The sequence below is a fragment of the Caballeronia sp. INML2 genome, from assembly GCF_023631365.1.
GTDB lineage: Bacteria > Pseudomonadota > Gammaproteobacteria > Burkholderiales > Burkholderiaceae > Caballeronia > Caballeronia turbans.
The window spans coordinates 114552-169687 of record NZ_JALQDH010000047.1; the positions used below are offsets into that span (position 1 = coordinate 114552).

At 64.4% G+C, this 55136-nt stretch carries 58 protein-coding genes and 1 pseudogene (2 of these 59 cut by a window edge); 29 read left to right on the top strand and 30 right to left on the bottom strand.

Annotated features, from left to right (window positions below; all coding sequences use genetic code 11):
• Positions 1-570 carry the beginning of an MFS transporter gene (locus tag NCT32_RS16515; protein ID WP_061115949.1) on the bottom strand. Its footprint begins 894 nt before the window's first position, so only the first 570 of its 1464 coding nucleotides appear in the window; it begins with the start codon at positions 568-570; its stop codon lies beyond the left edge, outside the window.
• A gap of 122 nt (positions 571-692) precedes the next feature.
• The gene (locus NCT32_RS16520) at positions 693-1985 is read right to left on the bottom strand and encodes an MFS transporter (RefSeq protein ID WP_061115948.1); all 1293 of its coding nucleotides are present in this window, start codon (positions 1983-1985) and stop codon (positions 693-695) included.
• Between the two features lie 529 nt (positions 1986-2514).
• Between NCT32_RS16520 and NCT32_RS16525 the strand changes: the two genes are divergently transcribed.
• Positions 2515-3258 (top strand): response regulator transcription factor, encoded by a 744-nt coding sequence (locus NCT32_RS16525; RefSeq protein WP_061115947.1) that lies wholly within the window; start codon positions 2515-2517, stop codon positions 3256-3258.
• 58 nt (positions 3259-3316) lie between these two features.
• Here NCT32_RS16525 and NCT32_RS16530 read toward each other — a convergent pair whose 3' ends face one another.
• The gene (locus NCT32_RS16530) at positions 3317-4222 is read right to left on the bottom strand and encodes a dihydrodipicolinate synthase family protein (RefSeq protein ID WP_061115946.1); all 906 of its coding nucleotides are present in this window, start codon (positions 4220-4222) and stop codon (positions 3317-3319) included.
• Positions 4223-4437: 215 nt separating this feature from the next.
• On the opposite strand from NCT32_RS16530, the gene NCT32_RS16535 reads away from it, so the two are divergent.
• The 6 genes from NCT32_RS16535 (at position 4438) to NCT32_RS16560 (ending at position 9706) form a co-directional block, all read left to right on the top strand.
• Complete coding sequence (locus NCT32_RS16535) at positions 4438-5382, top strand: 4-hydroxyproline epimerase (RefSeq protein ID WP_061115945.1); 945 nt, start codon at positions 4438-4440, stop codon at positions 5380-5382.
• Entirely contained in the window at positions 5379-6518 is a 1140-nt protein-coding gene (locus NCT32_RS16540; RefSeq protein ID WP_061115944.1) for an FAD-binding oxidoreductase, read from the top strand. The genes NCT32_RS16535 and NCT32_RS16540 overlap by 4 nt, the downstream gene beginning before the upstream one ends.
• Entirely contained in the window at positions 6511-6759 is a 249-nt protein-coding gene (locus NCT32_RS16545; protein WP_061115943.1) for a 2Fe-2S iron-sulfur cluster-binding protein, read from the top strand. Before NCT32_RS16540 ends, NCT32_RS16545 begins: the two co-directional genes overlap by 8 nt.
• Positions 6756-8027 carry an FAD/NAD(P)-binding oxidoreductase gene (locus tag NCT32_RS16550; RefSeq protein WP_061115942.1) on the top strand — a complete coding sequence of 424 codons (1272 nt, stop codon included), beginning with the start codon at positions 6756-6758 and terminating at the stop codon, positions 8025-8027. Before NCT32_RS16545 ends, NCT32_RS16550 begins: the two co-directional genes overlap by 4 nt.
• A gap of 106 nt (positions 8028-8133) precedes the next feature.
• Positions 8134-8940, top strand: a complete 807-nt coding sequence (locus tag NCT32_RS16555) for an AraC family transcriptional regulator (RefSeq protein ID WP_061116109.1) — start codon at positions 8134-8136, stop codon at positions 8938-8940.
• 355 nt (positions 8941-9295) lie between these two features.
• Positions 9296-9706, top strand: a complete 411-nt coding sequence (locus NCT32_RS16560; protein ID WP_409219290.1) for a response regulator — start codon at positions 9296-9298, stop codon at positions 9704-9706.
• Positions 9707-9744: 38 nt separating this feature from the next.
• Here NCT32_RS16560 and NCT32_RS16565 read toward each other — a convergent pair whose 3' ends face one another.
• The 3 genes from NCT32_RS16565 to NCT32_RS16575 all read right to left on the bottom strand — a co-directional run bounded on the left by NCT32_RS16565 (position 9745) and on the right by NCT32_RS16575 (position 12296).
• Positions 9745-9915 carry a hypothetical protein gene (locus NCT32_RS16565; RefSeq protein ID WP_250477356.1) on the bottom strand — a complete coding sequence of 57 codons (171 nt, stop codon included), beginning with the start codon at positions 9913-9915 and terminating at the stop codon, positions 9745-9747.
• A gap of 314 nt (positions 9916-10229) precedes the next feature.
• Positions 10230-11114 carry a methyltransferase domain-containing protein gene (locus NCT32_RS16570; protein WP_061115940.1) on the bottom strand — a complete coding sequence of 295 codons (885 nt, stop codon included), beginning with the start codon at positions 11112-11114 and terminating at the stop codon, positions 10230-10232.
• A gap of 75 nt (positions 11115-11189) precedes the next feature.
• Positions 11190-12296, bottom strand: coding sequence for an acyltransferase (locus NCT32_RS16575; RefSeq protein WP_061115939.1), 1107 nt, complete (start codon positions 12294-12296; stop codon positions 11190-11192).
• A gap of 324 nt (positions 12297-12620) precedes the next feature.
• Between NCT32_RS16575 and NCT32_RS16580 the strand changes: the two genes are divergently transcribed.
• From NCT32_RS16580 to NCT32_RS16590, 3 genes are all read left to right on the top strand, one after another.
• Positions 12621-13292: a glutathione S-transferase family protein gene (locus tag NCT32_RS16580; protein ID WP_061116108.1), complete on the top strand. Its 672-nt coding sequence runs from the start codon at positions 12621-12623 to the stop codon at positions 13290-13292.
• A 78-nt stretch (positions 13293-13370) separates the two neighbouring features.
• Positions 13371-15008 (top strand): ATP-binding domain-containing protein, encoded by a 1638-nt coding sequence (locus tag NCT32_RS16585; protein WP_061115938.1) that lies wholly within the window; start codon positions 13371-13373, stop codon positions 15006-15008.
• A gap of 3 nt (positions 15009-15011) precedes the next feature.
• A complete protein-coding gene (locus tag NCT32_RS16590; RefSeq protein ID WP_061115937.1) occupies positions 15012-16850 on the top strand; it encodes an ATP-binding protein in 1839 nt (612 codons plus the stop codon).
• Positions 16851-16859: 9 nt separating this feature from the next.
• Here NCT32_RS16590 and NCT32_RS16595 read toward each other — a convergent pair whose 3' ends face one another.
• Both NCT32_RS16595 and NCT32_RS16600 read right to left on the bottom strand, forming a co-directional pair.
• A complete protein-coding gene (locus NCT32_RS16595; protein ID WP_061115936.1) occupies positions 16860-17714 on the bottom strand; it encodes a helix-turn-helix domain-containing protein in 855 nt (284 codons plus the stop codon).
• Positions 17715-17886: 172 nt separating this feature from the next.
• Positions 17887-18270, bottom strand: a complete 384-nt coding sequence (locus NCT32_RS16600) for a hypothetical protein (protein ID WP_311394671.1) — start codon at positions 18268-18270, stop codon at positions 17887-17889.
• An 86-nt stretch (positions 18271-18356) separates the two neighbouring features.
• Here NCT32_RS16600 and NCT32_RS16605 point away from each other — a divergent pair, with 86 nt between their 5' ends.
• The 5 genes and pseudogenes from NCT32_RS16605 (at position 18357) to NCT32_RS16625 (ending at position 22777) form a co-directional block, all read left to right on the top strand.
• A complete protein-coding gene (locus tag NCT32_RS16605) occupies positions 18357-18542 on the top strand; it encodes a hypothetical protein (protein ID WP_061115934.1) in 186 nt (61 codons plus the stop codon).
• Positions 18543-18658: 116 nt separating this feature from the next.
• The gene (locus tag NCT32_RS16610; RefSeq protein ID WP_061115933.1) at positions 18659-19420 is read left to right on the top strand and encodes an SDR family NAD(P)-dependent oxidoreductase; all 762 of its coding nucleotides are present in this window, start codon (positions 18659-18661) and stop codon (positions 19418-19420) included.
• A 22-nt stretch (positions 19421-19442) separates the two neighbouring features.
• Positions 19443-20764, top strand: a pseudogene (locus tag NCT32_RS16615) (MFS transporter).
• Between the two features lie 30 nt (positions 20765-20794).
• Entirely contained in the window at positions 20795-21973 is a 1179-nt protein-coding gene (gene rhmD, locus NCT32_RS16620) for an L-rhamnonate dehydratase (protein ID WP_250477398.1), read from the top strand.
• Positions 21974-21994: 21 nt separating this feature from the next.
• Entirely contained in the window at positions 21995-22777 is a 783-nt protein-coding gene (locus NCT32_RS16625; RefSeq protein ID WP_061115930.1) for an SDR family NAD(P)-dependent oxidoreductase, read from the top strand.
• Here NCT32_RS16625 and NCT32_RS16630 read toward each other — a convergent pair.
• A complete protein-coding gene (locus NCT32_RS16630; protein WP_284502306.1) occupies positions 22771-23727 on the bottom strand; it encodes a LysR family transcriptional regulator in 957 nt (318 codons plus the stop codon). The two genes, NCT32_RS16625 and NCT32_RS16630, sit on opposite strands and share 7 nt — an antisense overlap.
• 163 nt (positions 23728-23890) lie before the next feature.
• Here NCT32_RS16630 and rhaM point away from each other — a divergent pair, with 163 nt between their 5' ends.
• The 6 genes from rhaM to rhaS all read left to right on the top strand — a co-directional run bounded on the left by rhaM (position 23891) and on the right by rhaS (position 29771).
• Positions 23891-24205, top strand: a complete 315-nt coding sequence (rhaM, locus tag NCT32_RS16635; RefSeq protein ID WP_061115929.1) for an L-rhamnose mutarotase — start codon at positions 23891-23893, stop codon at positions 24203-24205.
• A gap of 31 nt (positions 24206-24236) precedes the next feature.
• Complete coding sequence (locus NCT32_RS16640; RefSeq protein ID WP_061115928.1) at positions 24237-25121, top strand: amidohydrolase; 885 nt, start codon at positions 24237-24239, stop codon at positions 25119-25121.
• Between the two features lie 17 nt (positions 25122-25138).
• A complete protein-coding gene (locus tag NCT32_RS16645) occupies positions 25139-26647 on the top strand; it encodes a sugar ABC transporter ATP-binding protein (RefSeq protein ID WP_409241533.1) in 1509 nt (502 codons plus the stop codon).
• Positions 26647-27687 (top strand): ABC transporter permease, encoded by a 1041-nt coding sequence (locus NCT32_RS16650; RefSeq protein WP_061116105.1) that lies wholly within the window; start codon positions 26647-26649, stop codon positions 27685-27687. The genes NCT32_RS16645 and NCT32_RS16650 overlap by 1 nt, the downstream gene beginning before the upstream one ends.
• On the top strand, positions 27680-28684 hold the full coding sequence (locus NCT32_RS16655) for an ABC transporter permease (protein ID WP_061115927.1): 1005 nt from the start codon (positions 27680-27682) through the stop codon (positions 28682-28684). Before NCT32_RS16650 ends, NCT32_RS16655 begins: the two co-directional genes overlap by 8 nt.
• 73 nt (positions 28685-28757) lie before the next feature.
• The gene (rhaS, locus tag NCT32_RS16660; RefSeq protein WP_061115926.1) at positions 28758-29771 is read left to right on the top strand and encodes a rhamnose ABC transporter substrate-binding protein; all 1014 of its coding nucleotides are present in this window, start codon (positions 28758-28760) and stop codon (positions 29769-29771) included.
• 241 nt (positions 29772-30012) lie between these two features.
• Here the strand turns inward: rhaS and NCT32_RS16665 are convergent, their stop codons facing one another.
• The 8 genes from NCT32_RS16665 to NCT32_RS16700 all read right to left on the bottom strand — a co-directional run bounded on the left by NCT32_RS16665 (position 30013) and on the right by NCT32_RS16700 (position 35763).
• On the bottom strand, positions 30013-30618 hold the full coding sequence (locus tag NCT32_RS16665; protein WP_061115925.1) for a copper-binding protein: 606 nt from the start codon (positions 30616-30618) through the stop codon (positions 30013-30015).
• A gap of 54 nt (positions 30619-30672) precedes the next feature.
• Positions 30673-31077 carry a helix-turn-helix domain-containing protein gene (locus NCT32_RS16670; protein WP_061116104.1) on the bottom strand — a complete coding sequence of 135 codons (405 nt, stop codon included), beginning with the start codon at positions 31075-31077 and terminating at the stop codon, positions 30673-30675.
• 238 nt (positions 31078-31315) lie between these two features.
• Positions 31316-31489: a hypothetical protein gene (locus NCT32_RS16675; protein WP_250477400.1), complete on the bottom strand. Its 174-nt coding sequence runs from the start codon at positions 31487-31489 to the stop codon at positions 31316-31318.
• A gap of 107 nt (positions 31490-31596) precedes the next feature.
• Positions 31597-31926 carry an H-NS family nucleoid-associated regulatory protein gene (locus NCT32_RS16680; protein WP_061115924.1) on the bottom strand — a complete coding sequence of 110 codons (330 nt, stop codon included), beginning with the start codon at positions 31924-31926 and terminating at the stop codon, positions 31597-31599.
• 365 nt (positions 31927-32291) lie between these two features.
• Positions 32292-32537, bottom strand: a complete 246-nt coding sequence (locus tag NCT32_RS16685) for a hypothetical protein (RefSeq protein ID WP_008353523.1) — start codon at positions 32535-32537, stop codon at positions 32292-32294.
• 240 nt (positions 32538-32777) lie between these two features.
• Positions 32778-33773, bottom strand: coding sequence for an LLM class flavin-dependent oxidoreductase (locus tag NCT32_RS16690; RefSeq protein ID WP_250490445.1), 996 nt, complete (start codon positions 33771-33773; stop codon positions 32778-32780).
• 122 nt (positions 33774-33895) lie between these two features.
• Positions 33896-34708 (bottom strand): phosphate/phosphite/phosphonate ABC transporter substrate-binding protein, encoded by an 813-nt coding sequence (locus NCT32_RS16695; protein WP_061115923.1) that lies wholly within the window; start codon positions 34706-34708, stop codon positions 33896-33898.
• A 47-nt stretch (positions 34709-34755) separates the two neighbouring features.
• The gene (locus tag NCT32_RS16700; protein ID WP_061115922.1) at positions 34756-35763 is read right to left on the bottom strand and encodes a fatty acid desaturase; all 1008 of its coding nucleotides are present in this window, start codon (positions 35761-35763) and stop codon (positions 34756-34758) included.
• 177 nt (positions 35764-35940) lie between these two features.
• On the opposite strand from NCT32_RS16700, the gene NCT32_RS16705 reads away from it, so the two are divergent.
• Together NCT32_RS16705 and NCT32_RS16710 are read left to right on the top strand one after the other, a co-directional pair.
• On the top strand, positions 35941-37008 hold the full coding sequence (locus tag NCT32_RS16705) for a HoxN/HupN/NixA family nickel/cobalt transporter (protein ID WP_061116102.1): 1068 nt from the start codon (positions 35941-35943) through the stop codon (positions 37006-37008).
• 83 nt (positions 37009-37091) lie between these two features.
• Entirely contained in the window at positions 37092-37949 is an 858-nt protein-coding gene (locus tag NCT32_RS16710) for a formate/nitrite transporter family protein (RefSeq protein WP_061115921.1), read from the top strand.
• A gap of 36 nt (positions 37950-37985) precedes the next feature.
• Here NCT32_RS16710 and NCT32_RS16715 read toward each other — a convergent pair whose 3' ends face one another.
• From NCT32_RS16715 to NCT32_RS16740, 6 genes are all read right to left on the bottom strand, one after another.
• The gene (locus NCT32_RS16715) at positions 37986-38318 is read right to left on the bottom strand and encodes a hypothetical protein (RefSeq protein ID WP_061115920.1); all 333 of its coding nucleotides are present in this window, start codon (positions 38316-38318) and stop codon (positions 37986-37988) included.
• A 179-nt stretch (positions 38319-38497) separates the two neighbouring features.
• Positions 38498-38860, bottom strand: coding sequence for a hypothetical protein (locus NCT32_RS16720; protein WP_250490446.1), 363 nt, complete (start codon positions 38858-38860; stop codon positions 38498-38500).
• A 237-nt stretch (positions 38861-39097) separates the two neighbouring features.
• A complete protein-coding gene (locus NCT32_RS16725) occupies positions 39098-39388 on the bottom strand; it encodes a hypothetical protein (protein WP_061115918.1) in 291 nt (96 codons plus the stop codon).
• A gap of 11 nt (positions 39389-39399) precedes the next feature.
• A complete protein-coding gene (locus NCT32_RS16730) occupies positions 39400-39765 on the bottom strand; it encodes a hypothetical protein (protein WP_061115917.1) in 366 nt (121 codons plus the stop codon).
• A gap of 126 nt (positions 39766-39891) precedes the next feature.
• The gene (locus NCT32_RS16735; protein ID WP_061115916.1) at positions 39892-41595 is read right to left on the bottom strand and encodes a penicillin-binding protein 2; all 1704 of its coding nucleotides are present in this window, start codon (positions 41593-41595) and stop codon (positions 39892-39894) included.
• A gap of 48 nt (positions 41596-41643) precedes the next feature.
• Positions 41644-42480 (bottom strand): arylamine N-acetyltransferase, encoded by an 837-nt coding sequence (locus NCT32_RS16740; RefSeq protein ID WP_061115915.1) that lies wholly within the window; start codon positions 42478-42480, stop codon positions 41644-41646.
• Between the two features lie 207 nt (positions 42481-42687).
• Between NCT32_RS16740 and zwf the strand changes: the two genes are divergently transcribed.
• Genes zwf through NCT32_RS16755 form a run of 3 tightly spaced genes read left to right on the top strand, consistent with a single transcriptional unit; the run spans position 42688 to position 45997 of the window.
• A complete protein-coding gene (gene zwf / locus NCT32_RS16745; RefSeq protein WP_061115914.1) occupies positions 42688-44253 on the top strand; it encodes a glucose-6-phosphate dehydrogenase in 1566 nt (521 codons plus the stop codon).
• 38 nt (positions 44254-44291) lie between these two features.
• Complete coding sequence (locus NCT32_RS16750; protein WP_061115913.1) at positions 44292-45113, top strand: ROK family protein; 822 nt, start codon at positions 44292-44294, stop codon at positions 45111-45113.
• Positions 45113-45997 (top strand): Cof-type HAD-IIB family hydrolase, encoded by an 885-nt coding sequence (locus NCT32_RS16755; RefSeq protein WP_061115912.1) that lies wholly within the window; start codon positions 45113-45115, stop codon positions 45995-45997. The genes NCT32_RS16750 and NCT32_RS16755 overlap by 1 nt, the downstream gene beginning before the upstream one ends.
• 163 nt (positions 45998-46160) lie before the next feature.
• Here the strand turns inward: NCT32_RS16755 and infA are convergent, their stop codons facing one another.
• From infA to NCT32_RS16785, 6 genes are all read right to left on the bottom strand, one after another.
• On the bottom strand, positions 46161-46427 hold the full coding sequence (gene infA / locus NCT32_RS16760; RefSeq protein ID WP_061115911.1) for a translation initiation factor IF-1: 267 nt from the start codon (positions 46425-46427) through the stop codon (positions 46161-46163).
• A gap of 451 nt (positions 46428-46878) precedes the next feature.
• Entirely contained in the window at positions 46879-47856 is a 978-nt protein-coding gene (gene corA / locus NCT32_RS16765; protein ID WP_061115910.1) for a magnesium/cobalt transporter CorA, read from the bottom strand.
• A 165-nt stretch (positions 47857-48021) separates the two neighbouring features.
• Positions 48022-48456 (bottom strand): polymer-forming cytoskeletal protein, encoded by a 435-nt coding sequence (locus NCT32_RS16770; protein WP_061115909.1) that lies wholly within the window; start codon positions 48454-48456, stop codon positions 48022-48024.
• A 58-nt stretch (positions 48457-48514) separates the two neighbouring features.
• On the bottom strand, positions 48515-48880 hold the full coding sequence (locus tag NCT32_RS16775) for a hypothetical protein (RefSeq protein WP_061115908.1): 366 nt from the start codon (positions 48878-48880) through the stop codon (positions 48515-48517).
• Positions 48867-49817, bottom strand: a complete 951-nt coding sequence (locus tag NCT32_RS16780) for a M23 family metallopeptidase (RefSeq protein ID WP_086960672.1) — start codon at positions 49815-49817, stop codon at positions 48867-48869. Before NCT32_RS16780 ends, NCT32_RS16775 begins: the two co-directional genes overlap by 14 nt.
• 281 nt (positions 49818-50098) lie before the next feature.
• On the bottom strand, positions 50099-51058 hold the full coding sequence (locus NCT32_RS16785) for a LysR family transcriptional regulator (RefSeq protein WP_061116101.1): 960 nt from the start codon (positions 51056-51058) through the stop codon (positions 50099-50101).
• Positions 51059-51273: 215 nt separating this feature from the next.
• Between NCT32_RS16785 and NCT32_RS16790 the strand changes: the two genes are divergently transcribed.
• The 3 genes from NCT32_RS16790 to NCT32_RS16800 all read left to right on the top strand — a co-directional run bounded on the left by NCT32_RS16790 (position 51274) and on the right by NCT32_RS16800 (position 54335).
• Entirely contained in the window at positions 51274-52806 is a 1533-nt protein-coding gene (locus NCT32_RS16790; protein ID WP_061115906.1) for a CoA-acylating methylmalonate-semialdehyde dehydrogenase, read from the top strand.
• A 12-nt stretch (positions 52807-52818) separates the two neighbouring features.
• The gene (gene mmsB, locus NCT32_RS16795) at positions 52819-53715 is read left to right on the top strand and encodes a 3-hydroxyisobutyrate dehydrogenase (RefSeq protein ID WP_061115905.1); all 897 of its coding nucleotides are present in this window, start codon (positions 52819-52821) and stop codon (positions 53713-53715) included.
• Positions 53716-53978: 263 nt separating this feature from the next.
• Positions 53979-54335, top strand: coding sequence for a hypothetical protein (locus NCT32_RS16800; protein WP_061115904.1), 357 nt, complete (start codon positions 53979-53981; stop codon positions 54333-54335).
• Positions 54336-54425: 90 nt separating this feature from the next.
• Here NCT32_RS16800 and NCT32_RS16805 read toward each other — a convergent pair whose 3' ends face one another.
• Positions 54426-55136, bottom strand: the final stretch of a protein-coding gene (locus NCT32_RS16805; RefSeq protein ID WP_061115903.1) for a dihydrolipoyl dehydrogenase. The gene runs 726 nt beyond the window's last position; 711 of the gene's 1437 nt are visible here — the last part of the coding sequence; its start codon lies off the right edge, out of view — the gene reads right to left on this strand; it ends in the stop codon at positions 54426-54428.

Consider the following 55136-nt stretch of genomic DNA (forward strand, 5'->3'; position numbering starts at 1 on the left):
CGCCGCAATGCCCGCCGCGCAGATCGGCAGATTGACCCAGAAGATGCTGCGCCAGCCGAACGCCGCGATCAGCACGCCGCCGACGATCGGGCCCGCCGCGATCGACACCGCGCCCGCCGCCGTCCACAAGCCGACCGCACGCGCGCGCAAGCGCCGGTCATGGCCGCATGCCGCGTTCAGGAGCGCGAGCGAGTTCGGCAGCATGCCCGCCGCGCCGATGCCTTGCAGGGCGCGCGCGGCGATCAGCTCCGTCGCATCGCGCGAAAAGGCGCACGCGAGCGACGCAAGCGCAAAGAGCGCGAGGCCGCCGAGGAACATGCGCCGCGCGCCGAAGCGGTCGCCGAGCGAGCCCGCGGAGAGCATGAGCGCGGCAAAGGCGAGCGCGTAGCTGTCGACGGTCCATTGCAGGCTCGCGACACTCGCGCGCAGATCGTGTCCGATGCTCGCGAGCGCGACATTGACGATCGAGACATCGAGCTGAGAGACGACGAAGGCGACGCTGGTCGCCGTGACGACGAGGATCTGTCGCGCGGACAGATGCGTGCCGGATGAGGAAGGGTTCGCGTTCATGCCGTCTATCGTAGGCGCGTCGCGCGTTCGATGTTTCGGCCTCGCCTGAAACGTGAAAGTCGAATGAAAATGGCGCGCCGGGAGAGCGGCGCGCCATTTTTTGCAGCGATGTCAACGCTGAATCAGCGGGCTTCCTTGAAGAAGAGCGTCGTCAGCGCGCCGAGCGCGCACAGTGCGCCGACGTAGAGCGCGGGCGCCATCGGGCTCGATTTCATCATCAGCGAGACGACGATCGGCGTGAGTCCGCCGAACACCGCGTACGCGACGTTGTACGAGAACGAGATGCCCGAGAAGCGCACGGCGGGCGGGAAGGCCTTCACCATCACGAACGGAATCGCGCCGATCACGCCGACGAAAAAGCCCGTGAGCGCGTACCACGGCAGCAGCACGGAGGCATCGACGGCGACCTGCCGGAACATCAGCCAGTACGACACCGCGAGCGCCACGCCGCCGATGAAGATCGTCTTGCCCGCGCCGATGCGGCCCGCGATCGCGCCCGCGATCACGCAGCCGATCGTGAGGCAGAGCGTCGCCGCGCAGTTCGCGACGAGCACCGTCGCCGGCGCGATGTGGAATTGCTTCTGCAGCAAGGTGGGCGTCATCAAAATAACGACGACGATCGCCGCCGAGAGCATCCACGTGAGCAGCATCGAAACGATCACCGCGCGGCCGTGGTCGCGCAGCACCGCCTTGAGCGGAATCTCCGCCGCGAGCGACTTGCGCTTCTGCAACTCGGCGAACACCGGCGTTTCATGCAGCCAGCGGCGCAGATAGACGGAGCACAGGCCGAACAGGCCGCCGAGCAGGAACGGCAGACGCCATGCGAAATCGGCGACTTCGGCAGGCGCGAACGACTTGTTGATCGCCGTGGCGATCAGCGAGCCGAGCAGGATCCCGGCCGTCAGACCGGCCGTAAGCGTGCCGCACGCATAGCCGATATGGCGGCCCGGCACGTGCTCGGAGACGAACACCCACGCGCCCGGCACTTCGCCGCCGACCGCCGCGCCCTGCATCACGCGAAACAGGAGCAGCAGCACGGGCGCCATCAGGCCGATCGACGCGTACGTCGGCAACAGGCCCATCAGGAGCGTCGGCACGGACATCAGCAGCACGGAAAGCGTGAACATGCGCTTGCGGCCGAGCAGATCGCCGAAGTGCGCCATGACGATCCCGCCGAGCGGACGCGCGAGATAACCGGCCGCAAAGATGCCGAAAGTCTGCAACTGACGCAGCCAGTCGGGAATCGACGGCGGAAAGAACAGTTGGCCGATGACCGGCGCGAAGAACACAAAAATGATGAAGTCGTAGAACTCGAGCGCGCCGCCGAGCGCGGCCAGCGTGAGCGTCTTGTAGTCGCCGCGCGTGAGCGCACGGCCGGCCGCGCGAGGGGCGTCGGACAGAGGTGTTGCCTGCATCGGAAAAAGGGACCCGTGAGTGAAAAAGCCACGCATGACGCGCGGTAGGACGAGGCTTCGCCCTGCGGGAGTGACAAACGCGCCGGGTGGACGCGAAGCGAAGGCCGGGGCACGGAACGGCAACGATCCGGGCCGGGCGTCAGCGGGCGCGGAGTCGAAAGCCGCCGCCCGTCATCCGCGCTGCGCGACGCGACGGACAGCCGCGGCGCAGCTTGCTACGCGACGTCTCGGTAAAACGGCGGAAGCGGGAACTTTTGAGCCAGACGCGGCATGTTACAGGATGAAAGCCGGCGAAAAAGGGAAAAGCCGTTCTATTTTCGAGACGGTTGCGCGCACGAGACGAACGGCGACCGAAACGCTGCACAGTCACATGCGTTGACAATTCGGATGAGTCCGATGGGAAAGGGTCGTCCCGCTGCCCAGAATGCGCAGCTTGATTATCCCCGTCTCATCCCGCGACGAGACGCCCGGCGGTCGCCTGCAGTACGGCATCCGCCCCATGTCCCTTGGACTCATCAGGTAAGACACCATGCGCGTCGCCGTTTTGCAAACCGACCCAAGTTATCGAAATCTCATCAGCGATGTCGTCAAACGACTCGGCCATACGTGCGTGACGTTTGGCGACGGCCTCGTGCTGTCGAAAGCGCTGTCCCGCTCGACGGTCGATCTGCTGATTCTCGACTGGAATTCCACGGGCCTCTGCGGGCTCGACCTGCTGAAATCCGTGCGCTCGAGCTTCGGCGAGCGCGTGCCGGTCATGTTCGCGACGCCCGACGGCGCCGAGCACAACGTGGTCTGCGCACTGACCGCAGGCGCGGACGATTACATCGTTTATCCCATCCGGCCGGGCGAGTTCGGTGCGCGCGTCGAAGCGCTGTTGCGCCGTGCGTATCCCGCGACATCGACCGCGTGCCTCGAAGTCGGCCCGTACCGCTTCGACGCCCGCCAGCAAATCGTGACCGTGCGCGGCAAGCCGGTGCAACTGAGCGGCACGCAATTCCGCCTGGCGCAGCTTTTCTTCTCGAATATCGGCCGCGTGCTGTCGCGCGATCATATTTTCGCGATGGTCTGGGGCCGCGAATTCCGCGAAACCACGCGTACCATCGACAGCCACGTTTCGCGCCTGCGCCTCGCGCTCGAAATCGAGCCGGTCAACAACTTCCGTTTGCAGCCGGTGTACAAGAGCGGCTATCGCCTGCTGCATCTCTACGATGAAGGCGAAGATTCGCGCGGCGGCCTGGTCGGTCCCGCCGCTGCGCAGATCGCGGCCTGAAGTCGCCGTCCAAAAAATAATGCCGTCGCGAGGACGGCATTTTCGTTTTTGCTTCGCCTCAAACTGCCGGCAGCGCGGGGCGCGTCTCGACGCCGCGCCGAATCAATGCCTCGATTTCCTTGCGCTCCTCGCCCGCGAGCGGCAGACGCGGGGGGCGCACCGGCTCCGTGCCCAATCCGACGATCGCCTCGGCCAGCTTGATGTTCTGCACGAGCTTGTGCGATACATCGAGCGCGAGCAGCGGCGCGAACCAGCGATAGATCGCGCGCGCTTCCTCGAACCGTCCGGCGCGAATCAGCTTGTAGATCGCCACCGTCTCGCGCGGGAACGCGCACACGAGGCCTGCGACCCAGCCGTGCGCGCCCATCAGCATCGCTTCCATCGCGAGATTATCGACGCCGCAGAAAAGCGCATAACGATCACCCGTTTCGTTGATGAGATCCGTGATTCGGCGCACGTCGCCGCTCGATTCCTTGATCGCCGCAAACTTTTTGTCTTCGGCGAGCTCGGCGAACATCTTCGGGGTGACATCGACACCGTACGCGAGCGGATTGTTGTAGACCATGAGCGGCAACGGGCTCGCGTCGGCGACCATGCGGAAATGATTGAGCGTCTCGCGCCGGTCTGACAGATAGCGCAAGCCCGGCAGCACCATGTAGCCGGCCGCGCCGTGGCGCGCAGCGCGCTCGGCCTGGCGGCAGCCGTCGAGCGTGCTGTTTTCCGCGATCGTCAGCAGCACCGGCACGCGGCCGCGCGCGGCGTCCACGGCGATGTCGAGCACGTCGAGCTTTTCGTCGAGCGATAAGGTCGATGCTTCGCCGAGCGATCCGCACACGATGATGCCGTCCACGCCGGCTTCGATCTGCGCGTCGACATTTTTCGCGGTCAACGCGCGGTCTATGCTGAAATCGGCGTTGAACTTGGTGGTCACGGCGGGCATCACGCCTTCCCAGATATGCGTCACGGCAGCGCTCCGAAAGTGATTGAACGGTACGCAGTGTAAGCACCGAAAAAGCGGGCGTCTTGCGTGTTTCGCGCGCGCCGCGTGCCGATTTCGGCATAGCCGTTTCGCTGCGAAAGTGCGGCGCGGCGGGCGTGCCGACGCGGTATCCGCCTGTGCCGATATCGTCATGAAAACGATCCAGCCGCTTCAAGACGCCGGTCGCGCGCGTTTTTAGGATAGGCGGCATGAAAACCATCGACATCATCGACTCGCATACGGGCGGCGAGCCGACGCGCCTCGTGATCGCGGGCGGCCCGGATCTGGGCGGCGGCTCCCTCGCGCAACGGCTCGACGCGTTCCGCACGCGCTTCGACGACTGGCGGCGCGCCATCGTCACCGAACCACGCGGCTCGGACGTGATGGTGGGTGCGCTCCTGTGCGAGCCCGACGATCCTTCCGCCGCGGCGGGCGTCATCTTCTTCAACAACGTCGGCTATCTCGGCATGTGCGGGCACGGCACGATCGGGCTCGTCGCGTCGCTCGCGCATGCGGGAAAGATAGCGGCGGGGCGGCACCGGATCGATACGCCCGTCGGTCCCGTCGATGCCACGCTCAACGCGAACGGCAGCGTCAGCGTGCGCAACGTGCCGGCGTATCGGCATCGGCGCGCGGTGACGGTCGATGTGCCCGGCCACGGCACGCTCACCGGCGATGTCGCGTGGGGCGGCAACTGGTTCTTTCTCGCCGCGGATCACGGGCGCGAACTCGAGCCCGCGCGCATCGCCGGGCTGACCGCGTTCACCGATGCGATCCGCGATGCCCTGCACGCGCAGGGCATCACGGGTGCGGATGGCGCGTACATCGACCATATCGAGCTTTTCGCGGATTCGCCCGTCGCGGGCGTGGACAGTCGCAATTTCGTGCTGTGTCCGGGCAGCGCTTACGATCGCTCGCCGTGCGGCACCGGCACCAGCGCCAAGCTCGCGTGCCTCGCGGCGGAAGACGCGCTCGCGCCGGGCGAAGTCTGGCGTCAGGAGAGCATTATCGGCAGCGTGTTCGAGGGCAGCTATGCAATCGACGGCGACGCGCTCGTCCCGACGATCACCGGCTACGCGCACATCATGGGCGAAGGGCGTCTCGTCTTCGACGAGCGCGATCCGTTCAAGCTCGGCATCGCATGAAGGCGGACGTCATCGTCGTCGGCGGCGGAATCGTCGGGGCGGCGTGCGCGGCGGAGCTCGCGCTGCGCGGCATGACGGTCGAGGTGCTGGAAGCGCGCGGCATCGGTGGCGGCGCGACGGCGGCGGGCATGGGCCACGTCGTCGTGATGAACGATTCGCACGCCGAGCTCGCATTGGCACGTGCTTCGCGAGAACTGTGGCTCGCACTGGGCGCCGAACTGCGCGGGCGCGAGGCGTTTTCGCGTTGCGGCACGCTCTGGATCGCCGAAGACGACGAAGAGCTCGACGCCGCCCGTTCGATGCGCGATGCCTTCGCGGCGGCGGGCGTGCGTGCGCACATGCTCGATCGCGCCGCGCTGCGCGAGGCGGAGCCGGCGGTGAGCCACGCGATGCAAGGCGGATTGCTGATCGACGACGACGCGATCGTGTACGCGCCCGCCGCGGCGCAATGGCTTCTGACGCGCTCGACGCGCATCCGTGTATCGACCGGCTGCGCGGTTCGTGCCGTCGACGCCGGCGACGCGCATGCCGTCGTCACGCTTGCGAACGGCGACCGGCGCACGGCCTCCCACGTCGTCATCGCAAACGGGCTGGCGGTGCCGGATCTGATCGGGGACGTGCCGCTCGAAGTGAAGAAAGGGCATTTGCTCGTTACCGATCGCTATCCCGGCACGATCCATCATCAGGTGCTGGAACTCGGCTACATCAAGAGCGCGCATCACGCGCGCGGCACGTCGGTCGCGTTCAATGCGCAGCCGCGTCCGACGGGGCAGGTGCTGATCGGCTCGTCGCGCCAGTTCGGCACGCGCGATCCGGCTGTCGAGATCGACGTGCTCGGCGCCATGCTCGCGCGCGCGACGCGTTATCTGCCAGGCATCGGCGCGCTCAACGCGATCCGCGCATGGACCGGTTTTCGTGCCGCGACGCCCGACGGCCTGCCGCTGATCGGCCCCGCGCGTTTCCCGGGCGACCGGCTGTGGCTCGCGGCGGGTCACGAAGGGCTCGGCGTGACGACGTCGCTCGGTACGGCAAAGCTCATCGCCGCGCAGATGCTCGGCGAGCCGGCTCCGTTCGATATGCCCGACATGCACGCTTTCTCACCGCAACGATTCGCACGGGAGCACGCCGATGGATGAGCGCGTGCGCGTGGTCATCGACGGCGAGCCGCTCACCGTGCCCGCGTTCACGACCGTCGCGGCCGCCGTCGCCATGCGCGGCGTCGGCGGCACGCGGCGCTCCGTCACCGGCGAGCCGCGCGCCGCGCTATGCGGCATGGGCGTGTGTCACGAATGCCGCGTGACGGTCGATGGCCGCGCGCATGTGCTCGGCTGTCAGACGCTGTGTCGTGACGGTCTTTCCATCGAGACGATGCGATGAAGGTCGAACAGGTCGATATCGCGGTCGTCGGCGCGGGGCCGGCGGGTCTGAAGGCGGCGCGCATAGCGGCGCGAGCGGGCGCACGCGTCGCGCTCATCGACGACAATCCGCGCCCCGGCGGTCAGATCTGGCGGCAAGGGCCGACGCTCGCGCCCGCCGCGCAACTTCGCCAGTGGCTCGATGAAACGCGCTCGCTTGAAAACTTCGTCGGCATGAACGGGACGAAGGTCGCCGCCGCGCCCGGCAGCAAACGGCTCTTGCTCGAACGCGACGGCGCGCCGCTCGTGCTCGCGTATTCGAAGCTCATCCTCGCAACGGGCGCGCGCGAGCGGCTGCTGCCCTTCGACGGCTGGACCCTGCCCGGCGTGACGGGCGCGGGCGGCCTGCAGGCGCTCGTGAAGGGTGGAATGCCGGTGCGCGGCGAGCGCATCGTCGTCGCGGGCAGCGGGCCGCTTCTGCTCGCCGCCGCCGATACCGCGCGCCGTCACGGGGCGCAGGTCGTCGCGGTGGTCGAACAGGCGTCACCGGCGCGTGTCGCGCGCTTTGTCGCGTCTCTTGCGCTGACACCGGCAAAGCTGGCTCAGGCCGTCGGGCTCGGGGTCGCGTGCTATCGACCAGGCGGTGTCGTCGTGAGGGCGCATGGAAGCGCGCGCGTGGACGCGGTCACGATTCGCGTGCGCGGGCGCGAAGAAACGCTCGTAGCGGATCGCGTCGCGTGCGGATACGGCCTCGTGCCGAACGTGACGCTGGCGCTCGCGCTCGGCTGCTCGACAGACGAACGCGACGGCGCGATTCACGTCGACGATTTGCAGCGCACGTCGCTGGAAGACGTCTTCGCGGCGGGCGAATGCACGGGCATCGGCGGGATGGAACTGGCGAGCGTCGAAGGCGCGCTCGCGGCGCACGCGGCGCTCGGTATCGCCGCCGATGCGCGTCTCGTGCGCGAGCGCGATCGCTGGCGTGCCTTCGCCCGGCGCGTGGCGCACGCGTTCGAACTCGGCGCCGACGCCCGCGCGATGCCGTCGCCGGACACCGTGTTGTGCCGCTGCGAGGACGTGTCGATCGGCGAAGTCGCCGCGCACGCGAACTGGCGCGAGGCGAAGCTGCAGACACGTTGCGGCATGGGGCCGTGTCAGGGGCGCATTTGCGGCGAGGCGGCTGCTGTCTATTTCGGATGGCCGTGTACGGCGGCGCGCCCGCCATTCGCGCCGGTTCGCATCGATACGCTGATCGCCGCGCGCGAGAGCGCCGAAACGCCCGTTTCATAGTGGGGCCAGCGCGAATTTCGTCCGCGCATGCGCGCTTCTATAATCGGTTGCCTGACCGATCAGGACGCAACCGACCTCCTTACGCATGACGAGCACGACAGGCCTCATGACGAACACCGCGCCGATCGCGCAACCTCCGGCGTCGACGCTCTCGGACATGCTCGCGCATTTCGCGCTGCTCGCGCCGGTGTTCGACGCGATGCCCGACATCGTGTTCTTCGTGAAAGATCGCGAGGCGCGCTACGCGATGGTCAATCGCACGCTCGCGCGCCGCTGCGGCCACAAGGACGACAAATCGGCGCTCCTCGGCAAGACGGCGGAGGACGTGTTCCCGCGGCGCTTCGGACGCATCTACACGGCGCAGGATCAGGCGATCATCGCGCAGGGACATCAGTTGATCGACCAGCTCGAATTGCATCTGTATCCGGGGCGGGAGCCTGGCTGGTGCATGACGTGCAAGCAGCCGCTCCATGACACGCAGGGCAATATCGTCGGGCTCGCGGGAATATCGCGCGACTTGCAGGCCGCCGAAGGCACGCATCCCGCCTACAGCCGGCTTGCGGCGGTCGTGCAGCACATCCAGGAGAACTACGTGCAGCCGCTCAATATGCGGCAGCTCGCGCAGATGGCGAACATGTCGATCGCGCAACTGGAGCGGTATTTTCACAAGGTCTTTCATCTGACGCCGCGTCAGGTGTTGCTGAAGACGCGCCTCGACGCAGCCACTGCGCTGCTCGTCTCGAACGGAAAAGTCACCGATGTCGCCGCGCTATGCGGCTACACCGATCACAGCGCCTTTACGCGCCAGTTCAAGGCGACGGTCGGCATCACGCCGAGCGAATATCGGGCGCTGTTGCAAGCGGGCATGTCAGGGGCGTCGCGCCCCGATTCGGCGCGAGAAGCAAACGTCTGACGGGAAAACAGGGGCACGGCTCGCGCAAAAAATACACGGTCGTGCGTTCCGGTTGCGGTTTCGTGCGGCGCGCCTCGGCCGGAATGCCCGTCCCATGCGGGTTTCCCGGCAGCGAATGCAAGGCGGTCCGCTTTTTGCTCGCTCTGGCTCGCGGCGACCGGGCAAAATCTTCGCGTTGGCGCCGCTCAAAAACCGCGAGGCGTTCCGCACCGGCGCACACGCGACATAAATTACGGTGCGTGCGGAATTCCCGCCGCGTTTTCGTGTCGATCAATGCGCGCAACAGCGTGCGCGGCGGCGAGAGGATGGAGACCCGTCGCGAGAATTCCGTTTTTTGGCAGCAGAAAAGAACATCATGAACGAAGTGGCAAGACTGGGGCATATGCGGATCGTGCTCATCGAGGACGATCCCGAGAGCAGGGCATCACTGCAGATGTTGCTGGAAGAAGAAGGTGCGGACGTAGTCGCGGTGGCCGACGCCGAAGACGGCGCGCAAGCCGCGATCGAGCATCTTCCCGATGCGGTGATCTGCGATCTCGATCTACCCGAGATGGACGGTTTCTATCTCATCCAACGTTTGCGGGATCACGAAATACGCGGCAATCTGCCGCCGTCCGTGGCGATCGCGCTGACGGGACACGGCGGCGACGAATACCGATTACGAAGCATCGGCGAAGGTTTCCAGCATTTCATGACGAAACCCGTGCATCCCGACGAACTCGTCGCGCTGATACAGGACGCAGTTGGCGCGCGCGTGGTGATGTGAGGCGTTCGGGGCCGCCGCTGACGGGCGGCCCGTGTTTCTTACGACCGGTCGCGGTTGCGCGCCCGCGTCGCGCCCGTGATGACGGCGATGCCCAGCATGATGACGGCGACGATCATGATCGTATGCTGCGCGACGTGCATCGCGACGAGCGCCCACGATACCCCTCCGATCAGAATCAGCCAGCCTACCAGGTAGATGATCAACGTCATCGACTTCTCCTTTTTCGTTGTGTGCTAGAAATCGTTGCGTGTCCTTCAAGAAAGGGCCTTATCCTTTCGACGCCGAAGCACGCATAAGTTCACTCATGCAAGGGGCGTACCGCGGGTGGCATCTCGGACATGAGCAAGAGCCAAAGCATGCTGACCGTGCATCGAAGACCAGATGCTTTTGTGTCCCTTGGTGGGCTTCGCTTCTGCGAAATTGATACCTAAGAAAAGATCGACGACGACTGTCTACCTTATCGGCGCGGCGTCCTTCTCAGTCGGTACCATGGCCGCCGCAAGATTCGTCCGCGCGCGCCGTATCAGATCAGAAGCTGCTTGATGCGTCGTTTGATTGAATTCTTCAAACGGCGCATCGACGTCCTATTCGCGTCGGTGCCGTAGGACGCATCAGATATGAACGCGCCGCTCTGATTCAATTCGTAACCGGATCGAACGGTCGACGGTGATGGTGGTTGAAAAGGTACGAAAACCCCCGGCTTGCGCAGAACGAAGTCGAAAGACATTTTCATCGCGTATGTGTCGATGTGCTCGAGCTTCGCGAGTCTTTTCCAGTGCTTTTCGTACATACCCTCGATCAGACTGGGTGTCGGATTCCACTTGTGGCTCAATGGCGCGTGATCGTTGCGCGAGTCCCAGGTATAGCGCCAGTCCGGAACAACGACCCCGACCCCGCCGCCTGGCTTAACCAAGCTCAGCCAGTAGCTGATGATTTCCTCCGGATTCGCCACATGTTCGAGCATGTGGAGGGAGACGATGAAATCGACGGAATCCGGTTTGAACGGGAGATTATCGGGCATTGCCAACACAGCGGAGGCGGTCGATGCCTGGTGAGCACCGCTTGCCTGATCCGATGGGGGCATACGAGCAATATCGATCGGAAGCAAATATGGCGAAATCGTCCTGGCGCCGCAACCTACGTTCAGGCCGTTCAGTTGCTCGATCGTGTAACCGTTTGGCATCGCACGCAGCGCGGCTTCTTCTTCTCTGGCCAGCAATAAGCTGACTTCATCGCCCATATACAGAACGACCGTCTTCGACTTCATAGCGAAGTATTCGCGCTGAACGGTGCTCAGTGGTGAGAGCAGACTGATGTTGTGGGCTCCGTCTATCGGCCCCTCCATCTGCTCGCGGATGGATTCGACGGTTTGATCATCAAGCGGGTGTTGTTTTCTGATGCCTTTCATTGGGGCCCCAGGCTTTCAACTTGGCTATCCGATTCTAACTGAAGGTTTAGCTGCACTCCGCGTAAAGGCCGTCACCTAGCCGGGGATTGTCGCTCCGGGAGATGTTTGCGCCGAGGCGCGCCGTTCTGATATCAGTGCCCGCACGGCGTTCCTAGATGGAACCTCGATATATCGATAGGCGCAATCCGCGATCGCGAGCATCAGCACCGATAGCAGCACCTGCCCCCATATGTGGCTGATGTCCTTGGCGATCATTATCGTGGGTCCGATGAAGTGATCAGCGTAGTACATGATCGGTTGATGCACCATGTAGAGCGCGAAACTGATCTCGCCCAGATGCATCATCGGCCGGTTCGAAAGCATCTTCGACAGCAGCCCGCGCTGGAATGCGAACACGAAAATGATCGCGACCATTGCCGGCTGATAGTAGGCGCTGTTCGCGAGCGTCGGCCACTTGTGCCACGTAGACCGGTACAGCACGACGAGAAACCAGAGCGACGCGATTTCCAGCGCGGTGAACAGCGCGGCATCGAACCACCGATCGCCCATGCCTTGCAGGCGATTGAACAACAGCCCGAGGCTCAGACCGATGATGAAATCAAATATCCGGACGTAGGGCGATACCATCATGAGCCACCAGTCGAACGAAAACGCTTGCATCTTCGTTCGCAGCAACAGCGCGATCAGGAACAGGCAGGCGAATGCCGCGATCCCCGCCAATGCCGCGCGCGTCGCGCTGCGACTCACGCCGAAACGGTTGAAGGCGAACAGCAGGAACGGAAGCGAGATATAGAAGAACAACTCGTCCGAGATCGACCACGACACGCCGTTGTAGGAGAAGATGTTCGCGCCGTCTGGATACCACGCGTGTAGCAGGAACACGTTTGCCAGCGTTTGCCAGTCTGTGTATTGCGTGCCACGAATCCAGATCAGCGGCACGACCGCGGCGAACATAAACAGGTGCAGCGGCCAGATACGGGCGACGCGCAGCGCCCACAATTTCGCGACCGATCCGACCGTCAGGCTTTCGAACTTGTCGGCGTAGTTGTGCGCGAGGATAAAGCCGGAGAGCAGGAAGAAGAACCCTACGGCCAAACCGCCGGTCTCGTACGGGTAGCCGAAGTGAGCAAAAACTACCGCTGCGGCTGCGATGAATCTGAGCGACGTAAGGGGCTTCAGCATGTTTCCTCGGGCAAATTCTTGTAATTTTTCGTCGGACGGATTTTATATGAACCGACTTAAAACCGTGAAAAAACAGCGCCGTAGCAATTGGTCTCGGTGTCGAAGAATGTTGTTTTGTGGCGCAGATGAGACACGCACTCGGCAGTTTTTACGCGTCTGCTTGACCGCGAGTAAGGCCGATTTCGGCGCGCCGTCGATATGCGGCTATGCGCACCGGCATCGCGAATATAAGGAATGGCCCTGTTGGGAAATCAGGATCGCGGAATTCCGACGCGCTACACTCCCGCCAGACAAGGCCTCCGGTCGAAAGCCAACAAATACCTCATGCTGACCGTCCATCATCTCAACAATTCCCGCTCGCAGCGCGTGCTGTGGATGCTGGAAGAACTCGGCGTCGAATATGAACTGAAGCGCTATCAGCGCGACCCGCGGACGATGCTCGCGCCGCCCGAATTGCGCGCGGTGCATCCGCTCGGCAAATCGCCGGTCGTGACCGTCGACGGCATGACGCTCGCCGAATCGGGGGCGATCATCGAATATCTCGTCGACCGCTACGGCGAGGGCCGTTTCTCGCCGCCGCCCGGCACGTCGCCCGAACGCGTGCGCTACAACTACTGGATGCATTACGCGGAAGGCTCGGCAATGCCGCCGCTCTTGCTCAAACTCGTCGCGCGGCGGCTGGAGAGCGCGAAGATGCCGTTTTTCGCGAAGCCGATCGCGCGGCGCATCGCGCAGACGATGCAAAGCAGTTTCATCGATCCGCAACTGCGCTTGCACTTCGGCTATATCGACGCCCAGCTCGCGAAGTCGCCGTGGTTCGCGGGCGAGACATTCACCGCCGCCGACGTGCAGATGAGCTTCCCGCTCGAAGCCGGCAGTGCCCGTGCCGGCGCGAAGTCGATGCCGCATATCCGCGCGTTTCTCGAACGCATCCACGCGCGGCCGGCATACCAGCGCGCGCTCGCGCGAGGCGGCCGATACGATTACGCCAGTTAGCCGTTCGGCCGACTGCCGGCATGCGAGAGGCGTTGCGTACAATGAGTCGCACGCAACCACTCAGCCCAAAGGCGACGCATGGCCCGAATCGTTCCCGATGACTGGAAGAATCTCGAAGCGACCGGCGCGGCGGCGCGCGAGCTCGAAACGCTCGCGCTGCTCGAAAAATTGCCCGACGACTACACGGTGTATCACGGCGTTCACTGGACGCGCGTCAACGAAGGCTTCTCCGTGTTTGGCGAAGCGGATTTCGTCGTCGTTGCGCCGTCGGGGCGTGTATTGATGATCGAACAGAAGGCGGGCTTTCTGCGCGAAACCGGGCAGGGTCTCGTGAAGGTCTATCTGCAGAAGGAACGCAACGTCGCCATTCAGCTCGCGCGCACGCTGGAGAACCTGCACCGGCGCTTCACCGCGGCGTTCGGCGCGGGCACGTACCGGATCGAGGAATTGCTGTATTGCCCCGACTACACCGTGAAGAACGCGGCGATTGCGGGCGTCGCGCCCGCGCGCATCGTCGATGCGAGCCGCAAGTCGCAGCTTGCGCGCGTCGTGCTGGACATTCTGCCGCCCGATGAGCCCCGCTTCGAATCGGCGGCGCGCATCCATCATTTTCTCGCCGATGAACTCTCGCTCACGCCCGACACCAATGCGCTCGTCGGCGCGGCAAACACGCTCGTCACGCGGCTGTCGGGCGGGCTCGCGACCTGGGCGCGCCGGCTGGAATTCGAACCATTTCGCCTGCGCGTGATCGCGACCGCCGGCGCGGGCAAGACGCAGCTCGCCGTGCGCGTGATGCGCGACGCGCTCGCGCAAGGCAAGAGCGTGCTCTACGTATGCTTCAACCGGCCGCTCGCCGATCATATCCGCGCCATTGCGCCGAAAGAGGCGAAGATTGCGAACTACCATCAGTTGAGCGCGGCCGTCGCCCGTGACGCCGGCAGCCCGCCCGATTTCAGCCAGCCGAACGTTTTCGCGACGCTCGAAGAACGCTTCGCCGCCGTGCCGGTGCCTGAACAGTGGAAGACGGACGTCCTGATCGTCGATGAAGGCCAGGACTTTCAGGCGGCCTGGGTCGAAGCGCTCGAGCGCCTGCTCAATCCGGACGGCGCGTGGTGGTGGCTCGAAGATCCGATGCAGAACCTCTATCTGCGCGAGCCGGTGCCGCTGCCGGGCTGGACCATCCTGCGCGAGACCACCAACTACCGCAGTCCGCGCGACCTGCTCGGCTTCATCCGCAAGATCGTCGGGCCGGATGTGCGGCTCGACGCGGGCAGTCCCTTCGACGGCTCGGACGTGAGCGTATCGACCTACGAGGACGGGCATCCCGAGGAAATCATCGAGGCGACCAAGCGGGCGATCACGCATGCGCTCTCGCTCGGCTTTCGCAAGCAGGACATCGCGGTGCTGTCGTTTCGGGGCCGCGAGGGCTCGGCGCTCACCGCCGTCGATCAGCTCGGCCCGCACCGGCTGCGCGCGTTCACCGGCACGTATGACCTGTTCGGCAACCCGGAGTATCGCGAGGGCGATGTGCTGCTGGAATCGATCTATCGCTTCAAGGGGCAATCCGCGCCGTGCGTGATCCTCACGGAAGTCGATTTCGAGGCGCTCGACGAGCAGGCCGCGCGCAAGATCTTCGTCGGAGCGACACGCGCGACGATGAAGCTGATCGTGGTCGCATCCGAACGCGCGGCCCGGGCCATCGACGCGCTGCAGTAGCGCATGGCCGTTCCCGGCACAGAACCGTCCCTGGGCGCGCCCGCCGCGCGTCCGTGGTTCCGCCGTCTCTGGTATGCGGCGCTGATCGCGCTCGCGGTCGCGCCGCCGATCGGCGCGGTCGGCTACATGCTCTATTCGGGCCTGCTCGCGCGCGAGACGCACAGGCTCGTTGTGCCCTACGACGTGTACTGGGACGCCGCGCAGTTCCAGCTCGCCTATGAGCGCTTCGAGAATCATGTATTGCTGTACCGCAACGGCATCGACGAGGATGCGAACGCCGTGCGCGCGAGCTATCGGCTGCTGCGCGCGCGGCTCAAACAGGTGTCGGAATCGGCGGGACTGTCGGATGGACACGAAGCGCTGCTGAACCGGCAGCGCGAAATCCAGCGGCAATTGCAGACCGCGCTCGATTCGATCCAACTGGACGTCGAAGGGCTACAGGCCGAGCGTCAGCACACCTTGCGCGTGATCGGCGTGCTGCGTCAGAACGCGCCGGCCGTCGCGGAACTGGCGAGCGGACGGCGGCTCATGGACGTGGCCGAGCGCGAGGCGATCGTGCGCGACTTCGAGGCGAAGCGCCGCTATCTCATCTACGGCGGCATCCTCTTGGGTCTGCTGTCGGCGGCGGCGACGGCGTTGCTGCTGATGAACGGGTATCGGCGCACGCGTCTCATCGAGCAGCAGCGCGCGGCGCTCGCGGCCGAGCATCAGGCGACCCGCGCGGCGCGCGAGGCCGGCGTCGCCAAGGACACGTTCCTCGGCATGATCAGCCACGAGTTGCGCACGCCGCTGCACGCGATCGTATCTTCGGTCGAATTGCTCGGGCTCAATGCGCGCGGCGATGCCGACCGCAGAATCATGCAGCGCCTGGAAACAGGGGCGCGCCAACTCGAAGCGCAGATGCGCGATCTGACCGACTACGCGCGTCTCGGCGCAGGCAAGCTCGAATTGCGCATGACGGTCTTCGATCCGGTGGAACTGCTCGATTCGATCGTCGATGCGAACACGCCCGCCGCGACCGCGAAAGGGCTGGAATTGCGCGGCGACTACGCGGGCGAGCGCCGGCCAATCGAATCCGACCCGCATCGCGTGCGGCAGATCGTGACGAATCTCGTGACCAACGCGATCAAATACACCGAAGTCGGGTCCATCGACGTGCATTTTGCGCGCACGGAGGAGCGCCTCGACATTTCGGTGATCGACACGGGCCCCGGCATATCGCGCGAGCAGTTGCCGCTTATTTTTCAGGAGTTCACGCAGCTCGATTCATCGAGCACGCGGCGTTTCGACGGCGCCGGAATGGGTCTCGCGGTGGTGCGCGGACTCGTCGACCTGCTCGGCGGGAGGATCGAGGTGTCGAGCGAAGTGGGACAGGGCGCCGCGTTTCGCGTGAGCCTGCCGGCGGTGTCGGCGGACCGGCTGCCCGGAGGCGAGCCGGAAGCCGACGCGCCCGAGTTGCGCAAATCGCGTGTGCTCGTGATCGACGACCACGAGTCGATCCGCGACTCGCTGCTCGAGATGCTCACGCACCTGGGTTATTCCGCAGTCGCCTTGCCCGATGTGGATAGCGCGCTCGCGTGGCTGCGCGAGAACGACGCCGACGTGATCCTCGCGGACTTGCATATGCCCGGCAAGGACGGCTACTCGTTCGCCAACGAATACCGCGCGCGCAGTGCGCCGGGAGCGAGCGTGCCGATCATCGCGGTGAGCGCCTACGCGCCGGAACTGGTGGACCCGAGCGCGGCGGTGCTGTTCTTCGACTACTTGCTCAAGCCCGTGCGCTATGAGGTGCTGAAGGGCGCGGTGCACCGCGCGGTGACCGTGCGCAGGCGCGTCGCGTAGGGTTCGCCGCTAGCTGCGCATCAGGCGCTTGGAAAGGTCCGCGACGAGAATGCCAAGGCGCGCGGGCTTCTCGAAACACGTCACGTTGTAGTCGCGGATGACCTGGCTGATCTCCGATTCGCTCGCCTTGCCCGTTGTGAGCTCGCCCGTGAGCACGAAGACCGGCGCGTCCGGGTTGTCCGACGCGCGCACCGCGCGGATCGCGTCCGCCGACGTATGCATGCCGAACAGCCAGTCCATTACCACGGCATCGAACACCTGCGTCTGCAGTGCTTCGAGGAAGGCGTCGAGGCCGTAGAAGGCCATCGCCGTGAAGCCGGTGGCTTCGAGATAGTCGTGCAGGTTGTCGGCGGAAGCGTGGTCGTCGTCCACCACGGCGATGATGGGCTTGTCGGTGTCCGGCCGGCGCGGCTGGATCTCGATTTTGTGAACGTCGCAGGCTTCCTGAAGCAGCACGCCTTCATGCTTCGAGACGATCCAGCGATTGTTGAGCTTTTGCGCGATGAAATCCGGACGGCTGCCTGCTTCCAGCGCACTGCCGACCCACGCCATGCAAGGAATCTCCACCGAACCGAGCTTGAAGACGGCGTCGTGCGCGGTGCCCTCGGTTTCGTCGGGGCGCGTATTGATCGAATCGAAGAGCTTGAGCGCGGGCTCGTCGAACGCATCGGCGACGCGGCGAATCTGCGCGAGCGTCCACGGACTGTTGCCGCGCAGCTTGCGATGGCCCTGCGAAAAGCTCAGGTCGAGAATGCGGCACAGCTCGGCAGTCTGCTGCCGCTTTCCGATGCCATGACGGCCCATCAGCTCGCGCACGCGCTCCGCGACGGCGAGGGATTCCGAAGAAGACGTTTCAGTGACCATACAGCCAGTCGGATACGTGAGAGTGGGAATCTACGGGGCGTGTTCGGCGCGGAACGGACGGCCCATGCGCAGTGATTCGATATTGTAAATGGCATGGGTCCGTGCACTCAAAATGCGTCGGCAGAAGGCTCGCCGCGGGCCCGCTCGCACCGGGCCGCGAACGGTCCTTCCGTTACGCCAGCGCCGATGCGCGTTCGTGCGCCGGTTTGGGCGCGACGGGGATCTCGTCGAGCAGCGTCGAAAGCTGATTTCGGGCGTCCCGTCCGCTGAATTCACGCAGCGTCGCGAGCAAGGTGCGCCACGGCGCGGGCCACCGCGTTTCGCGCACGCAGTGGCCGTTGACATCGGTGATGCGCAGAAGGGTGCTGTCGGGAAAGTAGGTGAGTGTGACGGGCGTTCCGTCGAGTACGCAGGTTGCAGTGCAGGCTTTCGGTGTGAACATACTTTTTTTGAGTTGAATGAGCGTCACGATTGGACGGTCGAGGGCTTTAGCAACGATCGTTCCCGGTGTTGCCCGCGCTGCGTGCGAACGGTGTCCATCGGCGAAATCCTGCATGAAAGTTCGCGATTGTTGAACGGAGTATTGCCGATTTTCGCGACAATTAGCGGCTTTGCCGGCGATACACTGCGAAGAATCGTTGAATGGAGCTAATTGTGTTGATTGCTGCTTTTCTGATTTGTCCGGTTGGCGTCGCGGCGCTTTTTGCATTCGCTCTTTTTGCGGACAGACATTTCAAAGACTCGCTTCCTGTTTCGCGCGGCCATGTGCCCCCGGCGCAGACCGTCCGCTCGCAACGCGACACGACATCCGGCGTGCTGCGGCGGTAAGCGATCCGCTTTTGTTATCGAACGATCGCCCTTTCGAATTGTTGCGCTATTGGCGCGGGACTATAGTGCCTCGACGGCATGACAACCATAGCGACAACAACGAAAGGAGACGAACCATGAACCGTATCGACCTGGCCGACCGCGTCGTGATCATCACCGGCGGGGCGCGGGGCATTGGCCTCGCGGTGGCGGAGCGGGCGCTCGAATCGGGCGCCGATGTGTCGCTGTGGGACGTCGACGGCGAGCGCCTCGCGCGCACGAGCGCGGAACTCTCGGCGAAGTACAAGGAGCGCAAGGTCAGCGACGCCGTCGTCGAACTGACCGACGAATCGTCCGTCGACGCCGCCGCGAACAAGACGCTGGCCATGCACGGCAGGATCGACGTGCTCGTGAACAATGCGGGCATCACCGGCGGCAACGGCACGACCTGGGAACTCGCGCCCGACGTGTGGCGCCGCGTGATCGACGTCAATCTGATCGGCCCGTATCTGACCTGTCGCGCCGTCGTGCCGCACATGCTGAAAGCGGGCTACGGGCGCATCGTCAATATCGCGTCGATCGCCGGTAAGGAAGGCAATCCGAATGCGTCGCACTACAGCGCGTCGAAGGCCGGGCTGATCGGCCTTACGAAATCGCTCGGCAAGGAGCTGGCGGGGAAGAACATCCTCGTGAACGCCGTGACGCCCGCCGCGGCCAAAACCGAAATTTTCGATTCGATGTCGCAGCAGCACATCGACTACATGCTCTCCAAGATCCCGATGAACCGCTTCCTGTTGCCGCAGGAAGCCGCGTCGCTGATTCTTTGGCTCTCCTCCGAGGACTGCGCGTTCAGCACCGGCGCGGTGTTCGACCTGTCGGGCGGACGCGCGACGTACTGATTGCGTCTTCGGGAGAATCGCGATGAATCACTCCGCCCAAGCGGAAGGCGCCGTCACGTCCCGCGTGATGCGCAGGCTCTTGCCGTTTCTGCTCCTCATGTACGTGCTCGCGTTTCTGGACCGCGCGAACATCGGCTTCGCGCAAAAGGCGCTGCAGCAGGACACCGGTTTGACGAATGCCGCGTTAGGTTCGGCGCGGGCGTGTTCTTCGTCGGCTACGCGATGTTCGAGGTGCCGAGCAATCTGCTGTTGCATCGCGTCGGCGCGAAGCTGTGGATGTGCCGCATCATGGTGACGTGGGGCCTCGTCTCGGCTGCGATGGCCTTCGCGCATGACGCCACCACGTTCTACGCCTTGCGCTTTCTGCTCGGCGTGGCGGAGGCGGGCTTCTTTCCGGGCATCGTCTATTACCTGACGCGCTGGTTTGCGCAATCGTCGCGGGCGCGTGCGCTCGGCGTGTTTTATTTCGGCGCGCCGCTCGCGTTCATCTTCGGCGCGCCGCTGTCGGGCCTGCTGCTCGATCTGCACGGTGCGTTCGGTTTCAAGGGCTGGCAATGGCTCTTTCTCGTCGAAGGGCTGCTTGCGTCGATCGTCGGCGTATGCGCGTTCTGGTATCTCGACGACGATCCCGCGCAAGCCCGATGGCTCACCCAGGACCAGCGCGCGCTGCTCGTCGGCCGCCTCGACGAAGATGCGCGCATCGCCTCGTCGCACGGTCCGCGCAGCGTGCTCGCGTCGCTCGTCGATCCGCGCGTGCTCGTGCTGTGCTGTGTGTATTTCCTGATTCAGGCTGCGGTATATGGCGTCGTCTTCTATTTGCCGCAACAGGTGTCGGCGCTGCTGGGCACCAAGGTGGGCTTTCGCGTCGGGCTCGTGACGGCGCTGCCGTGGATCGCCGCCGTGATCGTCACGTGGATCGTGCCGCGCTACGCCGATCGCACCGGAAGGCATCGTCCGTGCGCGGTGGCGCTGCTTGCGATGTCGGGCATTGCGATCGGCGTGTCGGGCGTTGCGTCCTCGCCCGTCGTCTCGATCATCGCGCTGTGCTGCGCGGCGAGCGGCTTCATCGCCGCACAGCCGCTCTTCTGGACCTTTCCGACGCGCTATCTCACGGGCGCGGCCGCCGCGGCCGGTATCGCACTCATCAATTCGCTCGGCGGACTCGGCGGCTTCTTCGCACCGATGGCCCGCACCGCCGCCGAAGCCGCGTTCCATTCGACGAGCGCCGGCCTCATGGTGCTCGCGGGCGCGAGCGTGCTCGCGGCGCTCATCATCGTCGCGCTGGTGCGCGTGCCGGGGCGCATCGAACACGCGCACATCGCCGACGCCGCGAACGCGTCCTGAACCACGAAACCACACGTACGGAGCCTCATCATGTCCATGCCCACGATCGCCCAAGTGCGCGCCTTCACCGTTCGCGGCGGCGGTGCCGATTATCACGACCAGGGCGCCGATCACTGGATCGACGATCACATCGCCACGCCGATGGCCCGCTATCCCGAGTACCGCAAGAGCCGTCAGTCGTTCGGGCTGAACGTGCTGGGCTCGCTCGTCGTCGAGATCGAGGCGAGCGACGGCACCGTCGGCTTTGCGGTGACGACGGGCGGCGAAATCGGCGCGTTCATCGTCGAGAAGCATCTGGCGCGCTTTCTCGAAGGGCAGCGCGTAACCGACATCGAAAAGATGTGGGATCAGATGTACAACGCGACGCTCTACTACGGCCGCAAGGGCATCGTGCTCAACGCGATCTCGGGCGTCGATCTCGCGCTGTGGGATCTGCTCGCGAAAGTGCGCAAGGAGCCGGTGTTTCAATTGCTCGGCGGTCCGGTGCGCGACGAGCTGCAGTTCTACGCGACCGGCGCGCGCCCCGATCTCGCCAGGCAGATGGGCTTCATCGGCGGCAAGATGCCCTTGCAGCACGGCCCGGCGGAAGGCGAGGAAGGGCTCGCGAAAAATATCGCGAAGCTCGCGGACATGCGCGCGAAAGTCGGCGACGATTTCTGGCTCATGTTCGATTGCTGGATGAGCCTCGACCTCAACTACGCGAAGCGTCTCGCGAATGCGGCGCGCGAGCACGGCCTGAAGTGGATCGAGGAAGCGCTGCCGCCCGACGACTACTGGGGCTATGCCGAACTGCGCCGTTCGGTGCCGCGCGGCATGATGGTCACGACCGGCGAGCACGAAGCGACGCGCTGGGGCTTTCGCATGCTGTTCGAGATGGGCTGCGCGGATCTGGTTCAGCCGGATGTCGGCTGGTGCGGCGGCATCACCGAGCTCATCAAGATTTCGGCGCTTGCGGATGCGCACAACGTGCTCGTCGTGCCCCACGGTTCGTCGGTGTACAGCTATCACTTCGTCGTGACGCGGCATAACTCGCCGTTCGCCGAGTTCCTGATGATGGCGCCCAAAGCCGATCAGGTCGTGCCGATGTTCACACCCTTGCTGCTCGACGAACCCGTGCCGGTGAACGGCCGCATGAAGGTGCCGGAGACGCCGGGCTTCGGCGTGCGGCTGAATCCGGAATGCAAGCTCGAAAGACCCTATACGCACTGACCACACTGAAAGAGGCCTCTCATGCTGCTGGAAAACAAGGTCGTCGTGGTGACGGGCGGGTCTCGCGGCATCGGCCGGGCGATCGCGCTCGCGAGCGCGCGCGAAGGCGCCGATGTCGCGATCAACTACTGGGGCGACAACGACAGGTCTTACGGCAAGGCATCGGCGGTGGAGTCGATCGTCCGCGAGATCGAGGCGTTGGGGCGGCGCGCGATCGCCGTCGAAGGCAACGTCGCCGAGCGGGATACGGGCATCGAGTTGATCGCCCGCACGGTCGATGCCTTCGGCCATGTCGACGTGCTGTCGAGCAACGCCGGCATCTGTCCGTTCCACGCGTTTCTCGACATGCCCGCTTCTGTCTACGAATCCACCGTCGCGGTGAACCTGAACGGCGCGTTCTACGTGACCCAGGCCGCGGCGAACCAGATGAAGACGCAGGGCACGGGCGGCGCCATCGTTGCGACGAGTTCGATCAGCGCGCTCGTCGGCGGCGGCATGCAGACGCACTACACACCGACCAAGGCGGGTGTTCACTCGCTGATGCAATCCTGCGCGATCGCGCTCGGGCCGTATGGCATCCGCTGCAACTCGGTGATGCCGGGCACCATCGCGACGGACCTGAACGCCGATGACCTTTCGGATAGGGACAAACGCGCGTATATGGAAAAGCGCATTCCGTTAGGCCGCCTCGGCGAACCCGACGATGTCGCGCAATGCGTCGTCTTCCTCGCCTCAGACCGCGCGCGCTATGTGACTGGCGCGTCCCTCCTCGTGGATGGCGGTCTGTTCGTCAATCTTCAGTGAGGCGACACCGCCGAATACTTGCGCAACAGCGCGATGAAGTACTCGGCGGGCTCGCTCAAGGTCTCGAACTTGCGTCGCAGCAGCCCGAACCCAGACAGGCTCTTGCCGATCTCGATCGGCAACTCGATCAGCAATTGCGCCCGCAAATAATCCCGCACGACGGATTCCGGCAGCATCGCGACGGCTTCGCTGTTTTGCAGCAATTGCAGCGTGGCGAAGATGGACGCGCATTCGACGATGTCGGCCGGCGTCGACAGCCCGGCGCGCGCGAGTTCGTCTTCGAAGAGGCCGCGCGCGGGACTCGTGATCGGCTGCAAAATCCACGGCCAGCCGACGAGTGCGGCGAGTACGAGTCCGGTCTTCCCGGCAAGCGGATGCCCCGCGCGCACGACGAGGCGCATCGCCTCGCGCGCGAGCGGTTCGAAGTCGAAATCGTTGTGCTGCAAAGGCGTCGTCAGACGGCCGAGCGCGAGATCCACTTCGCGGCGATGCAGCAATTGCACGACCTGATCGCTCGTCTCACCGAGGATGCGCACGTTCAGAAGCGGCCGCTCCGACTTCAGTTCGGTGACGGCCATCGCGAGCACATCGGGCGCGGCGCCCATGATCGCGCCGACCGTGAGCTGACCGTGACCGCCACGGCGCTTGGCGTCGAGATCGTCGGCGAAGCGGGTCAGGTCCGCCAGCGAGCGGCGCGCATAGGCGAGCGCGGCGGTGCCGAGCGGCGTCGGCTGCATGCCGCGCGCATTGCGCTCGAAGAGCAGAAACCCGAATGCTTCCTCGATATCCGCAAGCATGCGGCTGGCGCTCGGCTGCGCGACGTTGATCGTCTCGGCGGCCTGATGCAGATTGCGCGCGTCGTCGAGCGCGACCAGCAGCGCGAGATGCTTGAACTTCAGCCGATTGACCAGCGCATTCGGCGACACACTTTGGGACACGTTCTGAATCATTCGACAGCCCGCTTTGAGCCGCGCGAAGATGCGGCGCAGCGATACGTTTTTGCGATCGGCCAATCCTGCAATCGGATTGTCGTGTTATCGGTCGGCGAATTATAGTCGCAGCACAACGAGTCTCGACCACAGGGATTCACCAATCAAAAGAAGGCGGGCCGCCATGGAGACAGTGGCATTTCGCATGACCTTGAAGCCGGGCATGCGCGAGGAATACGAGAAGCGCCATCGCGAGATCTGGCCGGAACTGGCCGATGCGCTGCGCGAGGCGGGCATCCGCGATTACCGGATCTTTCTCGACGAATCGACCGGGCATCTCTTCGCCATTCATCAGCGCACGGATACGCATACGACGAACGCATTGCCGACGCTGCCCATCATGCGCAAGTGGTGGGACACCATGGCCGAGTTGATGGAGACGCACGCGGACAACGCTCCCGTGACGGTGCCGCTCGTGCCCGTCTTTCATCTTCCCTGAAACCTTCGCCGCTTTCGCGAGGAGCGCAACCATGCAGGTCGTCGATCCGCATATTCACCTGTGGGATCTGTCCACGCATCATTACCCCTGGCTCGCGAATCCGCAGACGTCGTTCGTCGGCGATGCGCGCGATCTGCAGCACGACTATCTGCTGGCGGATCTGCTGCGCGACGCGGAAGACATCGAGGTGTTGAAGCTCGTGCACGTCGATGCGAATCACGATCCCGCCGATCCCGTCGAGGAAACGCGCTGGCTGCAATCGGTAGCGGACAAGGACGGCATGCCGAATGGCATCGTCGCAGGCGCGGATTTGTCGGCGGAGAACGCCGAGCAAGTGCTCGAAGCACATGCGGCATTCGCCAATACGCGCGGCATCCGCCAGATTCTCAACGTGCATCGCAACAAGCTGTACGACTACGTCGGGCGTCATTACATGCGCGAGCCGCAGTGGCGCAGGCACTTCGCGTTGCTGAGGCGCTTCGGCATGTCGTTCGACCTGCAGCTTTATCCATCGCAGATGGAAGAGGCCGCGCAACTCGCGCGCGAGCATGCGGACACGCAATTCATCGTCAATCATGCGGGCATGTTCGTGGACCGCGACTCGACGCCGGGGTATCGCGCGTGGCGCGAAGGGATGCGCATGCTGGCTGCGTGCCCGAACGTCGCGGTGAAGCTGAGCGGCTTCGCGATGTTCGATCATGACTGGACCATCGAGAGCCTGCGTCCTTACGTGCACGAAACCATCGACACGTTCGGCAGTGACCGCGCGATGTTCGCCTCGAACTTTCCGGTGGACCGGTTGTTCGGCACGTATACGGCGTTGTGGAACGCGTATGCGCGCATCGTCGGCGATGCGAGCGACAGCGAAAAGCAGGCGCTCTTCGTTGGCAACGCGCAACGCATTTATCGCATCTGAGAGGTGAACACATGACGATGCCACGTCTTGAACTGAGACATGCGAGCAAGTCGTTCGGCCGGGTGCGCGCGCTCGGCGACGGCAGCCTGCAACTCTTTCCCGGCGAAGTGCACGCGTTGCTCGGCGAGAACGGCGCGGGAAAATCGACGCTCGTGAAGCTGCTCGCGGGCGTCTATCAGCCCGATGCGGGCGAGTTGCTCGTCGAAGGCGTCGCGCGCCGCTTCGCCAGTCCGGCCGAGGCGCGCGATGCGGGCATCGCCGTGATCTATCAGGAGCCGACGCTTTTCGCGGACCTCTCGATCGCCGAGAACATTTACATGGGCAGGCAGCCGCGCGATCGCTTCGGGCGCATTCGCTACGACGAGATGCATCGCGAAGTCGATGCGCTGCTGTCGTCGCTCGGCGTGAATCTGCGCGCGCAACGCCTCGTGCGCGGGTTGTCGATCGCGGACCAGCAGGTCGTCGAGATCGCGAAGGCTTTGTCGCTCGACGCGAACGTGCTCATCATGGACGAGCCGACCGCCGCGCTCTCGCTGCCCGAAGTGGAACGGCTTTTCGCGATCGTGCGCGCATTGCGCGAGCGCGACGTGGCGATTCTTTTCATCACGCATCGTCTCGATGAAGTGTTCGCGCTGACGCAACGCATGACGATCATGCGCGACGGCATGAAGGTGCATGACGCGCTCACGCAGGACATGAGCATCGATGCGATCGTGAGCAGGATGGTCGGCCGCGATCTCGACACGTTCTATCCGAAAGCCGATGTCGCGCCCGGCGACGTGCGTCTCTCGGTGCGCAATCTCACGCGGGAAGGCGTGTTCAAGAACGTGTCCTTCGACGTGCGCGCGGGCGAGATCGTCGCGCTGGCGGGACTCGTCGGCGCGGGACGCAGCGAAGTCGCGCGTGCGATCTTCGGCATCGATCCGGTCGATGGCGGCGAAGTGAAGATCGCGGGCAAAAAGCTCGCGCTGGGACATCCGGCGACGGCCGTGCGCGCGGGACTCGCGCTCGTCCCGGAGGATCGTCGCGCACAAGGGCTCGCGCTGGAACTGAGCATCGCGCGCAACGCATCGCTTACCGTGCTCGGACGTCTGATGCGTCACGGACTCATCACGGCGAAGAGCGAATCGACGCTCGCGGCGGACTGGGGCAAGCGGCTTCGTCTCAAGGCGAGCGATCTCGAAGCGCCCGTCGGCACGCTGTCGGGCGGCAATCAGCAGAAAGTCGTGCTCGGCAAATGGCTCGCGACGATCCCGAAGGTGCTGATCATCGACGAGCCGACGCGCGGCATCGACGTGGGCGCGAAGGCGGAGGTGTATCGCACGCTCGCGGAACTCGTGAAGGAGGGCATGGCCGTGCTGATGATATCGAGCGAACTGCCTGAAGTGCTCGGCATGGCCGATCGCGTGCTCGTGATGCACGAAGGCCGCATCAGCGCGGATATTGCTCGCGCCGATGCGAACGAAGGACGCGTGATGAGCGCAGCGCTTGGCGCCACGCCGGACTCTCTGGGACGCGCAGCATGATGACACGACACTCTCCGACGCTACCCGCGATGCCGCCGTCCGACACGAAGCGCGAAAGCCTCGCGGTCTCGATCGCAAAGAGCCGCGAATTGACGCTCTTCATCGTGCTGCTCGTATTGATCGGCGCGACGGCCGCGGTCAAGCCCGACTTCCTCAATCTGCAGAATCTGCGCGACGTGCTGCTCAACGTGTCGATCATCGGCTTGCTTACGGCAGGCATGACGATCGTGATGCTGATGCGGCATATCGATCTGTCCGTTGCGTCGGTGGTCGGCGTGTCGGCCTATGCGGTCGGCAGCCTCTTCGTGGTGTTCCCGCACATGCCGGTGATCGTCGCGATGCTCGCGGGCATCGGCATCGGGCTTGCGATCGGCGCGGTCAACGGCGCGCTCGTCACGTTCGGACGCGTGCCATCGCTCGTCGCGACGCTTTCCACGCTCTATATCGTGCGCGGCGCGGATTACGCGTGGGTCCACGGCGGCCAGATCAACGCGACGAGCCTGCCCGATGCGTTCGCGTCCATCGCGACAGGCGCGCTCTTCGGCGTGCCGAATCTCGTGCTGATCGCGCTGGTCGTGCTGATCGCGTTGTCGGTGTATCTGAAGCAATATCGCGGCGGGCGCGAGCACTATGCGATCGGCTCGAACCCCGAAGCCGCGCGGCTCGCGGGCATACGCGTGGACCGGCGCGTGATGATCGGCTTCCTGCTCTCCGGCGCCATTGCCGGTCTCGCTGGCGTGCTGTGGCTCGCGCGCTTCGGCACCGTCGATGCCAGCACGGCGAAGGGCATCGAGCTGCAGGTGGTCGCGGCGGCCGTGGTGGGCAGCGTCGCGATCACGGGCGGCGTCGGGACGATCGCGGGCGCCACGCTCGGCGCGCTCGTGCTCGGCGTCATCAATATCGCACTGGTGGTGTTGCGCGTGTCGCCGTTCTGGCAGCAGGCGATTCAAGGCGCGCTGATCGTTGCGGCGATCGCGCTCGATACATTGCTCGCGCGCTCGGTCGCGCGCCGCATGATGAGGAAACGCGATCATGGCTAAACCCGATTCCGCGCTGTCCACGACGCGCCGCCGCCACCTGCAATGGGAAGCGATGCTCGCGATCGTGCTCGTCGTTTCGCTCGTCGCGGGGCGTGTGCTGTCGCCGCTCTTTTTGTCCGGGGCGAATATCTCGAACATGCTCGCGGACTTCACCGAGATCGCGCTGATCGCGCTGCCGATGACGCTCATCATCGTTGCGGCGGAAATCGATCTGTCGGTGGCGTCGGTGCTGGGCGCATCCAGCGCGCTCATGGGCGTGCTATGGCACATGGGTTTGCCGATGCCGCTCGTCATCGTCCTCGTGCTGATGTTCGGCACGCTCGCGGGCTTGTTCAACGGCCTCGTGATCGTGCGCTTCGGTCTGCCGTCGCTCGCTGTGACGATCGGCACGCTCGCATTGTTTCGCGGTCTCGCATACGTGCTGCTCGGCGATCAGGCCATCGCGGATTTTCCCGCGTCGTACACGGCGTTCGGTATCGACACGGTCGGCAATACCTTTCTGCCGATGCCGTTTGTCCTGGTTATCGCGGGCGCAGTCGTCTTCACGGTAGTGCTGCAGGCGACACCTTTCGGCCGGAGCCTATTTGCGATCGGCGCGAATCCGACGGCCGCGCAGTTCTCGGGTATCGATGTCGCGAAGACGAAGCTCAGGCTCTTCATGATGTCGGGCGCGATGGCGGCGCTCGCGGGCATCGTCTATACGTTGCGCTTCACGAGCGCCCGCGGCGACAACGGCGAGGGCTTCGAGCTTTCCGTGATCGCGGCGGTGCTGTTCGGCGGCGTGAGCATTTTCGGCGGACGCGGCTCGATGATCGGCGTGCTGCTGTCGCTCGTGATCATCGGCGTGTTGCGCAATGCGCTGACGCTCGCGGATGTATCGAGCGAAACGCTGACGATCGTGACGGGCGCGCTGTTGCTCTCGTCGGTGTTGATACCGAATCTCGTCGCGCGCTGGCGGGCCGCGCGCGAAAAGCGTCTGATGGCGCAGGCGCTTTGATCAGTGTGATGTCCGTTGCGGGTATCCGTTGCAAACCAGCGCAGTCATGCGCAATGACAGGAGACTTTACGACATGAAAAAGCCCATTCGATTCCCGCGCGGCCCGGCGCTGGCGGCGGCCTTGCTGGCCGCGACCGTCGCGCTGACGGCGAGCGCCGCCGATATCAAGAGCGGTTTGAAGATCGCCTTTTTGCCGAAGCAGATCAACAATCCGTACGAAGTGATCGCCGACGACGGCGGCATGGCCGCGATCAAGGAGATGAAGGGCGAGGGCAAGGTGGTCGGGCCGTCGGATGCGGGCGCTTCATCGCAGGTGAGCTATATCAACACGCTCATCACGCAGCGGCAAAATGCGATCGTGATCGCGGCAAACGATGCGAACGCGGTCGTGCCGTATCTGAAGAAAGCGATGTCGCAGGGCATCAAGGTCGTGACGTTCGATTCCGATACTGCGCCCGATGGCCGGCAGGTCTTCGTGAATCAGGCCGATTCGGAAGCGATCGGGCGCGGGCAGATTCAGTTGCTGTCGAAGCTGATCGGCGGCGAGGGCGAGTTCGCGATTCTCTCGGCGACGCCGAACGCCACGAATCAGAACACCTGGATCAAATGGATGCAGGAGGAGCTCAAGAAGCCCGAATATTCGAAGATGAAGCTCGTGAAGATCGCCTATGGTAACGACGACGATCAGAAGTCGTTCGTCGAAACGCAGGGCTTGTTGCAGGCGTATCCGAATCTGAAGGGCATCGTCGCGCCGACATCGGTGGGGATCGCGGCGGCGGCGCGCTATATCTCGAGTTCGCCGGCAAAGGGCAAGGTCGTCGTGACGGGGCTCGGCACGCCCAATCAGATGCGCGCGTTCGTGAAGAACGGCACGGTCAAGGCGTTCCAGTTGTGGGATCCGGGCCAGTTGGGTTATCTCGCGGCATTCGCGGCGGCGAATCTCGCATCGGGGACGATCACCGGCAAGGAAGGCGATTCGTTCGATGCCGGCAAGCTCGGCAAGCGGACGGTGGGCAAGAGCGGCGAAGTGATCCTCGGGCCGCCGACTACGTTCGATGCGGCGAATATCGATAACTTCAATTTTTGAGGACGCGGGGTCGCTGCGGACCTGAGAGAAACGAAACGCCCTTCGGGGCGTTTCGTTTTTCAGCGGGTGCCGTGTTGTCGATGCGTGCCGCAAATGCCTTTTCGATCAGCGAGTTGGGTCGATGCTCCCAGGGCTATCCACAGGGCTCTCCACAAAAACTGTGGATAGATTTGCGATGTGGTGCATCAACCCCGCGCCTCGAATTTGCCCCGCTTCGAAAACCGGGGACAACCGCACACAGTCATTTGATCGCCTGCCCGGCTCTCAGCACCTGCACCGCCGTCGCCGATTCGAACTGCGCGTGGACCGTATCGCCTGCCTTCAGCCCCGCAAGCGACACGTCCGGCGCGACTTCGAGCGTCACCGTCCGGCTCGGCCCGCGCAAGGTCACGCGCCGGTTCTTCGCATCGACCCGCTCGATCGTCCCGATCACCTCGACGATGCGCGCCTGCGCCATCACGCCGCCCGACGCCGGGATCGCCGCTTCAGTGTCGATGCGCTGACGTATCCCGTCGGACTTCATCTTCGTCGCGCGCACGAGCAGTGCGCTGCGATATTCGATGTTGACGATATCGCCCAACTGAAGCTTCTTGACATTGCCGATCTCGGGATTCACCGCCACTTCCACGACACGGCCGGCCGGACCCTGCAGCGACACGCTGTTAGTCACGGGATCGATGCCGACCACGCGTGCCTGCACTTGCGCGATTGCTGCCGCACCGCGCGCGGTCGGCGCCGACGCCGCATCCTGAGCCGATGCATTGCCGATCGCCGTGAAGGCGAGAGCCGCACAGGTCGCGAGAAGCGTGACGGAGCGATGCGGCCATTGAGTTGACGAACGAATCATGGGTTGCCTCCTTGTTTTCAGATAGCGCTTCATTCACTGTCACAAACGACGCCCTCATCGGCGCGACTTCGACAACAAGTGCCCCAGCCCGAGATTGGTGGCGATCTGCCAGATATAGACGCGCGAGTAGCGCACGCCATAGCGCCGCTCGATCACTTCGCGCAGACGGGCATTGGTCCAGGTATCGCTCCCGAAGCCATGCTCTCTGGCCGACCCTTGCAGCGCGGCGGCGATCCAGTCGAGCGCCTCGCGATCGAGCACCGACGCGCGCCCGCCGACGCCCATCTTCGCGAGCGCGTCGAGACCGCCCTCGGTGACGATGGCCTTGTAGCGCCGCACTGTCTGCACGGAAAGATGCAGTTGCTCGGCCACCGCCTCGACCGACGCGCCATCGAGCAGCATGCGTCCCGCCGTCATGCGTCGCACGACGCTCGGCAGTGTGTCGGGACGGGAGAGCATGGCGTGCGCCGCTCGATCGTTCGGATTACGTGCGATCGTTCGTGACGTCAGGCACGGCCGCGAGAAGCGGAGCCGGCCCTGATGCTCGTCCTTGTGCCCGTCGATGCGCGCGAGCGATGGATGCAACGTTGCGGCGTCCGTATGCGTTCATGCTTGCCCCCTTGTCGAATGGAGACGGCGGGACTTGATCGGGCGTGCTTGACGTCGGCCGATGTGCGGCTCGCATAGCCGGGCCGACTTACAGAGAAGTACCAATAAACGTTTTCAGGCTCGACGGGCAACCATCGGCGAAAATTTTTTCGGCTTGATAAATTTCGGCGAATTGCCTATGAACGCTGCCGATGAGCAGCGGATGCGCGATCGGCGACGCAAGGCGCGACGCGGCGTGCAATGCCGCGCGCGTCCGTTTCAACGCGTGTGTTCGGTGGCATTCAGACGAACGACATGCCATTCATACGCCGCACGTGCGTCATGCGCCGTGCGCCGTGGAACGGACGTATCCAGGTGATCGACGACGTGTCAAACGCGATAGAACTCGATGTCCTGGCCGGCGTGAACCGCGCGCTTGAGCCACTCGGGCATATCGCCGAGGCCGTCCCACGTATCGCCATTTGCGTTTCGGAATATCGGTGCGGCGCCATCCCCGGAGTGCGGAAACAAAGGCAATTGCGGCATCGGCCGTTTTGCCTTGGACGCGCCATGAGCCCCGTTGGTCTTGGTGAAGGAGGGCGGTGGTGTTACCACCGGCGCTTCGGCCAGTGCTTCAGCCAACGCGGTCTCGGTAATGCCGAACTCAGCCATTCGGCTGCGCAAATACGCAATGATGCTGTCTCGCTTTCTTTCGTCCACGGCTTTCCTGATTCAGCTTTTGATTTTCAGAAGACGAGCCGAAACCCCGCGCGGACCGGGGCGGCTCGATGACTCGAATATAAGTGTTTTATGAAGCGTGACGCAGTGCCTGGCTCGCGTCAATTAGTGTATTTACCGCACGTCTATTAATTCGCCCGGTGACCTGGCCTTTAATACGGGCATTGCCCGAATGCGAACGTTGGCCCGCCCCGCGCATCGCCGTGACGGACGCGCGAAACATATGCGCGCGGAAAGTCACGTCGGGGAGCCACGAACCGATGGCGAGGCCCGCACCGCCATGAAGCATGGCGTTCGAACCTCGCTTAACCCTATTGTATGCTGCTTGTGGCAACTATTAAAACGTTTTAACGACTGTGTTGTTCCCCCGGTAATTCGGCACCATGCGCGCGAATGGCGGCAATCAGTTCCGCGGGTGTTATTTCATAACGCACTTCGCGGTGAATGCCGGGTTTGCGCTCGTCGATTTCAATCAGCAGTACGGCTTTGCCGTCCGCGGCGGGTTCGAGGCGCAGCGAACGCACTTCCTGTCCGCTGGCATCGTCGTATTCCGTCAGGAGCGTCATGGCGCCGGTGGCGGCGCTTCTCGGCATTGACATTCTTCCTCCCGTCTTGCGACGTCATTGTTGTTGTTTCACCGCGCCATCCACCGGCGTGCACGAAATTCGGGCGCGCTGCATTGGGATTCAGATTGGCGAATGAGGCGGACGCGAAAGGCGGCGCGGCCAGCGCCATCCTCCGGTATCTCATTATTGCCTGTCAAAAGTGCGCGCGTCCAGCGTGAGGCGCGCGGGAAACTTGTGGCCCTTTTTTTTGTGCGGCGTCGTTTGGGCTCACGCGCCCTGGCCGATCGCGTCCCGCGCCTGGCTCGCGAGCTCGAAGGAACGCAGGCGTGCCTGTTGATCGAAAATCTGCGCGGTGATGATCAGCTCGTCCGCCTGCGTCTGGTCGATCACCGAGCGCAGGCCGGCTTCCACATCGGCCGGAGCGCCCACTACCGAGCACGCCAGCGAGTGTTCGACGCCCGCGCGCTCGGCGTCGCTCCATGCGATCGATTCGACCGGTGGCGGCAACTGGCCGGGCGTGCCGCGACGCAGATTGATGAATTGCTGTTGCAGCGACGTGAAGTGGAAGCGCGCTTCCTCGGCGGTATCGGCGGCGAAGACGTTGACGCCGACCATCACATAGGGCTTTTGCAGGGACGCGGACGGGCGGAACTGCTTGCGATAAACCTCCAGCGCGGTCAGCAGATAATCCGGTGCGAAATGTGACGCGAACGCAAACGGCAGCCCCAGCGCGGCCGCGAGCTGCGCCGAAAAGAGGGATGAGCCGAGCAGCCAGATCGGCACATGCAGCCCGGCGCCGGCCACGGCGCGCACGCGCTGGCCTTCGACCGGATCGGCGAAATAGCGTTGCAACTCGACGACATCATCCGGGAACGACTCGGCGCTGCCGTGCAGATCGCGGCGCAGCGCACGCGCGGTGGTCTGGTCGGTGCCGGGCGCGCGCCCGAGCCCGAGGTCGATGCGCCCCGGAAACAGCGACGCGAGCGTGCCGAACTGCTCGGCAATCACGAGCGGCGCGTGATTCGGCAGCATGATGCCGCCCGAGCCGACGCGAATCGTCGTCGTGCCCGCCGCGATATGGCCGATCACGACAGCAGTCGCCGCGCTGGCGATGCCCGTCATGTTGTGGTGCTCCGCGAGCCAGTAGCGCAGATAGCCCCAGCGCTCGGCGTGCCGGGCGAGATCCAGCGAATGGGCGAAGGCGTCGGCCGGCGTCGAGCCGAGCGGAACCGGAGAAAGGTCGAGTAGCGAGAAGGGGATCATTGCGGCGTTCCGAAAGCGCGGCGGATCGCGATGCGACCGCACCGCGGCGCATGCCACGCGCTGAAAGAATTGATTGTGCCGAAACTGGGAGAATCCTGCCGGATCGGGCGGGCGCGGCTCGGTCAGGCGAGTCGCGGATAGCCGCGGCCGATGGCGTCGCGTTCGTAGTCGAGAATCGGCGCGTAGTCGGCCTGTGTGCGCCGTACGACGCCTCTGAGCCTCAGCCGGGCGGCGAGCGCGGGATCGTGATCGAGCGCGCCGGCGAGTGCCTGCAAAATTGTGTCGATTGCGTCCTGCGGCACGCGCATCGACGCGATGAAAGGCAGCGCGGCCGCGCTCGCCGTCATGCCGAGCGCGCGCACGCCGTCCGTCAGTTCCGGCAGGTGCGCCTGCGCGAACGCGAACGTGACGCAGTCGATCGCGGCGACATCCGCGCGCCCCTCGGCGAGCGCACGCAGCGAGGCGAGATGCGCGCCGGTCTTCGTCACCGAGGCGAAGAACCGTCCGTCGTGCGCGAAAGGGGCGACTGCGTGGCGGAAGAGATTCATGCCGCTGTTGGAATCATCGTCGTTATAGGCGGCGCGCAGGCCGCGGCAACGTTCGATCGTCTGCGCGCCGACATGCCCGCCGGCGACGAGCACGCTGCGATAGGTGCCGCTTTCGCAGCCGGGCACATCGAAATCGGGCGCGCCGATGAGCCGCACGCGATCGGCTAACGCATGCACGAGCGGATAGCCGCAGGTCTGCGAGAACAGCACATCGCCGCGCAGCCAGAAGGCGGTGAGATCCCTATCGGGATCGACAATGTCGAGCGTATCGCCGCGCGCGCTCAGCCAGTCCGCGAGATGCTCACGCACATGCGCGAGCAGCGTGCGCCAGTCCGCGGCGAGCGCGGGCGTCACGTTGTACATCGGCAGGGCGGCGAGCCAGTGCATCGGGAACGGGTAACGAATGACGATGACGGATCGTACAGCGCGGCGCGTCAGCTCGCGAGGCTGGCCGTATCGCCGCTGCGCGCGCTCGGGCGTCGGCCGCTCGGCGACTCGGCAACGGCGAACGGATGCACCGGTTCGGCCGCCTGCGCGAACGCATGGCGAATCGCCCATTCGCCGTATCCCCGCACGACGAACCCGCCGTTGCTCGCGCGATAGCCGTCGCGCCGGCGGGCATACACCTGGCCGAGCGCGAACCACGGCACGCCGGGCAGGTCGTGATGGACGGCGTGATAGTTGTTGTTGAGAAAGAGCAGACGCCACGGCCACGCGGCTTCGTTCACGACCGTACGTTCGCTTTCCTTCTCCGCCGCACGATGCTCCTGAAACGAGCGCACCGAAGCGAGCGCGAGCGACGCATAGCCGACGCCGAACACGAATGCGCGCCACGGAATGCCGCATCGCGTTTCGAGCCAGCTCGCGAGCAGCACGAGCGACGCGAGATGCGCCGCCCAGCTCGCGACGATCCGCCAGCGCCGCTCGACGACGGCCTGCGCCGCCTCGCGCCACGATGCCGCGATCGAGAACCACGGTCCGATCAGCATGCGGCCCGCGAAGGTGTTGCGCGCGGCGAGGGCGGCGCGCAAGACGGGGCCGGCGCTCGCCCATTGCGCCGGCGTCACGTAAAAGCTTTCGGGGTCGCGGCCGGGTTCGGTCAGATGCGCGTCGTCGTGATGACGCAGATGCGATTCCCGGTAGACCTCGTAGGGAAACCACACCGCGAGCGGGGCGATGCCGAAGAGCATGTTGAGAAGCGGCCAGCGCGTTGGATGCCCGTGCATCAGCTCGTGCTGCAGCGACATATACCAGCACGACAGCGCCGCGAGCAGCGCGATGGACGGCACGAGGCCGATCGTGCGGGCGTTGAGCGCGACGCCGAACCAGCCGCCGTAGATCGCGACGATCACCGCCCACGTCGGCCATTCGCTGCGCCAGCGCCAGCTTTCGCGTTGGTTCTGGAGTTCCTGGCGCTGGGCGTCGTCGAGATAGCGGGGCATGGCGGACTTCGATAAAGACGAAGGGCCATGCTAGCGGCGCCGCTTGCCCGTCCCAACCAAGGAATTCGGCTAAGGATTGCGCGATCGGCGCAATAAGCATTCGTCGATGCGGCCGATTTTTGGCCACGCATTCGCCCACGGTATCCTTGATTACTTCAATACCGCATGCGCGCGCCTATGACCGAATCGTTCGAGCCCGCTTCCGCGTCGCATCCGACGCATCGAAAATCGCCGCGCAAATCCGCGCGTCTCATCGCCGGCCTGATCGCCTTCAACGTGTTCGCGTGGCTCTGGGCGCTCGCCGCGTTCCGCCACTATCCGCTGTTGCTCGGCACATCGCTGCTCGCGTATTCGCTCGGGCTGCGTCATGCGGTCGACGCCGACCATATCGCCGCGATCGACAACGTCACCCGCAAGCTGATGCAGGAAGGCAAGCGGCCGCTCTTCGCCGGATTCTTTTTTTCGCTCGGACATTCGACGATCGTCGTCGCGGCCACCGCGCTGATCGCCGCGACCGCGATGGCCGTGCAGGGCCGCTTCACCGAGTTTCGCGAGATCGGCGGGATCATCGGCACGTCGGTGTCGTCGCTATTCCTGTTCGCCATCGCTGCGATGAACCTCTTCGTGCTGCGCGGCGTGTGGCGCGCATTCAGACGCGTGCGGCGCGGCGAGTCCTGCCGCGACGAAGACATCGACATGCTCGCGGTCGGCGGCGGACCGCTCGCGCGCATCGCGCGGCCGCTCTTCAGGCTGATCGGCAAGAGCTGGCACATGTATCCGCTCGGCTTTCTGTTCGGGCTCGGCTTCGACACGGCCACCGAAATTGGTCTAATGGGCATCGCGGCCGCCGAAGCCGCGCGCGGCATGCCGGTCTGGTCGATTCTCGTGTTTCCGGTGCTCTTCACGGCCGGCATGTCGCTCATCGATACCGCGGACAGCCTCCTGATGACGGGCGCCTACGGCTGGGCGTTCACGAAACCGATCCGCAAGCTCTACTACAACCTCACCGTCACGCTCGTGTCGGTGCTGATCGCGTTGCTCGTCGGCGGCATCGAGGCGCTCGGGCTGATCGCGGACCGGCTGCAACTGAAGGGCGGACTGTGGGACATGGGCGCGTCGCTGTCCGAGCACTTCGGGATGCTCGGCTATGGAATCGTTGCGATCTTCGCCGCGTGCTGGCTGGTTTCCGCGCTCATTTACAAGTGGCGCGGCTATGACTCGATCGACCGCACCATCGCCCGCTAGCGTCATGGGCATCGTTCGTGCTTCGTCAATGCCTCAGCCGCTCATCCACTCTCCGTATCGAGCGGCGTTCAGGGAGAACGAACATGAACGAGCCGCAAGCCGGCGACTCCGCCAAGGGGAATTCCGCTGGAGCGGACTCGCCGCACCTCGATAGCGCCGAACAGGAACAGGCCGCCGAACACTCGGCGCCGCATCCGCTCGTCATCCATGAGATCGTGCGCGAGGAAGGCGAAGTCGCGATGGAGCGCACGTTCGCCGCGCTGATGTGGTCGGCGCTCGCCGCCGGCCTCTCGATGGGCTTCTCCTTTCTCGTCCAGTCGATCCTCGAAGGCGCGCTGCCGGACACGGCATGGCGCGGCCTCATCTCGAGCTTCGGCTATACGATCGGCTTCGTCTTCGTCATCCTCGGACGTCAGCAGCTCTTTACCGAAAGCACGCTCACGGCGGTGCTGCCCGTGCTCACGCGGCGCGATCTCGTGACCTTGTTCAAGACGCTGCGTCTCTGGGCGATCGTGCTCTTCTTCAACCTCGTCGGCACGGCGATCTTCGCCGCCATCCTGCAGATTCGCGGCGTATTCGCGCCAGAAGTGATCGATGCGCTCGCCAAGGTCGCGATGACGCCGCTTTCCGCCGAGTTCGGCGTGACCGTCGTGCGCGGCGTGTTCTCCGGCTGGCTGATCGCGCTCATGGTTTGGCTCCTGCCGAGCGCGCGCTCGGGGCGTCTCCTGACCATCCTGCTCGTGACGTACACGGTCGCGGTGAGCAAGCTCACGCACGTCATCGCGGGATCGGTCGAAGCGGCGTACGCGGTGATGATCGGCGCGGCCAGCATCCCCGACTACTTTTTCGTGTTTCTCGTGCCGACGTTCATCGGCAACGTGATCGGCGGCGTGTCGCTCGTCGCGATCATCAATCATGCGGCGATCGCGCCGGAAATCTGAGTGCCGCGAGCACGCCGCGATCGAAGACGATCGCCCTTACTTGTTGCTGCCCGCGCCCGTGCCGTACAGGCCGTTATTGAAGCCGCCGCTGCCCTCGGACTTGCGATCCTTGCCCGCGGTCGCGGCGCGGCCCTTGGCGGCATCCTTCGACTGCGGTTTCTGCGATTCATGCATGGCGGTGCCCGACGGAGCGGCGCTCGATGTCGAATCGGACTGACGATTGTCCTGATTGCCGGCGCCGCCGCCGTTCGTGATCTGCGCGACCCCGTACGTGCTGAACGCTGCCATGAGACTGGCGAGGACGGCATTCGCGAGCAGCGGACCGGGCCGGCGCGAGGCGCGCGCGTGGTCGTGACGAACTGTGGACATGACAACTCCCGGCATGATCGAAGGACTTGCTATCGAGCATGAACGGTGCCCGGCGGCGGCCGGACGCGTCCGCAATGCATCGGAGTCGAAAGTTCGAGCACCGCTGCACGCCCGGCTCGTCACGAAACGCGGGCGTGAACGACGGAATCGCGCCGCGGCGCGAGCGGCGAAAGCGGTTGTCAGGCCGCTTTCGCCCAAAGCCTGTTGGTCGACTTCCTGCGGCTGCCGGAGCCGTCGCGGGGGCCGTTGTCTACCGTGTCGAGCGCGATGCGCAGCGCCTCGATGCGCTGTTTCTGCGCGGGCACGAGCGCGTAACCCTTCATCACCGCGGTAAGACGCTCGCGCCAGTACTCGACGTTGAGCGTGCCGGAAGATTGTTTGTGCATGGTGCGGAGTTGCGCGAGCGCGCGCTCGATGTGTTGAAGCTCGACGTCCGCCATCGCCGAGGGCAAAAGGCTGCCCTTGGTCTCGCTTTTCTTCTTCATTTTTCTGGTCTTCCTCTCGGCCATACGGCGCGTGGTCCCGACATCGGACACGCGCACCGTCCAGGCACCCCGTTCACCCGCGCATTTTTTTGTAGCGTTGCGGGCGGCCCTTGCTCTTTTCTTCGGTAGACCGATCGTTACCCGTCTCAGCGAGTTCGATCGTTAGCAAAAATGTACGCAACGCAAGCCTGCAGGCTCCGTCTGTCATCGCACATTCATGTGAGGAAGCGGGGATTTCGATGTTGCGCCGCGCCAGGGCGGCGCGGATCGATCGGGACGACGAGACAACGACCCTTATTCGGCGCCTTCGGCGGGCGCTTTCGCCGTGCGCTTTCCGCTGCGGCCGATCTGCTCTTCCATCGCGAGATCGAGCTTGCTCACCTTGCGCGGCTTGCCTGGCTCGCGCGCATTGACGAACGCGACGAACTCGTCCATCGGCATGGGATCGGAGAGCTTTTTCGAGCCTTCGGCCGAGCGCTCGGCGAGATAGAAGAGCCCGCCCGGCATCGAGATGGCCGCGTAGTTCGCGTTGCCGCTGCGTGTCTTGAGCCGTTCCACGGCCCCGATGGCTTTGGTCGAGCGCATGATGTGCCTGCTTATTTCTGGGGTTCGTCGTGGGCGGTCGCGTCGGCCGGCGCGCATTTCTTGCCCGCGCCCTCGATCCACAGATTCGACGGATGACGCTGCCCCGGATAGAAGCGATACGTGGTCTCGCCGTTGTCGTAACGGACCTTGATCACGTTCGAATCGCCGAATTCGAGCATCACGCCTTGCGGAATGGCCGTCTTCTGGAATTTGGCGTCGTGCTTCTTCGCCTCGTCGGCGATGCACTGGACGATGCCGTTCACCTTGTTGTCAGTCGATGACTTCTCGACTTCGGGTTGTCCCGCGTCTTCGTTATGAAACTGTGCGCAAGCGGCGAAAAGCACAGGCAACGCGAGCGCCGCGGCGAGTTTTTTCATGGTCTTTCCCGTTTGATCTCTTGGTGCCGGACACGACATTAGAGCATAAGCCCTTTACAGTCCGGGCAGGTTCGCGGGGGTGCGCCTGACCGGTGCAGCAAGGCCCGCGCCCGCCTGCGCGGCGGCTCAGGCGTCGGGCGGAACGCCGAGCAGCGGCAGCGTCCCGCCGACGATGCCGGAGAACACCGGCCCCGCCACCGTGCCGCCGTAGTAGGTGCCGCCCGTGGGCTCGTCGATCATCACCGCGACGATCACGCGCGGATCGCTCATCGGCGCAATGCCCACGAACGACGCCCGGTACTTGTTCGCCGCGTACGAACGCCCGACCTGCTTGCGCGCCGTGCCGGTCTTGCCGCCGACGCGATAGCCCTCGACCGCCGCGGCGCGCCCCGTGCCGTGGTCGCCGATCGCCATTTCGAGCATGTTGCGCACGGCCTTCGCGGTCGCGGGCTTCGTCACCTGCATGGCGTCGCCGCGTGATTCGCCCTGAATCAGCGTGGCCGGATGAAAGCGTCCGTCGCCGGCATAGGCGGTATAGATTTGCGCGATCTGCAGGAGCGAGAGCGAGAGGCCGTAGCCATAGGCCATCGTCGCCTGCTCGATCGGCTTCCAGCGCTCGGGCGAGCGCAGGCGGCCGGTCGCCGCGCCGGGAAATGTCAGCTCGGGCGCGCGGCCGATGCCGTATTCGCGGTACTTGTCCCAGATCGTCTGCGCGGGAAGTTGCAGCGCGAGCTTCGTAAGCGCGACGTTGCTGGACATCTGCACCGCCTCGGCCACGGTGATGACGCCGTGGTTCGATGTGTCGTGGATCACGTTCGGGCCGAGCTTGAACGTGCCTGGCGCCGTGTCGATGCGCGTGTCCGGGCGTACCTTCCCCAGATCGATCGACAATGCGGCGACGAGCGGCTTGATCGTCGAGCCGGGCTCGAAGGTGTCGGTGAGCGCGCGGTTGCGCAACTGCTCGCCGGTGAGACGCGAGCGATCATTCGGATCGAAGCTCGGGTAGTTGGCGAGCGCGAGCACCTCGCCGTTCTTCGCGTCGAGCACGACGACGCTGCCCGCGCGGGCCTTGTGCTTCACGATCGCCGACTTCAGTTGCGAATGCGCGAGCTGCTGGATGCGCCGGTCGATCGTCAGTTGAATGGTCTCGCCGTTCTGCGGCATGGCCGGCTCGCCGATTTGCGAGACCACGCGTCCGAGGCGGTCGCGAATCACCTCGCGCTGGCCCGCTTCGCCCGTCAGGCGAGTATCCGCGGCGAGCTCGACGCCTTCCTGGCCGTGATCCTCGTTATTGGTGAAGCCGACGACGTGCGCCGCCGATTCGCCTTCGGGATAGAAGCGCTTCGTGTCCGGCACGAGCGTGATGCCCGCGCGTCCGATCGTCGCGATCCGCTCGGCGGTCTCGGCTTCGACCTGACGCTTGAGCAGGACGAACGCGCGGTTCGCGTCGATGCGCCGCTGCAAGTCCTTCGGCGGCATGTCGAGCAGGCGCGCGATCTCGTTGCCGTGGTCGCCGTCGAACAACTTGGGCGTCGCCCAGACTTCGTAGGTGGCGAGGCTCACGGCGAGCATCGCCCCGTTCCGATCGACGATGCGCCCGCGCGTCGCCGAAAGCGCCAGCGTGCGCTGGTAGCGCTTCTGGCCTTCGCCGAGATAAAACTTGTGGTCGATGACCTGCACCCACAGCGCGCGCCCGGCGAGCGACAGGAAGGCCGCGGTCATGCCGATCACGACGAGGCGCGAGCGCCATTCGGGCAGCCGGTTCGCGAGCACCGTGCTGCGGTGATGCGTCTGGAAATCGCTGCCGCCGCGCGTCTTGTTCTTGAACATCGTTGTCTTGTGATTAAGCTTGGTTGTGCCGGCCGCAGTGTCCGCGTTTCAGGGCAGACGGGCGAGCGCGGCGTCGAGACCGGCGCTATCCGGCAGACGAATGCCGATCTCGTTTTCGAGCGTACGGCGCAGGTCGGCGACGTTGCCGAGCGCGCGATGATCGCTGCCTTCGCGTTCGTCGTGCACCGAGAGGCGCCGGTTGAGCAGACCGAAGCGCTTGCCCGGCGCGAGACGCGCGGCCAGCAGGTTGTGCAGGAAGATCGACTGCGGGTAAGTGGACACGAAATGGTTGGCCATCTCGTAGTCGACGTCATACTGCGGGTCGAGGTCGAAGCGATAGACGCGCGTCCATGAACCGTTGACGAGCGCCTGCAGAACGAACCCTGAAGGCTCGCCGCCGGCGTCGTCGAGGCGGAAAGCGCCGTGCGGCGTGATCTGCTCGAGGCCCGTCTGGAGTGCGAGCGGTGCGGACAGCGTCATGCCGCCGAAACCGACATCGGTGACGAAGGTGCCTTCGTCGAGATCGACGAGCAGGAGCATGTGCGTGCGCGCCGGCATTTCCGGCGTCTCCCGGCCCCATAGGACGCGGGCCGCGAAGCTGCGGACGCGAAAACCCAGCGTCTGCAGTACGCTGCGAAACAGCAGATTATGCTCGTAGCAGTAACCGCCGCGCCGACTTGCGACGAGTTTGCGCTGGATCGATTCGAGATCGAGCCTGACCGGGCGTCCGATCAGCACGTCGAGGTTTTCGAAAGGAATGGTCTGCGGATGAAGCAGATGCAGCGTGCGCAGCGTGTCGAGCGTCGGCGCCGGCCGTGCGGGTCCGGAAAAGCCGATGCGCTCGAAGTACGCGGCAAGGTCGATTGAATTGTCGTGTGCGTTCATGGGAGTCCAGGCCTCGAGTCGGCTTCGATGTCGCAAGGTCCGCCAGCGCGGGCGCCGAGCGCGCATATTTTACGACACGAAAGCTCATAAATTACAAAAAGCATACGGTTTCGGCGCGCGGGCTTGCGGCGCGACATCGAAATGAACTGTGCCGCATCGATGAAGGTCTTTCCAGGTTCACGCGCAACTGACAAGGGGCGATACGCCATGCCGAAGGAATCGAACGAAGCGAATCAATCGAACGAAGCGAATCCCGCGAACCCGGCGAGCGCGACATGCGCCGGCAAGCAACCTGCGCCGCCATGCACGCTCGTGATTTTCGGAGCCGGCGGCGATCTCACCAAGCGGCTCCTGATGCCGTCGCTCTACAACCTGTCTGCCGACAAGTTACTCGACGACGGCATGGAGATCATCGGGGTGAACCACGGCGAGCGCGAGACGTCCGAATGGCGCGACGAGCTCACGCAGTCGCTGCGCGCCTTCGCCGCCGACAAGGCCGCCACCTTCCACACGTCGCAGTTGAACGAAGCGGCGTGGAACTGGGTCGTCGGACGGCTCGAGTACTTTCCGGGCGAATTCGAGGAAGACGAAACCTTCGCGCGGCTCAAGGCGCGGCTCGCGAAAGCGAAGGCGGGCAACGTCGTGTTCTATCTCGCGGTGGGGGCGCGATTTTTTCAGCCGATCATCGAGCATCTCGGCGCGGCCGGCCTGCTCGAAGAGAAGGATGGCAACTTCAGGCGGCTCGTCATCGAGAAGCCGTTCGGGACCGATCTGGCGTCGGCACGGGCGCTCAACGCCTGCATCCTCAACTATGCGGGCGAGTCGCAGGTGTATCGCATCGACCATTTTCTCGGCAAGGACACGGTGCAGAGCATCCTCGCCGTGCGCTTCGCCAACGCGATGTTCGAACCTGTCTGGCGGCGCGAATACATCGATAACGTGCAGATCACGGCGGCGGAGACGATCGGCGTGGAAGGGCGCGGCAAGTTCTACGAGCAGACGGGCGCGTTTCGCGACATGCTGCCGAACCATCTTTTCCAGTTGCTCGGCATGGTGGCGATGGAGCCGCCCAATTCCTTCGATGCCGAATCCGTGCGTGACCGCAAAGCCGAAGTCTTCGATGCGCTCCGTCCACTCACGGCGAACGATGTCGTGCTCGGCCAGTATGAAGCCGGACCCGCCGGGCCGGGCTACAGGGAAGAGGCGGGCGTCGCGAAGGACAGCCGCACGGAGACCTATGCGGCGGCGCGCGTGTATGTCGAGAACTGGCGCTGGGCGGGCGTGCCGTTCTATCTGCGCACCGGCAAGCGGCTGACCGAGCGGCGCACGGAGATCTCGGTGCAACTGAAAGCCGTGCCGTTCCTGCTGTTTCGCGACACGCCCGTCGATGCGCTCACGCCGAACGTCTTCACGCTGCGCATCGACCCGGCGCACGGCACGACGTTCGACTTCAACGTGAAGGTGCCGGGGCCGGTGATGCAGATCGGCAAGGTGCGCTCGGCCTTCAACTACGCCGATTTCTTCGCGGAGCGGGCGAACGTCGGCTACGAGACGCTGCTCTACGACTGCATGCTCGGCGACGCAACGCTTTTTCAGCGCGCGGACAGCATCGAGACGGCGTGGGCGGCGGTGGATCGCGTGCTGCATCCGGAGAGCCCGCTTGCCGTACACGGTTATGCGGCGGGCAGCGCGGGGCCGGCGGAGTCGGATCAACTGCTGGCGCAGGACGGCCGCACCTGGCGCGCGCTGACCGATACGCGCAAGAAGGACTGAACTCATCCAACCGGAACGCAACCACAAGGACAACGAGCGTGAGCACAGAGTCGAAAACCAAACAGAAAACGCATGTCTCGGCGGACAAACTCGCGATCAAGGCCGAACGCATCCTCGCGATCGATATCGGCGGGACCGGGTTGAAGGCGGCTGTCATCTCCGAGGATGGCGAGATGAAGAGCGACCGCGTGCGCGTGGCGACGCCGCATCCGGCGAAGCCCGACGTGGTCGTCGAAATGCTCATCGAACTGGTCACGCCGATCGTCGCGGAGCCGCCGACGCATATTTCCATCGGCTTTCCGGGCGTCGTGCGCGAAAACGTCGTGCTGACCGCGCCCAATCTCGGCACGCCGGCCTGGCGTGGCGTGCCGCTCGCGCAACTGATTTCCGAGCGCTTGGGCGGCATGCCGGCGCGCATGATCAACGATGCCGAGATGCAGGGGCTCGCGGCGATCGAAGGGCGCGGCATCGAGATGGTGTTGACGCTCGGCACCGGCGCGGGCACCGCGCTCTTTCGCGATGGCGAGCTGATGCCGCATCTCGAGCTCGCGCATCATCCGGTCGCGAAGGACAAGACCTACGACGAGTACATCGGCAACGCGGCGCGCGAGAAGGCGGGCAAGAAACGCTGGAGCCGGCGCGTGGAGAAGATCATCGGCATTCTTGCGACGCTCGTGAACTACGACAAGCTCTGGATCGGCGGCGGCAATGCGGCGCACGTCAGGTTCAAGCTGCCGGAAAACGTGGCGATCGTGTCGAACGCGGCGGGCATCGAAGGCGGCGCGCGGCTGTGGCATCCGCGCTCGGTGCGCGAGACGCGGCAGTTGCCGCACTTCAATCAGCATGAAGGGGCGCACTAATGAACGCTCGAGGCAAATACGGCCTGCACAGCGCGACGGGCGACGGCACCGCGGCCTTCGATACGCTCGCTCGCGCGGAGCTCGTCGTCACCGATTGCGACGGCACGCTGCTCTACACCGACAAGGCGCTCGGCCAGCCCGCCAAGGACGCGGTGCGCCGCCTGCGCGACGCCGGCGTGCGCTTCACGGTGGCCAGCAGCCGGCCGGGCAAAGGCATGCGGCATATCGTGGAGGCGCTCACGGTCGACATGCCTTATGCGTCGTACAACGGCGGCAGTCTGGTCCGGCCGGGCACGTGGGAAGTGCTGTCGTCGCACAAACTGCCGCGAGATGTCGTGCAGACCGCGCTGGAGGCGCTCGCCGCCGCGAATGTCGACGCGTGGGTGTTCATCGACGATGCGTGGTATCTGACGAATCCCGAAGGCACGTATGTGCCGCTCGAAACGCGCACGGTCGGCTACGAGGGCGTGCTTGTCACGCGCTTCGACGATGTCGATCTCGATGCGGTCGACAAGATCGTCGGCTCGACGGCCGATACTGCGCTGCTCGCGCGTGTGGAAAGCGGTCTGCAGCAGCAGCTCGAAGGCCGTGGTCATGCCGCGCGCTCTCAGACCTACTATCTCGACATCACGAGCCTGGAGGCGAACAAGGGCACCGCGGTGCGCGAGCTCGCGCGGTTCGCCGGCGTGCCGCTCGAGCGCGTGGCCGTGCTCGGCGACATGGGCAACGACGTGGCGATGTTCGAGATTGCGGGGGTATCGATCGCGATGGGGCAGGCATCCGACGCCGTGCAGCGTCAGGCGAGCCTGGTCTCGAAGAGCAACGACGAGGACGGCTTCGCGATCGGCATCGGCGCGCTGCTGGCGGCGCGGGGTGCGGCTTGACGTATGGCGGGAAAGGGCATCGACGCGTCGCGCAGCCGGAACGGCCAGGCGCGGGGCATGCGGCCGCGTCGAAGTACAGGATGATCCGCGAGTCGATTCAGGAGCGTGCGCTGCGGATCAGGCCCACGCCGGTTGCGGATGAATCAGATAAGACAGTGAGGCATCAACGACGGCGCATCGGTGCACGCTGGCCGCCGCCGCTTGCGCGCTCGTCCTTGTGACGGAAGTTGATGCGGCCCTTCGTCAGGTCATACACCGACAGTTCCAGCGTCACGCGGTCGCCGGCCAGAATGCGGATGTGGTTCTTGCGCATGCGGCCCGAGGCGTACGCGCCCACGACGACGCCGTTGTCCAGCGTCACGCGATAGCGGCTGTCGGGAAGCACTTCGTCAACGATGCCGTCGAGTTCGATGAGTTCTTCTTTCGCCATATGGGGCTCCTGTGGTCAATAGTAGTGGGTGCTGCCGCGCATCCTGCGAGACGCGCAATCAACGCCGATGAAGTGTCGAGCGCCGCTGCCCTCAGGCGGCGTCGCTACGAAACGTGAGAGGCGATGCAAAGCGTGGCCTGGCACGCCCAGCACGATCAAACGTGCGATCGGAGCGCGCCGCGTCTCTATTCAGGCTCATTGTGAGCTTGACGGCATAGGCCGGAGGACAAGCGAACCGCAGATGCGGCGCGCCGTGGCCGGCATGACCGGGACGGCGACATCGGCAAAAAAGCAAGGCCGACGTGCGGTTTGAAACGAAAAGCGATGAAAATGCGACGTGCGTTCACGTCATGTGCGGTCGATGGGCCGGTTTGCAAGGCCACACCGCATTCTCCCGCAAATCGCTTGATTAGACAACGAAATTCGACCGAAGGTTCCTGAAAGACACTTCTTACAGCCAGCCGGCCTTCTTGAACCGCCAGTAGAGCACGACATCGACGATCAGCATAACGGCGAGACACGTCGGATAACCGTAGACCCAATCGAGTTCCGGAATCGACTTGAAGTTCATGCCGTAGATGCCGGCGATCATCGTCGGCACCGCAAAGAGCGCCGCGAACGAGCCGAGGCGCTTGGTCACTTCGCTTTCCGCGAGCGCGATCAGGCCGAGATTCACCTGAATCGCCGTGACGATCATTTCACGACGCCCCTCAATCGTCTTCACGATGCGCAGCAAGTGGTCGTACACATCGCGGAAGTATTCCTGCATGCCTGAACAGACGCCCGGCGAGCGCCCGCCATACAGTTTGCTGACGGCTTCGAGCAGCGGCGCGGTGTGGTGCTGGAGGATCGTCATGCGGCGCTTCAACGAGTAGAGATCTTCGATGATCTCGCGGGATTCCACCGAACCTTTCTGCTCGAAGATGCGCTCTTCAACTTCGTCGACTTCCGCGCCGAGCGTCTCCAGCACGGGAAAGTATCGGTCAACGACGGCATCGAGCAGCGCGTACATCACGAAGGCCGGACCATGCTTGAGCAGATGCGGCTCGCGCTCGCAGCGCTTCCGAACTTCCTGAAAACCTTGCGTCGTGCGATTGCGCACCGAGAGCACGTAGTTCTTGCCGACGAACACGTTCATCTCGCCGACGAGCACTTCGCCTTCTTCATCGAACTCGACTGTGTGGAATACCGCGAACAGCGAATCGCCGTATTCCTCGATCTTCGGCCGTTGATGCCCGTGCTGCGCATCTTCAACCGCCAGTTCATGCAGGCCGAACTGATGCGTCATGTGCGCGAGCTCGCCGGGACCGGGTTCCTTCAATGCAACCCAAATGAAAGAGTCGGGCAGATCGCGGTATGCATTGATATCGTCGATATGCACATCCGCGAGTTTTCGGCCGTTTTGATAAGCCGCGCAATTGACCAGCATGGGGCGCCCTTATAGTTATTCCGATATCACCGGCCACGCGTCGATGGGCGCTCGAAGTCGCGTGATTCGCGTGGGCGCGAGCGCGTGGCCTTCATCCACCGAATCTTAGCCGGATAGGTGCGCCGTTGCCAACGAGCGCCGGTCGGGCGGCGCCCTTGCCGGCAGTCAGTTCGTCGCGAGGTCGATGCTGTATCCGGGCGGCGCCGGCAGCGTCGGAACATGCGCGGACTGCGAATCGAACTTGGTGAGCTTGCCTTCGACAGTCGCGCCGATATCCATGCGCAACTGCTGATAGTAGATGTTGCCCAGCACCCGCGCATTCGACTGAAGTTCGACGAAATGCGCAACGGTGACATCGCCCGTCACGCAGCCGTTGATGATGACGTCGTAGGCGCTCACATTGCCGCGAATCGCACCCTGGTCGCTCACGACGAGCAGCGTTTCTTCGCCCGGACGGCCGCTCACATTGCCTGTCACCTGGCCGTCCATGCGCAGGCCCTCGCTGAACTCGAGATCGCCCGAGATATGAACGTTGTGCGCGACGAGCGTCGCGAGCTTGGCCATCTTGATTCCGTTGGAATCCTTCTTCGATGAAAACATGTCGAGTCCTTGCGATGCGGTAAGGGGTTGCACGAAGCGAGCGCGTGGAGCGTGGCGCTCAATCGGGTTTGTGCTGTTTCCTGAGGAAAGCGAGGTCGGTTTGCAGCCGCTGAATCTCGGCCGTGCCGTCCTTCACGCGCTGCTCCAGCGCCGTGCGGCTCGCCGCTTCCTGTTCGAGCGCGAGTTGCGCGTGCACGAGCTGATCGCGCAGCGTCTGCTCGGAAGCGGGCGGCGCGCAGAGCGCGTCCAGCTTGTGGGCGTCCTCGTTCGAGCGTTTGAGCGCGAAGCCCGCGGCAGCCAGCGCCGCGATCGCGCACACGGCCGCGATCAGGCCGAGCCAGATGCCCGCGCCACGCTTGGGCGTAAGCGAATAGGACTGGCGAGTCAGTTGCAGCGACAGCCGCTTCGAATCAACTTTGCGCATTCGGCTTGCGCTTGAAGAGCGCGAGGTAGGGAGAAGGATTGATCTGCGCGCCGTCGAGGATCACTTCGAAATGCAGATGCGGGCCCGTGGAGCGTCCGGTCGAGCCGATTTCCGCGATCTCCTGCCCGGGCATCACGTAGTCGCCGGTTTTCACGAGGAGGCGCGACGCATGTCCGTAACGCGTCACCATGCCGTCGCCGTGGCGGATATCGACCGCGTTGCCATAGCCATTGCGCTCTCCAGCCTGCACGACGCGTCCGCCCGCGCTCGCGAGGATGGGCGTGCCGCTCGGGGCCACGAGATCGAGCCCGGGATGAAAGCTCAGGTGCCCGGTGAACGGATCCAGACGATTGCCGTAAGGCGAGCCATTGCGCGTGCCAGGCGCCGGATCGCGGCCGGGAAACGCCATGTACGCGGCATAGCGCGCGAGCGTCTGCGTTTCGAGTTGCGAGACTTCGTCGTTCAAACAATCGATGATGCGCTGCGTGCTCTTCAGGCGCTGCCGCGGCGCGCCGGACCCCGCGCGGCCGGTATCGCACAGGCGCGGCGGCAGCGCCGGCCCACCAGCGCCGTCGAGCGACGAGGCCGGTTCCTCGCTGTCGGGCAGCGGCGGGACCTCGTGCACGCCGGAGGTATTGCTTGCGCCGTGCGCAGCCTTCAGACGCATGTCGAAATCGTGAAGCTCGTTTACTTGCGCGGACAGCCCTTCGACGCGCGGCGCGAGCTCGATCAGCGCGGCATTGAGGCGGCCGAGCGCTTCGATCTCATAGGAGCGGCGCGACATCAGCGCCTGCTCCTCGCCGAGATGGCTGCGGGCGAACATCGTGCCGATCGCGATGCCGAGCGCCAGCGCGGCGATCAGAAGCGTGATGGCGCCGATGATGGCGATGGCGCGCGCCGTGCGCGCCTCGACGAAGCGGATGCGCTGGCGGGACATGGTCCGCCGCGACCAGATGACGAAAGCCATCAGCGCGCGAGGCGGCCCGTACGGCCGGCGGGAGAAAGACTAAGAAAAATCACGGGGATGGAGTGCGCCGCGCTCTCCACGGCAAAACGAAAAGACCGGCGGCGATTATGCCCGACCCTGTGCCCCAGGTGACGTTTCAACAGGATATCGAATCAAAATTACACGAATTCCTTTTGCCAAATTTTGTGATGTTCGGAGGGCGTCGGCGCTTACCACGTTTGATCCGTATGGCCGTCAAAAAGCGTGTTTGATCAGGATGACTTGACGTCCACCCAAGCCATCTGCGTGCCGTCGCCCATCAGGAATGCGCGATTTGCCTCGGCCGCCGCGCGCAGGTAATCCCAGACGGCCGTGATGCGCTTGAGCTTGCGCAGGTCTTCGCGGCAGGACAGATAGAAGGCGCGCGTCACGACGATGTCGTCCGGCAGCACCGGGACGAAGCGCGGATCGGGCGAGGTCATGAAGCACGGCAGGATCGCGAGCGCGCGGCCCTGCAGCGCGGCGAAATATTGGGCGATCGCGCTCGTGCTGCGCCAGCGCGACACCGCGCCCGGCACCGCGCGCTCGAGATACAGCAGTTCGTAGCTGAACGCGAGATCGTCGATATAACTCGCGAAGCGATGATGACGCAGATCGTCGCTCGTGCGGATCGGCTCGTGCGCGTCCAGATACTCGGCGGTCGCGTATAGCTTGAGGCGGTATTCGCAGAGCTTCGTATAGACGTACTGGCCCTGCTCGGGCCGTTCGAGCGTCACGGCGATATCCGCTTCGCGCTTGGAGAGGCTCACGAAATGCGGCACCGGCAAGAGATCGATGGAAATGTTCGGATGCGCGTCCTGAAAGCGCGCGAGCTGCGGCGCGAGAAAAAAGCAGCCGAAACCTTCGGTCGAGCCGACGCGCACATGCCCCGACAGCGCGTGACCCGTATTGGCGATCTGCTCGGTGGCGGACTGCACCGTCGTCTCGATCGAGTCGACGAAGCCGAGCAGCCGCTGGCCCTCGGCCGTCAGAATGAATCCGCCGCTACGCGACTTGTCGAACAGGAGCGTGCCGAGCGCGTCTTCGAGCGCACGCACGCGCCGCGCGACCGTCGTGTAATCGACGCCCAGGCGCTTTGCCGCGCCGCTCGCGCGCTGCGTGCGGGCAACTTCGAGGAAGAAGCGCAGATCGTCCCAGTTGAGCCGGGAGAGGTCGAACTTGGCGGTTTGCATGGCGTCTTTTTGCATATCGATCGGGTGTTTTTATGGTGCCATGATGGACTTTTGCATAACTATACTCAAGGAAACGAGCGTGCAGCAGTGCAGGCCGATTTCTCATAAACGGAGACGACATGCCTATCCCCTCGGCGCCGCAACGGCGTCCCGTCCCCGCGTCTTCGTCCGTCATCCCAACCCGCGTTTGCAACTTTCCAGACAAGGAGTGACTCGTGAATATCGCTGCTGAACATCCGGCGCAGAAGGCGTCCGTCCGTACGGCCAAGCTGCTGATCGACGGCCAGTTCGTCGATTCGAAGACGACGGAATGGCGGGACATCGTCAATCCCGCGACGCAGGACGTGGTGGGCCGCGTGCCCTTCGCGACGATGGACGAAGTGAATGCCGCCGTAGCCGCCGCGCAGAAGGCGTTTCAGACCTGGCGTACGACGCCGCTCGGCGTGCGCATGCGTCTCATGCTGAAGTTTCAGGATCTCGTGCGTCAGAACCAGAAGCGCATTGCGCAGACGCTTACGGCCGAGCAGGGCAAGACGCTGGCCGATGCCGAGGGCGACATCTTCCGCGGCCTCGAAGTCGTCGAACATGCGTGCTCGATCAGCACTTTGCAGCAAGGCGAATTCTCCGAGAACGTCGCGGGCGGCGTCGATACATATACGCTGCGCCAGCCGATCGGCGTCTGCGCGGGCATTACGCCCTTCAACTTCCCCGCGATGATCCCCCTGTGGATGTTCCCGATGGCGATCGTCTGCGGCAACACCTTCGTGCTGAAGCCGTCGGAACAGGATCCGCTTTCGACGATGGAGCTCGTCGAGCTCGCGATCGAAGCCGGCGTGCCGCCGGGCGTGCTCAACGTCGTGCATGGCGGCAAGGAAGTCGTGGATGCGATCTGCACGCATCCCGACATCAAGGCGATCTCGTTCGTCGGTTCGACGGCCGTGGGCACGCATGTGTATAACCTCGCGAGTCAGCACGGCAAGCGCGTCCAGTCGATGATGGGCGCGAAGAATCACGCCGTCGTGCTGCCCGACGCGAACAAGGAGCAGACGCTCAACGCGCTCGCTGGCGCGGGTTTCGGCGCGGCGGGGCAGCGCTGCATGGCGACGTCGGTGGCGGTGTTCGTCGGAGCGTCGAAGGACTGGGTGCCGGAGCTCGTCGAACGCGCGAAGACGCTCAAGGTCAATGCGGGCATCGAACCGAACACGGACGTCGGCCCGGTCGTCTCGAAGGCGGCGAAGGAGCGCGTTCTCGGGCTGATCGGCAAGGGCGTCGAGGAGGGTGCGACGCTCGCGCTCGATGGCCGCGGCATCGACGTGAAGGGCTACGAGAACGGCAACTTCATCGGGCCGACGATTTTCACGAACGTCGATACCGGCATGTCGATCTACAAGACCGAGATCTTCGGCCCGGTGCTGTGCGTGGTCGAGGCCGACACGCTCGATGACGCGATCGCGCTCGTCAATCGCAATCCGATGGGCAACGGCGTCGGGCTCTTCACGCAGAGCGGCGCTGCGGCACGCAAGTTTCAGAGCGAGATCGACATCGGCCAGGTGGGCATCAATATTCCGATTCCGGTGCCGGTCCCGGCGTTCAGCTTCACCGGCTCGCGCGGCTCGAAGCTGGGCGATCTCGGTCCGTACGGCAAGCAGGTCGTGCAGTTCTACACGCAGACGAAGACCGTCACCGCGCGCTGGTTCGACGACGCCACGGTGAACGACGGCGTCAACACGACCATCTCGCTGCGATAAAAGGAGACGGCGATGAAGACAGGTTTTATCGGCCTGGGGCACATGGGTGGCCCGATGGCCGCCAATCTTCTGAAAGCCGGGCACGCGGTGACGGCGTTCGATCTCGTGCCCGCGGCGCTGGACGCGGCGAAGGCGGTGGGCGCAACGCTGGCCGCATCGCCGCGCGCGGCGGCCGAGGGCGCGGAAGTCGTCATCACGATGCTTCCCGCAGCGCAGCATGTGAAGGCGGTGTACTTGAGCGGCGACGGCGTGCTTGCCGGTGTCGCGAGGGGCGTGCCGCTCGTCGACAGCAGCACGATCGATCCGGCCACCGCCAGACTCATCGGTGAAGCGGCGGCGAAGCAGGGCAATCCGTTCGCGGATGCGCCCGTTTCCGGGGGCGTCGTCGGGGCACAGGCGGGGACGCTGACATTCATGGTCGGCGCCGACGAGGCCCTCTTCGAAACGCTTCGTCCCGTCCTTTCCGGCATGGGCAAAAACATGGTGCGTTGCGGCGAAACTGGCACCGGCCAGATCGCGAAGATCTGCAACAACCTGCTGCTCGGGATTTCCATGATCGGCGTCGCGGAGGCGATGAAGCTCGGCGAAACGCTCGGAATCGATCCGACGAAACTCGCGAGCATCGTCAACACATCGACCGGACGTTGCTGGAGTTCGGATACGTGTAATCCCTATCCGGGCATCGTCGAAACGGCGCCCGCGTCGCGCGGGTATTCGGGCGGCTTCGGCGCGGATCTGATGTTGAAGGACCTCGGGCTTGCCGTCGATGCGGCGCGCGCTGCAAGGCAGCCGGTATTCATGGGCGCCCTGGCACAACAGTTGTATCAGTCTATGAGCCAGCAGGGATTAGGCGGACTCGATTTTTCGGGCATCATCAAGCTATACGCCAAGCAACAAAGCGGCCAGTAAGGAATTCAACCAAGTACGAATTCGGCACGCACGCACGTGCCGAATTCGCAGGCTATATAACTGCGTTGTTCAGTTGCACTGCACAATGCGTCGCGTAGCGCCTTACTGGGTGCGATCATCGGGAATACGATGATTCGCTTTCCCGAAAATTGTCCTATTCTGAAAGCACGACGCCCGTCTGCCGTTCGGTTTGAACGCTCCGGTTGCGCCACGGTGCAGGTAGAACGCCCGTCGTTTTCGGGCAATCAGATGAGGAGTACGCGATGCAAGTAACACGTCACTTAAATATGGAATTGCGGCACGCCACGGTGCCGACTTATGTAGCCAGCTATTTCTTCCCGTTGCTGCTATTGGCATACGAAGCTTGGCGAGTGGGGTCTTGGGTGGCGGTGAACGGCTTCAACTTCATGAACTTCAGCTCGATGGGTTACGAGTTCGCGTTGATGATCGCCGTGTTCTGCATGCAGGTTATCGTGGAAATCGCGTTCCTCGCGGGCGCTGTTCTGACGAGGCACAAGGACGTCGGCCACCGGCTGGCGAATCTGTCGCTGGGTCTGTTCTGCTCGCTGGTGGTGCTGGGCTTCGACCTTGCGCTGCAATACGGTCTGAGCGGGAGCTGAACGGTAACGGTTCTCACGCCTGATTCGGAAGACGAAACGCCGGCTGCAAGCAGCCGGCGTTTTATTTTTTGTGCTGCTACTCGCGGATGATCAGCAACCCGCCGCGCCCGGTAGCGCGGGCGGCGTCTCCGAACGCTCTTCATGGCATTTTCGGTTGGCATCTTTCAGCGCGCTGCGCAGGCCTTCTTCTACCACCGGGTGATAGAACGGCAGCGTGAGTGCCTCATCCAGCGTCAGTTCCAGTTGCAGTGCCCAGGCGAGAAGATGCCCCAGATGCTCCATCGCCGGTCCACAGCCTTGCGCGCCGCGCAGCTTGCCGGTCTTCGCATCGGCGTAGACGTGAAGAAGGCCGCGATTCTGCCGCATCACGCGGCTTCTGCCCTGGCTCTCGAACGATGCCTCGCCCGTCACCGTCATCTGCCTGTCGAGCGCCTCATAAGATGCCCCGACGATCGCGACCTGCGGCTCGCTGAACACGATCGAGAAGGGCACCTTGCGCTTGATCGCCTGCACGTCGGGATAGCGCGCGGCGTTGTCTCCGGCGAGCTTGCCTTCGTCGGCGGCGTCGTGGAGCCAGGGGCGCACGCCGTCGCAATCTCCCGCGATGAAGATGGAGCTCGTGCCGCATCGCATCGTGGTTTCGTCGAATAGCGGCACGCCTTTGTCATTCAGTTCGATGCCCGCGTTTTCGAGCGCGAGCGGCTTGAGATTCGGCTTACGGCCCGTCGCGGCGAGCACCAGATCGACGCGCTCGACATGTTCCTCTCCGTCGGGCGACGTGAAGCGCAGCGTCGGCACGCC

What these genes read in the sequence shown, in the direction of transcription:
- NCT32_RS16520 (WP_061115948.1), bottom strand. Translation starts at nt 1,985, where the DNA reads ATGCAGGCAACACCTCTGTCCGACGCCCCTCGCGCGGCCGGCCGTGCG.
- NCT32_RS16525 (WP_061115947.1), top strand. Translation starts at nt 2,515, where the DNA reads ATGCGCGTCGCCGTTTTGCAAACCGACCCAAGTTATCGAAATCTCATC.
- NCT32_RS16540 (WP_061115944.1), top strand. Translation starts at nt 5,379, where the DNA reads ATGAAGGCGGACGTCATCGTCGTCGGCGGCGGAATCGTCGGGGCGGCG.
- NCT32_RS16545 (WP_061115943.1), top strand. Translation starts at nt 6,511, where the DNA reads ATGGATGAGCGCGTGCGCGTGGTCATCGACGGCGAGCCGCTCACCGTG.
- NCT32_RS16550 (WP_061115942.1), top strand. Translation starts at nt 6,756, where the DNA reads ATGAAGGTCGAACAGGTCGATATCGCGGTCGTCGGCGCGGGGCCGGCG.
- NCT32_RS16555 (WP_061116109.1), top strand. Translation starts at nt 8,134, where the DNA reads ATGACGAACACCGCGCCGATCGCGCAACCTCCGGCGTCGACGCTCTCG.
- NCT32_RS16560 (WP_409219290.1), top strand. Translation starts at nt 9,296, where the DNA reads ATGAACGAAGTGGCAAGACTGGGGCATATGCGGATCGTGCTCATCGAG.
- NCT32_RS16565 (WP_250477356.1), bottom strand. Translation starts at nt 9,915, where the DNA reads ATGACGTTGATCATCTACCTGGTAGGCTGGCTGATTCTGATCGGAGGG.
- NCT32_RS16570 (WP_061115940.1), bottom strand. Translation starts at nt 11,114, where the DNA reads ATGAAAGGCATCAGAAAACAACACCCGCTTGATGATCAAACCGTCGAA.
- NCT32_RS16575 (WP_061115939.1), bottom strand. Translation starts at nt 12,296, where the DNA reads ATGCTGAAGCCCCTTACGTCGCTCAGATTCATCGCAGCCGCAGCGGTA.
- NCT32_RS16580 (WP_061116108.1), top strand. Translation starts at nt 12,621, where the DNA reads ATGCTGACCGTCCATCATCTCAACAATTCCCGCTCGCAGCGCGTGCTG.
- NCT32_RS16585 (WP_061115938.1), top strand. Translation starts at nt 13,371, where the DNA reads ATGGCCCGAATCGTTCCCGATGACTGGAAGAATCTCGAAGCGACCGGC.
- NCT32_RS16590 (WP_061115937.1), top strand. Translation starts at nt 15,012, where the DNA reads ATGGCCGTTCCCGGCACAGAACCGTCCCTGGGCGCGCCCGCCGCGCGT.
- NCT32_RS16595 (WP_061115936.1), bottom strand. Translation starts at nt 17,714, where the DNA reads ATGGTCACTGAAACGTCTTCTTCGGAATCCCTCGCCGTCGCGGAGCGC.
- NCT32_RS16600 (WP_311394671.1), bottom strand. Translation starts at nt 18,270, where the DNA reads ATGCAGGATTTCGCCGATGGACACCGTTCGCACGCAGCGCGGGCAACA.
- NCT32_RS16605 (WP_061115934.1), top strand. Translation starts at nt 18,357, where the DNA reads ATGGAGCTAATTGTGTTGATTGCTGCTTTTCTGATTTGTCCGGTTGGC.
- NCT32_RS16610 (WP_061115933.1), top strand. Translation starts at nt 18,659, where the DNA reads ATGAACCGTATCGACCTGGCCGACCGCGTCGTGATCATCACCGGCGGG.
- rhmD (WP_250477398.1), top strand. Translation starts at nt 20,795, where the DNA reads ATGTCCATGCCCACGATCGCCCAAGTGCGCGCCTTCACCGTTCGCGGC.
- NCT32_RS16625 (WP_061115930.1), top strand. Translation starts at nt 21,995, where the DNA reads ATGCTGCTGGAAAACAAGGTCGTCGTGGTGACGGGCGGGTCTCGCGGC.
- NCT32_RS16630 (WP_284502306.1), bottom strand. Translation starts at nt 23,727, where the DNA reads ATGATTCAGAACGTGTCCCAAAGTGTGTCGCCGAATGCGCTGGTCAAT.
- rhaM (WP_061115929.1), top strand. Translation starts at nt 23,891, where the DNA reads ATGGAGACAGTGGCATTTCGCATGACCTTGAAGCCGGGCATGCGCGAG.
- NCT32_RS16640 (WP_061115928.1), top strand. Translation starts at nt 24,237, where the DNA reads ATGCAGGTCGTCGATCCGCATATTCACCTGTGGGATCTGTCCACGCAT.
- NCT32_RS16645 (WP_409241533.1), top strand. Translation starts at nt 25,139, where the DNA reads ATGCCACGTCTTGAACTGAGACATGCGAGCAAGTCGTTCGGCCGGGTG.
- NCT32_RS16650 (WP_061116105.1), top strand. Translation starts at nt 26,647, where the DNA reads ATGACACGACACTCTCCGACGCTACCCGCGATGCCGCCGTCCGACACG.
- NCT32_RS16655 (WP_061115927.1), top strand. Translation starts at nt 27,680, where the DNA reads ATGGCTAAACCCGATTCCGCGCTGTCCACGACGCGCCGCCGCCACCTG.
- rhaS (WP_061115926.1), top strand. Translation starts at nt 28,758, where the DNA reads ATGAAAAAGCCCATTCGATTCCCGCGCGGCCCGGCGCTGGCGGCGGCC.
- NCT32_RS16665 (WP_061115925.1), bottom strand. Translation starts at nt 30,618, where the DNA reads ATGATTCGTTCGTCAACTCAATGGCCGCATCGCTCCGTCACGCTTCTC.
- NCT32_RS16670 (WP_061116104.1), bottom strand. Translation starts at nt 31,077, where the DNA reads ATGCTCTCCCGTCCCGACACACTGCCGAGCGTCGTGCGACGCATGACG.
- NCT32_RS16685 (WP_008353523.1), bottom strand. Translation starts at nt 32,537, where the DNA reads ATGCCGAGAAGCGCCGCCACCGGCGCCATGACGCTCCTGACGGAATAC.
- NCT32_RS16690 (WP_250490445.1), bottom strand. Translation starts at nt 33,773, where the DNA reads ATGATCCCCTTCTCGCTACTCGACCTTTCTCCGGTTCCGCTCGGCTCG.
- NCT32_RS16695 (WP_061115923.1), bottom strand. Translation starts at nt 34,708, where the DNA reads ATGCACTGGCTCGCCGCCCTGCCGATGTACAACGTGACGCCCGCGCTC.
- NCT32_RS16700 (WP_061115922.1), bottom strand. Translation starts at nt 35,763, where the DNA reads ATGCCCCGCTATCTCGACGACGCCCAGCGCCAGGAACTCCAGAACCAA.
- NCT32_RS16705 (WP_061116102.1), top strand. Translation starts at nt 35,941, where the DNA reads ATGACCGAATCGTTCGAGCCCGCTTCCGCGTCGCATCCGACGCATCGA.
- NCT32_RS16710 (WP_061115921.1), top strand. Translation starts at nt 37,092, where the DNA reads ATGAACGAGCCGCAAGCCGGCGACTCCGCCAAGGGGAATTCCGCTGGA.
- NCT32_RS16715 (WP_061115920.1), bottom strand. Translation starts at nt 38,318, where the DNA reads ATGTCCACAGTTCGTCACGACCACGCGCGCGCCTCGCGCCGGCCCGGT.
- NCT32_RS16725 (WP_061115918.1), bottom strand. Translation starts at nt 39,388, where the DNA reads ATGCGCTCGACCAAAGCCATCGGGGCCGTGGAACGGCTCAAGACACGC.
- NCT32_RS16730 (WP_061115917.1), bottom strand. Translation starts at nt 39,765, where the DNA reads ATGAAAAAACTCGCCGCGGCGCTCGCGTTGCCTGTGCTTTTCGCCGCT.
- NCT32_RS16735 (WP_061115916.1), bottom strand. Translation starts at nt 41,595, where the DNA reads ATGTTCAAGAACAAGACGCGCGGCGGCAGCGATTTCCAGACGCATCAC.
- NCT32_RS16740 (WP_061115915.1), bottom strand. Translation starts at nt 42,480, where the DNA reads ATGAACGCACACGACAATTCAATCGACCTTGCCGCGTACTTCGAGCGC.
- zwf (WP_061115914.1), top strand. Translation starts at nt 42,688, where the DNA reads ATGCCGAAGGAATCGAACGAAGCGAATCAATCGAACGAAGCGAATCCC.
- NCT32_RS16755 (WP_061115912.1), top strand. Translation starts at nt 45,113, where the DNA reads ATGAACGCTCGAGGCAAATACGGCCTGCACAGCGCGACGGGCGACGGC.
- infA (WP_061115911.1), bottom strand. Translation starts at nt 46,427, where the DNA reads ATGGCGAAAGAAGAACTCATCGAACTCGACGGCATCGTTGACGAAGTG.
- corA (WP_061115910.1), bottom strand. Translation starts at nt 47,856, where the DNA reads ATGCTGGTCAATTGCGCGGCTTATCAAAACGGCCGAAAACTCGCGGAT.
- NCT32_RS16770 (WP_061115909.1), bottom strand. Translation starts at nt 48,456, where the DNA reads ATGTTTTCATCGAAGAAGGATTCCAACGGAATCAAGATGGCCAAGCTC.
- NCT32_RS16775 (WP_061115908.1), bottom strand. Translation starts at nt 48,880, where the DNA reads ATGCGCAAAGTTGATTCGAAGCGGCTGTCGCTGCAACTGACTCGCCAG.
- NCT32_RS16780 (WP_086960672.1), bottom strand. Translation starts at nt 49,817, where the DNA reads ATGTCCCGCCAGCGCATCCGCTTCGTCGAGGCGCGCACGGCGCGCGCC.
- NCT32_RS16785 (WP_061116101.1), bottom strand. Translation starts at nt 51,058, where the DNA reads ATGCAAACCGCCAAGTTCGACCTCTCCCGGCTCAACTGGGACGATCTG.
- mmsB (WP_061115905.1), top strand. Translation starts at nt 52,819, where the DNA reads ATGAAGACAGGTTTTATCGGCCTGGGGCACATGGGTGGCCCGATGGCC.
- NCT32_RS16800 (WP_061115904.1), top strand. Translation starts at nt 53,979, where the DNA reads ATGCAAGTAACACGTCACTTAAATATGGAATTGCGGCACGCCACGGTG.